The sequence below is a fragment of the Microbacterium gawkjiense genome, from assembly GCF_031932225.1.
Taxonomy (GTDB): Bacteria; Actinomycetota; Actinomycetes; order Actinomycetales; family Microbacteriaceae; genus Microbacterium; species Microbacterium gawkjiense.
The window spans coordinates 169,155-224,635 of record NZ_JAUZVV010000002.1; the positions used below are offsets into that span (position 1 = coordinate 169,155).

Genomic DNA, 55,481 nt, shown 5'->3' on the forward strand with positions numbered 1-55,481 from the left:
GCCGAGGACCCGGGTGCGACGTTCACCGCCATCACGCAGATCGGCACCGAGCTCGCCGTCCTCGTGTACTTCTGGACCCGCATCGTCCGCATCATCGTCGCGTGGGCGAAGTCCCTCACGGGGCGTGTCCCGCGCAACGACCCGGACGCGCGGATGGGGTGGATCGTCATCATCGGCACGATCCCGATCGGCGTGCTCGGCTTCCTCTTCCAGGACGTGATCCGCGAGACGTTCCGCAACCTCTGGCTCGTCGCGATCGTCCTCATCGTGTTCGGCCTGATCCTCGGTGTCGCGGACGCGCTCGGGAAGCGCGACCGCACCGAGAAGGACCTGACGATGGGTCACGGATTGACCCTCGGCTTCGCCCAGGCGCTCGCCCTCATCCCCGGCGTCTCGCGCTCGGGTGCCACGACGACCGCCGGCCTGGCGCTCGGGTACACCCGTCCGGCCGCGGCGGAGGTCGCGTTCCTGCTGGCGGTGCCGGCCGTGTTCGGCAGCGGCCTCTACGAGCTGCTGCAGGCGATCCGCGAGCCCGGGCAGTCGCCGTTCACCCTCGGCGAGACCGCGGTCGCGACGATCGTCTCGTTCGGCGTGGGTCTCGCGGTCATCGCCTACCTCATGCGATACCTCAAGCGCGGCAGCTTCCTGCCGTTCGTCCTCTACCGGGTCGTGCTGGGCGTCGTCCTGCTCATCCTGCTCGCCACCGGGGCGCTGCAGGCCTACTGAGCCCGCTCAGCGGCGCGGGTCGTCCTTCGGCCCGCGCGGCCCGTCGCCGCGGCGGCGCAGGTAGCGCTCGAACTCCTGCGCGATCGCGTCGCCCGACGCCTCGGGGGAGTCCCACGCGTCACGGGTCGTCTCGAGCTGGCGGATGTACTCCGTCATCTCCTCGTCGTCGGCCGCAGCGGCGTCGATCGACGCCTCCCACGCGAGTGCGTCCGCCGGCAACGTGCCGCGCGTGATGGTCGCGCCGGTGATCTCCTCGAGCTTGTCGAGGAGCGCGAGGGTGGCCTTGGGCGACGGCGTGTGTCCGCCGACGTAGTGGGGGATGCTCGCCCACAGACCGGCCGAGGGGATGCCGGCGGCCTCGCCCGCCGCGGCGAGCGCCGACAGGATGCCGACCGGACCTTCGTAGGTCGAGCGCTCGAGCCCGAGAGCCGAGCGCAACTCCTCGTTCTCGGAGCCCGCGAACACCGAGATCGGGCGGGTGTGCGGGACGTCGCTCATCATCGATCCGAGGGCCACGATGCCCGTGATGTCCTCGCGCAGGGCGGCGTCGACGAACTCCGCCGCGAACGCCTGCCAGGCGCGCGCCGGCTCCGTTCCGGTCAGCAGCCAGAGGTCGGGGCCATCCTCGCGCGGCGTCACGGGGCGCCAGAGGGTGGCGTCGGGCCAGACCAGGCGACGGGCACCGTCGGCATCCATCTGCATCTGCGGACGCGTGTACTGGTAGTCGAAGTACAGCTCCGGGTCGACGCCGAACGCCCTCTCGAACGTCCCGGACGAGCGCAGCTGTGCGACCGCGGCGGTGGCGGCCTCTCCGGCGTCGTTCCAGCCGTCGACGGCGATCACGAGCACCCGCTGTCCCAGTCCCTGCACGGACGTCCTCTCTGTCGGTACCCCCACGATACGCCGACCGCCACCGGGCGGGCGGAAGCCCTCGCATAGCATTGACCGGTGACTTCCCCCCTTCCCGCCGCGGTCCTCTGGGACATGGACGGCACCCTCGTCGACACCGAGCCGTATTGGATGGCCGCCGAGACCCCGCTCGTCGAGCGCTTCGGCGGCACCTGGACGCACGAGGACGGTCTCGCCATGGTGGGCATGGGCCTCGAGGACGCCGCGCGCGTCCTGCAGGGCGCCGGTGTGCGCCTCGAGGTCGACGAGATCGTCGCCCACCTGACCGACGAGGTCATGCGCCGCCTGCGCGAGGACGGCGTGCCCTTCCGTCCCGGTGCTCGGGAGCTGCTCCGCGAGCTCCGCGAGCAGGGCGTGCCGACGGCCCTCGTCACCATGTCCATGAGTCGGATGGCGAGGGTCATCACCGAGCTCATCGACTTCGACGCGTTCGATCTCGTCATCGGCGGCGATGACGTCACCCACGCCAAGCCGCATCCCGCTCCGTACCTGCAGGCCTGTGCCGCGCTCGGGGTGGATCCCGCCGACACGGTCGCCTTCGAGGATTCGCTCACCGGCACCGCCTCCGCCATCGCCGCGGGCACGGTGACGGTCGGCATCCCGCACATGGTCCCGCTCGACGGGGTGGGGGCGCACGAGTTGTGGCCCACGCTCGACGGCCGGACGGTCGCCGACGTCGCCGACGTGCTCGCCCGCGTGCGCCAGGAGGTGGACGCGTGAGCGCCGACCTGCGGCCGAGCGGCCCGTTCCGGTTGGGCGACCGCGTCCAGCTCACCGGACCCAAGGGGCGCATGCACACCGTCACCCTGCGGGAGGGCGGCGAGCTCCACACGCACCACGGCGTGCTGCGCCACGAGGCGATCATCGGTCAGCCCGACGGTTCGGTCGTCGTGAACAGCGGCGGTCACGAGTACCTGGCGCTCCGTCCGCTGCTGCGCGACTTCGTCATGTCGATGCCGCGCGGCGCGGCGATCGTCTACCCGAAGGATGCCGCGCAGATCCTCGCCTCCGCCGACATCTTCCCCGGGGCGACCGTCGTCGAGGCCGGCGTCGGCTCGGGCGCGCTGTCGCTGTGGCTGCTCCGCGCGATCGGGCCCTCCGGTCGCCTGCTGTCGTTCGAGCGCCGCGAGGAGTTCTCCGAGGTCGCCGAGGCCAACGTCGAGACCTTCCTCGGGCACTACCCCGACTCGTGGCGGGTCGTCGTCGGCGACCTCGCCGAGCAACTGCCGCAGGTGACCGAGCCGGGCAGCGTCGACCGCGTCGTGCTCGACATGCTGGCGCCGTGGGAGTGCATCGACGTCGTGGCCGAGGCGCTCACCCCGGGCGGCGTCGTGCTCTGCTACATCGCGACGGCCACCCAGCTCAGCCGGGTCGCCGAGTACATCCGGCATTCGGGCCTGTTCACCGAGCCCGAGGCGACCGAGACGATGGTGCGGGGGTGGCACGTCGAGGGTCTCGCCGTGCGTCCGGACCACCGCATGGTCGCGCACACCGGGTTCCTCCTCACCGCCCGTCGGCTGGCCCCCGGTGCGATGCCGCCGGATGTGCGCAAGCGCGCGCTGAAGAAGCCGTCGTACGCCGACGAGGACGTCGAGGCGTGGACCCCCGGTGCCGTGGGCGACCGCGAGATCACGGACAAGAACCTCCGCAAGCGGGTGCGCGACGCCCAGCGCGCCGTCGAGGGCGCCCGGCAGGCTGCCGAGGATCGCTCCGGCGAGACCGTAGACTGATCCAATGCGTCAGATCCCCGCTGCCGTGGCCGTGCTCGGCCTGACCGCCCTGGCCCTCGTCGGGTGCGCCCCCACCGGTCCCGCAGACGCCGGCTGCGAGCGCGTCACCGCGCCCGCCTCGTCCCTCGACCTCGTCGATGTGACGGATGCCGAGGCGGCACCGGCGGCCACCACCACCGACCCGGTCTACGTCACGAAGACCTCGTTCACCGACATCGTGACCGGCTCGGGCACCCCGATCACGACGAGCAAGCAGGACGTCCAGCTGGGGATCACGCTCCTCGACGGCGCGACAGGTCAGACGGTCCTGTCCGCGCCCACCCGCGTCGTCCAGGTGAGCGTCCTCGAGCAGACGTTCCCGACGATCGAGAAGATCCTCGACTGCGCCCGCCCGGGCTCGCGGATCGTCTCGGCCATCCCGGCGAAGGACCTGAACCCCGACCTCGTGAGCCAGATCGGCCTGAGCGAGGAGCAGGCGGCCGTGGTCGTCATCGACGTGAACACGGTATTCCTCCCGGCGGCGAACGGCGTGCCGCAGTACGTCGACGGCAGCAACATCCCCACCGTCGTCCTCGCCCCCGACGGCACCCCGGGCATCATCGTCCCCGACGCGGTCGCGCCGAAGGACCTGATCATCAAGACGCTCAAGAAGGGCGACGGCGAGAAGCTCACCGCCGACTCGACGCCGCGCGTCAACTACACCGGTGTGCTCTGGAACACCGGAGAGGTGTTCGATTCCACGTGGGAGAAGGGCTCCCCGGCGACGCTGTCGCTGGACAGCGTCGTCCCCGGCTTCCAGAAGGCGCTGGAGGGTCAGACCGTGGGGTCGCAGGTGCTCGCCGTCATCCCTCCCGACCAGGCCTACGGCGACACGGCCTCGGGTTCCGTCCCCGCGAACTCGACGCTCGTCTTCGTGATCGACATCCTCGGGATCGACACGAGCGACGACGCCACCACGGCGACACAGTGAGCCCGCGCGGGGCCGGCGACCGGTCCCGCGCCTAGGATTGCCGTGTGCCCACCGATCCGATCCGCAGCGCGCCCGAGGAACGGCTCGTCAACCTCGTCGTCGCGTTGCTCGCGACGGAACAGGGGCTGACGAAGGACACGATCCTCTCGTCCGTGTCGGGCTACCGCGAGCAGGGAGCGGCGGGTGCGTCGAAGGACGCGCTCGAGAAGATGTTCGAACGCGACAAGGACAGCCTGCGCTCGCTCGGCGTTCCGATCGAGACGATCGGCGACTACGCCGACCCTGACGACCTCCGCGAGGCGCGGTACCGGATCCCGACGGCCGAGTACTCCTTGCCGGTCGACATCGACTTCACCCCGGCCGAGATCGCGGTGCTCAACCTGGCCAGCGGCGTCTGGGGCGAGAGCTCCATGTCGGCGTCGGCGCGCAGCGGTCTGCGCAAGATCCAGGCGCTCGGCATCGAGGTCGACGCCCCCATCATCGGCTACGCGCCGCGCATCAGCCTGCGCGAGCCGTCCTTCTCACCGCTGCAGCGCGCGATCGAGCAGGGGCGGGTCGTCGAGTTCGACTACGTCAAGGGCGGATCGGATGCCGCGCACCGCCGCCGTGTGCAGCCGTGGGCGCTTGTCGAGTACGAGGGCCGATGGCACGTGTACGGCTTCGACCTGCTGCAGGACGCCGAGCGCACCTTCCTGCTGACCCGCATCTCCTCGGACGTCGTCGTCACCCGGACCTCATTCGATCTCTCGCTGCGCGAGGGCGCGGGCGACAAGGCGATCGCCGGGCTCGAGGCGGTCGCCCGTCGTCAGCGCGCGCTCGTCCAGGTCGAGCCGGGGACCGAGGCCGCGGTGCGCTTGAACCGTCGCGCGGTCGCCGCAGACGACACCGGATGCCGGGTGCCCTACGTCGACGCGCAGATCTTCGCCGACGAGCTCGCCTCCTACGGTCCCGAGGTCCGGGTGATCGAGCCGGTCGAGCTTGCCGACCTCGTCGTCGCGCGCCTCCGCCGCGCCCGCGACCTGCACGCGGAGGCCGCCGGGTGAGCGCGCAACCGCTGGTCGCGACCGACCGCGCCTCCCTGATCCTCCAGCTCGTGCCGTACCTGATCTCGAAGGGCGAGGTCACCGTCGAGGACGCCGCACGGGACTTCGATGTCGCGCCCGACGAGATGCGCTCGATGGTCGAGAAGCTAACCGTCATCGGCCTGCCGGGCGACGGCGGCTTCTGGCAGATGGCGAACGACCTCTTCGACATCGACTGGGATCTGCTCGACGAGCAGGACACCATCTCGATCACGAACGCCGTCGCGCTCGAGCGAACGCCGCGGCTGACCGCCCGCGAGGCGGCCGCCCTGCTGGCGGGCCTGCAGCTCGCGGCGAGCCTTCCGGGAGTGGGGGACAGCGGCGTCGTCCAGGGGCTCCTCGCCAAGCTCGCCGCCGGCGCGTCGAGTGCTCCGGCGGAGGTGATCGTCGCCACCCCCGTCGTCGACGACGTCCGCACCACGGTCGCGGCGGCCGTCCAGAGAGGCGTCGCCGTCTCGTTCGAGTACCGGGCTCCGGATGCGCCGGTGACCACCCGCACGGTCGACCCCGTCAAGGTCCACATCGCCGACGGCCAGTGGTACCTGCAGGGCTGGTGCCACCTGCGGCAGGCCGTGCGCACGTTCCACCTCGACCGGGTCTCCGAGGTCGTCCTCACCGACATCCCGAGCACGCACGGCGCGGACCCGCTGCCGGGCCTGTTCGAACCGACCGAGTCCGATGTGATCGTCGAGCTCCGCTGCCGCAAGGACGTCGTCCCGCTGCTCGGCGAGTTCGCGGCGCGCGCCGTCGTGCGGGGCAAGGGCGATGTCCGGTCGGTCCGTCTGCGGGTCGGTGACGAGCGCAGCCTGAAGCGACTGGCCGCGCGTCTCGGGGGCGACGTCGAGGTCGTCTCGCCCGACACGGCGCGGGAAGCGGCGCGGGCGTGGGCCGAGGCGGGGCTCGCGCAGTACACCTGAGGACCGGCCGCTCCCGGGCGGTTAGACTGGAAAGACTTCAACCCCGAGGAGCTTTCATGGGCGGTCTGCAGGGCTGGCATCTTCTCATCGTCTTGGCGGTGATCCTTCTTCTGTTCGGTGCGGCCAAACTGCCGGCGCTTGCGAAGAGCGTCGGTCAGTCGGCGCGTGTCTTCAAGGGCGAGATGAAGGCGATGAAGGAGGAGGACGGGCCGGCTGAGACGCCGAACCACCAGGCTCCTCCGGCGCCGTCCTCGGTCACCCCGCTGACGCCGCCGCCCGCGCAGGGCCCACCGCAGGGCCCCGCATCCTGATTCAGTGACGACCACCGAACGGGACGCCGCGCGAGACGACGCCCCTTACCGGGACAAGCGGATGTCGCTCGGCGACCATCTGCGAGAGTTCCGCAAACGGCTGTTGATCGCTGCCGCGGCGCTCGTCGTGGGAATGATCGTCTCCTTCATCCTGACGGACGGCATCATCTGGGCGATGACGGAGCCCATCCGCATCGTCGCCGAGCGTCGAGGTGACGAGGATGCCGTGACCCTGATGTTCGCGACGGTGACATCCGCCTTCGACCTCCGCATCCGCATCTCCTTCGCCGTCGGCCTGCTCATCTCTGCGCCTGTCTGGCTGTGGCAGATCTGGGCCTTCCTGATGCCCGGGCTGACGCGGAAGGAGATCCGTTACACGATCGGATTCGTCGCTGCCGCGGTGCCGCTGTTCTTCGCAGGCACCTTCACGGGCTGGCTGATCCTTCCACACCTCGTCGAGCTGATGGCCGGCTTCACGCCCGTCGGCGCCTCCAACTTCTACGACGCGAAGTACTACTACGACTTCGTGTTCAAACTCCTCCTCGTCGTGGGCGTCGCCTACGTGACCCCGGTGTTCCTCGTCGCCTTGAACCTCGCCGGCGTCATGACCGGCCGCGAGATCATCAAGGGCTGGCGCGTGGCGATCGTCATCGCGACGGTGTTCGCCGGAGCCGCCACCCCCGCAGCCGACGTCGTCAGCATGCTCATCCTCGCGGGCATCCTGACGGTGCTCTTCTTCGCCGCCGCCGGACTCTCGATGCTCTTCGATCGCCGCAAACGCAAGCGCGACGAGGCGCTCCTCGGTCCGGTCGCATGACGGACCCCTCGGCACGCTACGCCCGCGCGCAGTCGGAGCGCCGGCATCCGATCTCCGCATCCTTCGCGTCCCTGCAGCGGTTCGACCTCGACCCGTTCCAGATCGAGGGCTGTCACGCGCTCGAAGAGGGGAGGAGCGTGCTCGTCGCCGCCCCGACGGGCGCCGGCAAGACGATCGTCGGCGAGTTCGCGATCCACCTCGCGATGCGGGAACCGGGCGACAAGGCCTTCTACACGACGCCGATGAAGGCGCTGTCGAACCAGAAGTTCCGCGAGCTGCAGGAGGTCTACGGCGAGGGCGAGGTCGGCCTGCTCACCGGCGACACGAACATCAACGGGAACGCGCGCGTCGTGGTCATGACCACCGAAGTGCTCCGGAACATGCTCTACGCCGACTCGCCGGCCCTGCGCGGACTCCGCTACGTCGTGATGGACGAGGTGCACTACCTCGCCGATCGGTTCCGCGGACCGGTGTGGGAGGAGGTCATCCTCCATCTGCCGCCCGCTGTGCGCCTCGTCTCCCTGTCGGCGACGGTCTCGAACGCCGAGGAATTCGGCGACTGGCTCGACACGGTCCGCGGCGACACGGCCGTGATCGTCTCCGAGACCCGTCCCGTTCCGCTCGAGCAGCACGTCCTCGTGCGCGGCGACCTCCTGCCGCTGTTCGACGACCGCGCCGGCGTCGCGACCGCACAGGTGAACCAGGAGCTCACCCGCATCCGCTCACCCAAGGGTGCCCTTTACGAGAACAATCGCCGCGCCATGGAGTACCGCTCGCGCGGCGACCAGGAGAGGCGCCGCCCGCACCGGGGCGGTAAGCGTCCCGTACGACCGTCGACGGCGATGCGGATCGAGCGGATGGACCGTCCGCAGGTCGTCGAGCTGCTGGGTCGCGCCAACCTGCTGCCCGCGATCTTCTTCATCTTCAGTCGGGTCGGATGCGACGCCGCGGTGCAGCAGGTCCGGCGCGCGGGTGTGCGGCTGACCGACACCGCGGAGCGCGACGAGATCCGCTGGATCATCGATGAGCGGATGCGGGCGCTCCAGGACGAGGACCTCGGCGTCCTCGGCTACTGGGAGTGGCGCGACAACCTCGAGCGGGGGATCGCGTCCCACCACGCAGGTCTGCTGCCCGCCTTCAAGGAGGTCGTCGAGGAGCTGTTCCAGCGCAAACTCGTGAAGGTGGTCTTCGCGACCGAGACCCTGGCGCTCGGGATCAACATGCCCGCCCGGACCGTCGTGCTCGAGAAGCTCGAGAAGTTCAACGGCGAGGCGCGGGTCGCGATCACCTCGGGTGAGTACACCCAGCTCACCGGGCGGGCGGGCCGGCGCGGCATCGACGTCGAGGGGCATGCGGTCGTCCAGTGGACCGAGTCGCTCGACCCGCAGGCGGTGGCGGCGCTCGCGTCACGCCGCACGTACCCGCTCAACTCGAGCTTCCGGCCGACGTACAACATGGCGGTCAACCTGATCGACCAGTTCGGCCGGCCGCGGGCGAGAGAGATCCTCGAATCCTCGTTCGCGCAGTTCCAGGCAGACCGCGCCGTCGTGGGCCTCACCCGGCAGGTGAAGGAGGCCGAGGCATCCCTCGCGGGCTACGAGAAGTCGATGACGTGCGACCGCGGCGATTTTGCCGAGTACTCCGGCATCCGGCGCGACCTGAGTGACGCCGAGAAGCTCAACCGCGCCGACCGGACGGCGCCCGCCCGCATCCGTCAGCAACGCCAGAACGAGATCCAGTCGCTGCGCCGCCGGATGCAGCGGCACCCCTGCCACGGCTGCCCCGATCGCGAGAACCACGCCCGCTGGGCCGAGCGATACTGGAAGTTGCGCCGGCGCACCGATCGCACGCGCCGCGACATCGAGACCCGTACCGGCACCGTCGCGCGGATCTTCGACCGCATCATCGACGTGCTCGCCGAGCTGGACTACGTCGCCTTCGACGACGACGGGGCCGCCACGCTGACGGCGGCCGGGCGCACGATGCGCCGCATCTACGGCGAACGCGATCTGCTGGTCGCGGAGTCCCTGCGCCGTGGGCTGTGGCGAGAGCTCGACCCCGCCGGCCTCGCCGCCCTCGCCTGCTGCCTCGTGTACGAGCCGCGCCGCGACGAGGCGGGAGAGTACCGCCTGCCGCGCGGGCCGTTCCGCGAAGCCCTCACGAAGACGCAGGACCTCTGGAGCCGGCTCGATGACCTCGAACAGGCCCACCACCTACCGGGCACCGAGGCGATCGCGACCGGCCTCGCGCAGGCCATGAACTCCTGGGCACGCGGAGCGTCGCTCGACGTCGTCCTCACCGAGGCGGACATGGCGGCCGGCGACTTCGTCCGGTGGACGAAGCAGACGATCGACCTGCTCGACCAGCTGTCGATCGTGGCGGATGCCGATGTCGCGACGACCGCGCGGAAGGCCCTCGACGCGGTGCGACGGGGCATCGTCGCCTACAGCTCGGTGTGACAGAGGCCGGGTGCGGCCCGGCTGACAGCACGATTGCCCTCCCGCACGACCTGCGGCCGAACGTGAGGGCGATGGAGGGGATGACGGGAATCGAACCCGCGTAATCAGTTTGGAAGACTGAGGCTCTACCATTGAGCTACATCCCCGTCGGCGCCGCGATGAGCGCCTCGACGAGTGTACCCGACATGGTCGGCTAGACTGACCAACGGCCGTTTTTCGGCGCTCGCCAGCGTGCGCGCCCGGGGCGTAGCTCAGCTTGGTAGAGCGCCCGCTTTGGGAGCGGGAGGCCGCAGGTTCAAATCCTGTCGCCCCGACCAACGGCCCCACGAACCCAGATCACCGAACGGACGCGCGCGTGCGCGGCCGGACAAGGAGAACGACAGGCATGGTCACCAGCACCGTCGAGCAGCTCACCCCCACCCGGGTGAAGCTCCACATCACGGTCACCCCGGAGGAGCTCAAGCCGAGCATCTCCCACGCGTACGAGCACATCGCGCAGGACGTCCAGATCCCGGGCTTCCGCAAGGGCAAGGTCCCCGCGCCGATCATCGACCAGCGCATCGGGCGCGAGGCCGTCCTCGAGCACGCCGTCAGCGAGGGGCTCGACGCGTTCTACCGCGAGGCCGTCACGGCCAACGAGGTGCGCATCGTCGGCCGCCCGGCCGCCGAGATCGTCGAGTGGCCGAGCACGAAGGACTTCTCCGGCGACCTCAAGGTCGAGGTCGAGGTGGACGTCCGCCCCGAGTTCGAGCTGCCTTCCTACGACGACATCACGATCGAGGTCGACGCCGTTGAGACCGATGAGGTCGCCGTCGACGCCGAGCTCGAAAAGCTCCGCAGCCGCTTCGGCACGCTCGTGACCGTCGACCGTCCCGCCAAGGCCGGCGACTTCGTCGAGCTCGACCTCGTCGCCACGATCGACGGCGCCGAGATCGACCGCGCCGAGGGCGTGTCCTACGAGGTCGGCTCGGGCGAGCTGCTCGAGGGCATCGACGAGGCCGTCGAGTCGCTCACCGCCGGTGAGGACACCACGTTCCGCTCGAAGCTCGTCGGCGGCGACCACGCCGGTGAAGAGGCGGAGGTCGCCGTGACGGTCAAGGCCGTCAAGGAGCGCGAGCTCCCCGAGGCCGACGACGACTTCGCGCAGGTGGCCTCCGAGTTCGACACGATCGCCGAGCTCCGCGAGAGCCTCGTCGAGCGCGTCTCGGAGCAGGCCGTCTTCACGCAGGGCTCGGCCGCGCGCGACAAGCTCGTCGAGGCCCTCATCGAGAAGGCCGACATCCCCGTCCCCGCCAAGCTGGTCGAGGACGAGGTCCACGCCCACCTCGAGGGCGAGGGTCGCCTGGAGGACGACGTGCACCGCGCCGAGGTCACCGAGGCGAGCGAGAAGCAGTTCCGCACGCAGATGATCCTCGACAAGATCGCCGAGAAGCACGAGGTGCAGGTCTCCCAGGAGGAGCTCACCCAGTACCTCATCCAGTCGTCGGCGCAGTACGGCATGTCGCCGCAGGACTTCGTCAACGCGCTGCAGGAGGGCAACCAGATCCCGCTCATGGTCGGTGAGGTCGCCCGCAATAAGGCCCTGGCGATCGCGCTCGGCAAGGTGAACGTCGTCGACACCAACGGCAAGAAGGTCGACCTGGCCGGCTTCGCCGCCGAGGAAGAGGACGCCGCGGACGAGGCAGCCGACGAGAAGCCCGCCGCCGAGAAGGCGCCTGCCAAGAAGGCTCCGGCGAAGAAGGCTCCGGCCAAGAAGGCCGCCGCCGACAAGGCGGATGCCGCCGACGAGGCAGCCGAGGAGAAGCCGGCCGCCAAGAAGGCTCCGGCCCGCAAGCCGGCCGCCAAGAAGGCCGACGCGGACGCCGCCGAGGCGCCCGCCAAGAAGGCTCCCGCCAAGCGCGCCACCAAGAAGGCCGCCGACGCGGAGTGATCGTTTCGAAGGGCGGCGGGTGCCTCACGGCCCCGCCGCCCTTCAGCGTCTCCGGGCCGCGTCCGCGGGGCTCGCGCGGCTGGATGCCCGCCCCGGTATGCCCACGGCGAACACGGGCGAGGCGCTCGGGGCGCGCCACTAGATTCGAAGCACGAACACGAATCCAGGAGAGCATCCATGGCTGAACCCCTTATGGCGACCAGTGTCTTCGACCGGCTGCTGAAGGACCGAATCATCTGGCTCGGTTCCGAGGTGCGCGACGAGAACGCGAACGAGATCTGCGCCAAGATCCTGCTGCTCGCGGCCGAGGATTCCGAGAAGGACATCTACCTCTACATCAACTCGCCCGGTGGCTCGATCACCGCCGGCATGGCGATCTACGACACGATGCAGTTCGTGCCGAACGACATCGTCACCGTCGGCATCGGCATGGCCGCCTCGATGGGTCAGCTCCTGCTGACCAGCGGCACGAAGGGCAAGCGCTACATCACGCCCAACGCCCGTGTGCTGCTGCACCAGCCCCACGGTGGCTTCGGCGGCACGGCCAGCGACATCCAGACCCAGGCCCAGCTGATCATCTCGATGAAGAACCGTCTCGCGGAGATCACGTCCGCGCAGACCGGCAAGTCCGTCGAGCAGATCAACGCCGACGGCGACCGCGACCGCTGGTTCACGGCCGAGGAAGCCCTCGAGTACGGCTTCGTCGACCACATCCGCGAACACGCCGCCGACGTCGCCGGCGGTGGCGGGACCGAGAACTGATCGCCCGGAGGACGAAGAGAATGCACACCCCCACTTTCGGTCGCCCGGAGGGCGTCGCCATGCCCTCGAGCCGCTACATCCTGCCGCAGTTCGAAGAGCGCACCGCGTACGGCTACAAGCGCCAGGACCCATACAACAAGCTGTTCGAGGACCGCGTCATCTTCCTGGGCGTCCAGGTCGACGACGCGTCCGCGGACGACGTGATGGCGCAGCTGCTGGTCCTCGAATCGATGGACCCCGACCGCGACATCATCATGTACATCAACTCGCCCGGTGGCTCGTTCACGGCCATGACGGCGATCTACGACACGATGCAGTACATCTCGCCCCAGGTGTCGACGGTCGTCCTCGGACAGGCGGCCTCGGCGGCATCCGTCCTGCTGGCCGCGGGTGCCACCGGCAAGCGTCTCGCGCTGCCGAACGCCCGCATCCTCATGCACCAGCCGGCCGTCGGCGAGGCCGGTCACGGGCAGGCGTCGGACATCGAGATCCAGGCGGCGGAGATCCTCCGCATGCGCACCTGGCTCGAGGAGACGATGGCCCGTCACACCAACCGCACCGTCGAGCAGGTCAACAAAGACATCGACCGCGACAAGATCCTCTCGGCCCAGGAGGCGCTCGAGTACGGCATCGTCGACCAGGTCCTGACCTCGCGCAAGCGCACCCCCGCCGCCATCACCGCGTGATGCCGGCACCCGACGCCCCGCCGATCCGTCGGCGGGGCGTCGTCGTCCACACTCGCGTCGCAATCCACCCCGTGCCCGGATCTGCGATTAGGCTCATCTCCACCGGCACGAGATCCTGAGGGGGACACCATGGCACGCATCGGTGAGAGCGCCGACCTGTTCAAGTGTTCCTTCTGCGGCAAGAGCCAGAAGCAGGTCCAGCAGCTGATCGCCGGCCCCGGCGTCTACATCTGCGACGAGTGCGTCGAGCTCTGCAACGAGATCATCGAAGAGCGCATGGCCGAGTCGGGCGACGGTGAGGTCAAGGACTTCGACCTTCCCAAGCCGCGCGAGATCTTCAGCTTCCTCGAGGAGTACGTCGTCGGTCAGGACTCCGCCAAGCGCGCCCTCGCCGTCGCCGTCTACAACCACTACAAGCGCGTCCGCGCCCGCAGCACGATCCAGTCCGCCGAGCAGCGCGCCGACGAGGTCGAGATCGCCAAGAGCAACATCCTGCTGCTGGGACCGACGGGATGCGGCAAGACGTACCTCGCGCAGACGCTCGCCAAGCGGCTGAACGTCCCCTTCGCGGTGGCGGACGCGACGGCCCTCACCGAGGCCGGCTACGTCGGCGAGGACGTCGAGAACATCCTCCTCAAGCTGCTGCAGGCCGCCGACTTCGACGTCAAGCGCGCCGAGACGGGCATCATCTACATCGACGAGGTCGACAAGATCGCCCGCAAGGCCGAGAATCCGTCGATCACCCGTGACGTCTCGGGTGAGGGTGTCCAGCAGGCACTGCTGAAGATCCTCGAGGGCACCGTCGCCTCGGTGCCGCCGCAGGGCGGTCGCAAGCACCCGCACCAGGAGTTCATCCAGATCGACACGACGAACGTCCTGTTCATCGTGGCGGGCGCGTTCGCGGGGCTCGAGGACATCATCTCGTCGCGTGTCGGCAAGCACGGCGTCGGCTTCGGCGCTCCGCTGCAGGACAAGGAGCAGGAGCTCGACGTCTTCCGCGACGTCCTCCCCGAGGACCTGCACAAGTTCGGTCTCATCCCCGAGTTCATCGGCCGCCTGCCCGTCGTCACGACGGTGTCGCCGCTCGACCAGACCGCGCTGATCGAGATCCTCACCGGTCCCAAGAACGCGTTCGTCAAGCAGTACCAGCGGATGTTCGAGCTGGACGGTGTCGAGCTCGAGTTCGAGGATGACGCCCTCCGCGCCGTCGCCGATCTCGCCGTCGCCCGCAAGACCGGTGCCCGCGGACTCCGGGCCATCCTCGAGGACGTCCTCGGTCCGATCATGTTCGAGATCCCCTCCGCGGAGGACGTCGACAAGGTCGTGGTCACCCGCGCCGCCGTCCAGGACGGCGCGCCCCCCACCCTCGTGCTGCGCCAGAAGCGCAAGAGCGCCTGACGCCCGCGGATGTCGTAGGTCGGGGGTAGCGTCCCCGTCATGGGACGCATCCTCTACGACACCGCCACGACGGCCAACGGATTCATCGCCGACGAGGAGAACTCCCTCGCCTGGCTGTTCGCCGTCGAGGACGGCGACACTCCGGACGACGCCCTCCTGCCGTCCGGGGCGACCGTGCTCGTCGAAGGATCGACGACCTACGAGTGGGTGCTGGCGGAGTCCGACATCCTCGCCCACCCCGAGCGGTGGACGCAGTTCCACGGCGACCGTCCGACGTTCGTGTTCACGACGCGGGACCTGCCGAGACCCGCGGGCGCCGACATCCGCTTCGTCCGGGGACCGGTGGCATCCGTCCTTCCCGACATCCGTGAGGCCGCCGGCGACGGCGACGTCTGGATCGTCGGCGGGGGAGACCTCGCCGGTCAGTTCCTCGACGTCGGCGCGCTCGACGAGATCGCCGTGTCGGTCGCGCCCGTCTTCCTTACCGGCGGCGCACCACTGTTGCCGCGTCGACTCGAGTCCGACCGCCTGCGGCTCGTGTCGGCCGAGGCGGTCGGACAGTTCGCGCGACTCGTCTACCGCGTCGGCTCGGCGGCGGACTGAGCCCGGTCAGCCCGTGAGACCGCGGCGCTCGAGCAGCGGCTCGATCCGCGCGTCGCGACCGCGGAAGTCACGGTAGGCCTCGAGCGGGTCCTTCGCCCCGCCCACACCGAGCAGGCGATCGCGGAACCGGTCGCCGTTCGCACGGGTGAGGCCGCCGTTCTCGCGGAACCATTCGACGGTGTCAGCGTCGAGGACCTCGCTCCAGATGTAGGAGTAGTAGCCCGCGCTGTACCCGCCAGAGAAGACGTGGGCGAAGTAGGTCGACGAGTAGCGGGTCGGTACGGCGGGATTGTCGAGGCCGATGTCGGCGAGTGCTGTCGCCTCGAAGGAGTCGACGTCGATCTCGGATGCCGTGTCCTCGACATCGAGGCTGTGCCACGCCTGATCGATCCAGGATGCGGCCAGGTACTCGCTGGTGGCGAAGCCCTGATTGAAGGCCTCCGATTCGCGCAGCTTCGCGACGACCTCCGCCGGGAGCGGCTCGTCAGTGTCGATGTGGCGGGCGTACGAGGCCAGGATCTCGGGCCAGAAGATCCACATCTCGTTAACCTGGCTCGGGAACTCCACGAAGTCGCGGAAGACCGCCGTGCCGGCGAAGTGCGGGTAGGTCACCGTCGCGAACAGTCCGTGCAGCGCGTGACCGAATTCGTGGAAGAGCGTCGTGACCTCGTCGAGGGTCAGCAGTGTGGGGCTGCCGGGCGCGGGCTGCGGCACGTTGAGGTTGTTCACGACGATCGGCGCCGTGCCGCGCAGGGCGGACTGCGAGAGGATCGAGTTCATCCACGCCCCGCCGCGCTTCGAGTCGCGGGTGTAGAGGTCGAGGATGTAGAGCCCGAGATGCGAGCCGTCCTCGTTCCGGACCTCGAACACGCGCGCCTCGGGGTGGTAGGCGGGCAGATCGGGGCGCTCGGTGAAGGTGATGCCGTACAGGTCGGTCGCCGCGCGGAACACGCCGTCGACGAGCACGCGCTCGGCCTCGAACCAGGGCCGCAGCGCGGTGCGGTCGAGGTCGTACCGTGCGGCGCGGACCCGCTCGGTGTAGAACGCCCAGTCGTGCGCCGCCAGGTCGAACCCACCGCCGTCGCGGTCGATGATCTCCTGCAGTGCCGCCTGCTCCTGCCGGGCGTTCTCCGCCGCCGGCACCGCGAGGCGGCGCAGCAGCGCGTGCACCGCCTCGGGCGAACCGGCCGTCTCGTCCGCGGTGACGTACGCCGCGTGCGAGTCGTACCCCAGCACCCGGGCGCGCTCCGCGCGCAGCCGGACGATCTCGGTGAGGACCGCGCGGTTGTCGTTCTCGTTGCCGCGTCGCCCTCGCGAGCGGGAGGCGGTCATCAGCTTCTCGCGGCTCGCGCGGGACGTGAGCGAGGAGAGGTAGGGATGCCCCGTGAACAGCGTCAGCGTGACGACGAACTTTCCGTCGAGGCCGCGATCGGCGGCGTTGCGTGCCGCGGCTGACAGTTCGCCGTCGGTGAGGCCGTCGAGTTCCGCGGCGTCGTCGAACACGACGGCGAGCTCGTTGGTGTCTGCGAGGAGGTTCTTCTCGAAAGTCGTCGTCAGCACGGAGAGCTGCTGGTTGAGCTCCGTGAGGACGGTCTTGTCGACCTCGTCGAGTCCGGCACCCGCGTTCGTCATCTCGCGGTGGGTGCGCTCCACGAGGTAGCGGTCCTCCCCGGTGAGGCCGAGGTCGTTCAGCTGCGCGTGGACGGCGGCGACCCGCGCGTACAAGCGGGCGTCGAGGGTGACGGCGTCGTGGTGCGCGGCCATGAGCGGCGCGAGCTGCTCGTCGATCTCCTGGATCTCGGCCGTCGCGTCGGCGGAGCTGACGGTGTAGAAGGTGCGTGCGACGCGTCCCAGCAGCTCGCCGGAGCGCTCGAGGGCGACGAGCGTGTTCTCGAACGTGGGCTCCTCCGTCGAGGCGGCTATGGCCTCGATTTCCGCGCGGTGAGCCGCGAACGCCTGCTCGAAAGCGGGCAGGTAGTGCTCAGGGCGGGTGCGGGGGTAATCCGGCAGATCGAACGGGAGAGGGGAGGGCGAGAGGAGCGGGTTGGCAGCGGCATCCGTCATCGTTCCAGCGTACGTCGCGGTCGGGAGCCGCGGCGTGCGAAGGAACCGTTGCAAAGGAAAGCTTGCAAAGATTGCCATGCAAAGGTATCTTTGCATCATGACCCAACAGCGACAGGTGCGCGAAGACCGCAAATTGGATGCCGGGGCCCTCCGTGCCCTCGCGCATCCACTGCGTGTGCAGCTCTTCGACATCCTGTCGCAGTACGGCCCCCAGACGGCGAGTTCGCTCGCCGAGCGCACGGGGGAGTCGTCGGGGGCGACGAGCTACCACCTGCGGGCGCTGGCCAAACAGGACCTCATCCGCGAGATCCCCGACCGGGGTTCGGCGCGAGAGCGGTGGTGGGAGCGTGCGGACAAGTCCGTCTCCTTCGACAGCCCCGAGGCCCTCGCGTCGCCGGCCATCCGGTCGGCCACGCAGCTCATCATGAACGAGTTCCTCGGTCGCCGGCACCAGCAGTTGATGCGTCACGTCAGCGAGGGCATCGCGTCGCCCGACAAGGAGGACGACGCCGCGATGATCTCCACCGCGAACATCCACCTCACGCGCGATGACGCCATGGCGCTCATCGAGCGTCTGTCCGCCGTCGTCGACGAGGCCGTCGCCGGTGCCCGCGGGCGCGAAGAAGAGCCCGACCGACTGCCGTTCACCATCCGGGTGGACGTGTTCCAGCTTCCCGAGGACGGAGACGGACGATGACCACGATCACCATTCCTGTGCTGGACGTCGCCGCGCGTCCGACCCGGCTCGAGGCGGCACTGCTCGCGGCGTCGGCCTCGGTGCAGCGCGCCGTGGCCGCACGGATGATGCGGCGCGCCGAGCAGGCACTGACGCAGTCAGCCGCCGACGAGCACGTCGAGCGCACCCGCGCCGACGTCGCCGCGCACCTCGCGCGTCATCCGCGCGGCTGAGCCCCCGTCAGGCCATGCCGTCGTCGTCGAGATGACCGACGACGATCTCGCCCTCACGGCCCACACGCACGACGACCCCTGTCTCGAGCTCCGCGACCGGGCGTCCCTCGAGCCAGGTCAGCGTCCATCGTGGGCGGGGCTGGCCGAGCGGATCCTGGTCGATCGTGGCGTCGACGGCCGCGATCTGCTCTCGCAGGATCTCCGGCACGGCGGACGGCGGCTGGTCGCCGCTGGTCCAACGGGTTCCGAGCTGCATGTCAGGCCTCCTGCGGGGTGAGGACGATGTCGCCGACCGACACCGTGTCGCCGGTCGCGTACGAGACCTGCGCGATGCGTCCGACGGCCGCCAGGTCGCCCTCGGCCGAGCGGATGGCGTCGAGTGCGGCATCCGGTCCCGTGATGGTCAGCGACGCGACCGGCGTCTTCTGCGAGGCCTTCGCCTCGGTCTTCGCGCGGCGCACGCTGATGAGCGCTTCGCCCACCGTCCGCAGCACGGCCGGGTCGCCCTCGATGCCGAGCGGTTCGGGCCACGAGGCGGTGTGCACCGACCCCTCCTCGAACCACGACCAGGCCTCCTCTGCGGCGAACGAGAGCACCGGCGCGAGCAGACGCAGGAGCGTCGACAGGGCCATGCGGAGCGCGAGCGCTGCCGACGCCTGACCGGCGTCGGCCTGGTTGTACGCACGCTCCTTGACGAGCTCGAGGTAGTCGTCGCAGAAGGTCCAGAAGAACGCCTCGGTGACTTCCAGCGCGCGGGCGTGGTCGAAGGCGTCGAACGCCTTCGTGGCATCCCGGACGACCTGGTCGAGGGTCGCGAGCATCGACGCGTCCAGAGCGTGCGTGATGCGAGCGTCCTCGGGGACGGGGAACGAGAGCACGAACTTCGCCGCGTTCAGCACCTTGATCGCCAGGCGGCGACCGATCTTCACCTGCGTCGGGTTCTGCGGGTCGAACGCCGCGTCGGCGCCGAGGCGGCTGGAGGCCGCCCAGTAGCGGACCGCGTCCGTGCCGTGGGCGTCGAGGATGTCGGCGGGCGTGACGACGTTGCCCTTGGACTTCGACATCTTCTTGCGGTCGGGGTCGACGATGAAGCCCGAGATGGCGGCATCCGTCCACGGCGCGCGACCGTCCTCGAGCACCGAGCGGACCATGGTCGAGAACAGCCACGTGCGGATGATGTCCTGCCCCTGCGGGCGCACGTCGAACGGGGCGACGAGGTTCCACAGCTCCTCGTCGCGCTGCCATCCGCCGGCGAGCTGCGGGGTCAGCGACGAGGTCGCCCAGGTGTCGAAGATGTCGCGCTCGGCGTCGAAGCCGCCGGGCACGCCGCGCTGGTCCTCGGTGTAGCCGTCGGGCACGTCGGTGGTGGGGTCGACGGGCAGGCGCGACACGTCGGGCGTGAGGACGCGGTCGTAGTCCCGCTCGCCGTTCTGGTCGAGGCCGTACCAGACCGGGATCGGCACACCGAAGAAGCGCTGCCGCGAGACGAGCCAGTCGCCGGTGAGGCCGTTGGTCCAGTTCTCGTATCGCACACGCATGAAGTCCGGGTGCCAGCCCATCCCGCGGCCCATCTCGATGAGCTTGTCGCGCAGTTCCGCGTCGCGGGCGCCGTTGCGGAGGTACCACTGGCGCGTCGAGACGATCTCGAGGGGACGATCGCCCTTCTCGTAGAACTTCACCGGGTGGGTGAACGGCTTCGACACCTCGAGCAGCTCACCGGACTCCTGCAGCAGCTCGACGATGCGCTTCTTGGCGCTGAACACCGTCTTGCCGGCGAGCTCCGCGTACGCCGCCTTCGCGGCATCCGTCACGAGCACGTCGGGGGCCTCGTCGATGATGCGGCCGTCGCGGCCGAGGATCGTGCGGTTGGGCAGGTCGAGCTCGCGCCACCAGATGATGTCGGTCACGTCGCCGAACGTGCAGATCATGGCGATGCCCGTGCCCTTGTCCTTCACCGCGAGGGGGTGGGGGAGGACGGGGACCTCGACGTCGAACAGCGGGGTGCGGACGGTAGAGCCGAAGTACGGCTGGTAGCGCTCGTCGTCGGGGTTCGCGACGAGGGCCACGCACGCGGGGAGCAGCTCGGGACGCGTCGTCTCGATGTGGATGTCGCCGGAGCCGTCGGACTTGTGGAAGGCGACGCGGTGGTACGAGGCCTGCTGGTCGCGGTCCTCGAGCTCGGCCTGCGCGATGGCCGAGCGGAAGTCGATGTCCCAGAGGGTGGGCGCCATCGCCTGGTAGGCCTCGCCGCGCTCAAGGTTGCGGAGGAAGGCGAGCTGGCTCGTGCGGATCGTGTCGTCCGAGATGGTGCGGTAGGTCTGCGTCCAGTCCACCGACAGGCCGAGCTTGCGGAACAGGTCCTCGAACTGCTTCTCGTCCTCGATCGTCAGCTCCTCGCAGAGCTCGATGAAGTTGCGACGGCTGATCGGCACCTGGTCGGCCGGCTTCAGGCTCTTCGCGTCACCGCGGAAGGGCGGGGTGAAGTCCGGGTCGTAGGGGAGCGAGGTGTCGCAACGCACGCCGTAGTAGTTCTGCACGCGACGCTCGGTCGGCAGGCCGTTGTCGTCCCAGCCCATCGGGTAGAACACGGTCTTGCCGCGCATGCGCTCGTAGCGCACCTTGACGTCGGTGTGGGTGTAGCTGAACACGTGACCGATGTGGAGCGAGCCGGATGCCGTCGGGGGAGGCGTGTCGATCGAGAAGACGCCCGCGCGTCCCTTCGCCTTGGCCGCGTCGCGGTCGAACAGGTACGTGCCGGCGTCGGACCACGCGGCATCCCACTTCTGCTCGAGGCCTTCCAGGGCGGGCTTGTCGGGAATGTGCGCATTCGTCATGGTGGGGCTCCTCGAGCGATATGTGCGGCACTGTGTGAGCGTGCCTGAGTGTGGGTGCCGAGCCAGTCTACCGCCGAGGCGTCAGCCGGACGGGTGACGCTTCGCGAGGAGATGGAGGTTATCGAGGAGCGGATTCCGGGATCCGCCCCTCGGGACGCGTCATCTCCTCGCGAACCTCCGCACAGCGGCGCACCGCACGCGCCGCGGCCGGCGTCAGCGCGTCAGAACGCGGCCTCGATCGTCTCGTTGCCGTCGATGATCTCGCGCACCGGGTCGCTCGTGAACGCGTCGATGAGCGCCGCGGTGGAGGCGGCATCCGCGTCCTCCTCGGGGACGACCAGCTGCAGGGCGAAGCGGTCGTCGAGCTCGGTCAGCAGCCCGTCGTCCTGCGGGGTGAGGCCGAGGGCCGCGATGTGGGACGGCCACTGGAAGATGAGGTCGGCTTCGTCGTACGCCGTGTTGAGCTGGTTGATCTGGAGTTCGAGGAACTGCAGGTCCTTCGGGTTCTCGGCGATGTCGTCCACGGTCGCCTCGTACGGGTCGACGCCCTCGGCGAGGGTGATGATCTTCGCGTCGGCGAGCATCTTCAGCGCGCGGCCGGTGTTGGAGGCGTCGTTCGGGATCGCGACGGTAGCCCCCTGGGGCAGGTCCGCGATGTCGTCGATCGTCTTCGAGTAGAACGCGATCGTGAAGTTGTAGACCGGCTGCACCGCTGTCAGCGACGCGTCGTTCGCGGCGTTGAACTCCTGCATGTAGGGCTCGTGCTGCGAGAAGTTCGCGTCGATGTCACCGGCGGCGAGCATCTTGTTGATCGTGACGTAGTCGGCGACCTCGACGAGCTCGATGGCGTAGCCGTCCTCGATCTCGTCAGCCGCGGCCTCGACGATGTCGGTCATGGGCGAGGTGACGGCGCCGACCCGCAGCGTCTGCACCTGCTCACCGCCCGGTGCGGCGGGTGAGGCACAGCCGGCCAGGAAGGCGACGGCGGCGGCCGTGAGGGTGGCGGCGAGGGTGAGGCGGCGCGGGGACATGGTGCTCCTTGTGGGATGGGGGTGGTGGCGGACGCTCAGCGATGGTCGAGGCGGACCGAGATCCGCTGCCCGACCGCTTGAATCACGAGGACGATGGCGAGGATGACGAGGATCGTGAAGTACATGAGCGCGTCGTCGTACTCCTGGTAGCCGTACCGCAGAGCGAAGTCTCCGATCCCGCCGCCGCCGACCACGCCGAGGACGGTCGAGTAGGACAGCAGGCTGATGCTCGCCGAGGTCAGCGCGTACACGAGACCCGGCAGCGCCTCGGGCAGGAGGAACCGCCACACGGTCTGCGGCACCGTGGCCCCGAGGGTCTGCGCGACGCGGGGGATGCCGGGGCTCACCTCGCGGAGGATCTGCTCGACCAGCCGGCCGTACACGGCGACGGCGACGACGCACAGCGAGAATGTCGCAGCGGGCGTGCCGAAGGTGGTGCCGTAGATCGCCCGGGTCGCCGGCACGAGAAACACGACCAGCAGCAGGAACGGGAAGGACCGGATGACGTTGATGAGGACGTTCGCGACGGTCCACACGACCCGCTGCGGGCGGATGCCCCCGGGGCGGGTGAGGTAGACGGCGGCGCCGAGGGGCAGGCCGAGCACCACGGCGGCCGCCAGCGAAACGCCGAGCATGTAGCCGGTCTCGCCCAGGGCCTCGATGAGGTCGTCGCCGCGCTCGGCCAGCGACGCTCCGAGCGAGGCGAGGACGTCCTCGGGGTCGTTCATGCGCCGAGCTCCCGTCGCGCGCGATCGAGGTACGTCTCGCGCTCGCCGCGTGCGGTCGGGGAGACCGCGAGGATCTCGACGAGCCGGCCGTCGTCGAACAGGGCGACGCGGTCGCAGATCGAGCGGACGACGTCGAGGTCGTGGGTGACGATCACGACGGTCGTCCCGAAGCGATCGCGGGCGTCGCGCAGAAGATCGAGCACCTCACCGGCGGTAGCCGCGTCGAGCGCCGACGTGGGCTCGTCGCAGAGCAGCAGCCGGGGGCGCGTCACGAGGGCGCGGGCGATGCCGACGCGCTGGCGCTGACCACCGCTCAGCTGGGCGGGATACGCGTCGGCCCGGTGGTCGAGCCCGACGAAGCGCAGCGCATCATCGACGGCCTGGGCTGACCGCTCGCTCCGGGGACGGAGGGCGAGCGGGAGGTCGACGTTCTGCCGCACGGTGCGATTCGCGAGGAGATGCACGCCCTGGAAGACGACGCCGACCTCGCGCCGCAGGCTGCGGAGCCCCGTTCGACCGAGCCGTCCGACATCCTGGCCGAGCACGCTGACCGCGCCGGAGGTGGCGGCGACCTCACCCGTCAGCACCGAGAGGAGGGTGCTCTTCCCGGCGCCGCTCTCGCCGATGACGCCGAGGATCTCGCGGTCCGCGACGGTCAGGTCCACGTCCGCGAGACCGCGGACGCCTCCGGGGTACTCCACACCTGCGCGAGCGAGCTCGACAGGGGGCGCAGGCAGCACGGACGGACCTCAGAACGTTGTTGGATGAAGTCCAATTATAGTTCTGCCATGAGCACCAGGTACCGGACCGAGGCGATCAACGACGACGGCGGGACCGGTGTCAGCCGGGTCGTCGGCGGCCTGGAGGTCGCGGTCTCGAACCCGCTGAGCCCCGATGCGGACCTGTCGCGCAGCAATCCCGAGCAGTTGCTCGCCCTCGCCTGGGCCACCTGCCTCGACGCCACCCTGCAGGCGATCGTGAAGGCCGCGCACCGGACTCGGGTCCGAGTCAAGGTCGAGCTCCACGACTCCCCGGAGCGCGGCGGCTACGAGTTCCACGTCACCGCTTTCGTCTCCGCCGAGGGACGCACCCTCGCCGAGACAGAGGAACTCGTCGCTGCCGCCCACCATCGATGCCCGATCTCCCGCCTGCTGCAGGGCGCGGCGACGGTCGGCATCCGTGCGGAGGAGTGGGCCTCCTAGCGGTCCACGGCGAAACCGAGGTGCGGCATGTCGACGCCTCGGTAGCGGGTGACGAAGCGGCGACGGGCCGTCATCCCGAGGCGGATGGCGACATTCATGGACGCGATGTTCGTGTCGCGGACTTTTGCCCACACGGTCGAGGCGTCGAGGTTGCGGAAGGCCCAGTCGCGTGACGCCGCGGCGGCCTCGGTCGCGTATCCCCGATGCCAGTGCGCCCGTTGGAAGAGGTACCCGACTTCCAGGACCTCGACGTCCTCGATCCGCTGGCGGGTGATCCCGCACTGGCCGATCATCCCGCCCGGCGCGGCGGCGAGCTCGACCGCCCAGAGCCCGAACCCGTCCTCCTCGTAACGTTGCAGGTTGCGATCGAGCCATGCCCGGCACTCCGCCTCGGCGAAGGCCCCTTCGTAGGCGGTCATCGCAACCGGGTCGGTGAGAATCGTCCGGAGCGCCGGCAGATCGTCTTCGCCCATGTCTCGGAGAACCAACCGGGCAGTACGCAGCCTCATTCGCCGGTCCGGACGTCGATCCCGAGGGATGCCGCGAGCGCGAGTGCGTGCGAGGTCGCCTGATCGGATGTGAGAGTGACGCCGCGCAGCATCCGTACGTCGGTGAAGGACAGGACCTCCGCGCCGCGCAGGTCGACGTCTGCGGCCTGCCACTCGCGGATGTCCATCTCGTCCACCGACGTCCCCCCGAACCGCATCCGCTCGACGCGGGCGCCCGGCAGGTCGAGGGTGCCGATGCGGCATCCGCTCACCTCGACGTCGCGCAGGGTCGCGCCCCCACCCGTCAGGTAGTCGACCCGCACGCCGTCGAGGACGAGCCCGTCGCACCGCGCTCGCGAGAGGTCGAGCGTGCCGATCCGGCCGCCGCGCACCACGACCGTCCGCCACGTCGCGTCGCGGGCGGTCAGTTCGGCGGCCGACACCCCGTCTACGACGACGTCCGCCAGGATCGCGCCGGTCAGATCGAGGGAGTGGACGGATGCCGGGGCCACGACGCTCTCGCTGATGCGGCTGTGCGCGGCATCCGTCGTTCCGGGGTCGAGGTCGATGCGCGCCTCGGAGAACCCGCCCGACCGGCGCAGCGTCGCGGGTTCGAACGCGCGGGGCAGATCGGGATCGGGGATGCGGGGCGGCTCGGGACGGGTGCGGGGGCGGGCCATGACGCCAGGCTATGCCGACGGTATGATTGTGGACATCAGCACCGATCCGGCCATCACCGGGGAGCTCTCGGAAGAACAGCGGTCCGCCGCCCAGTAGAACCGAGCGGGGCAGGCCCGTCATCGCCGCAGGTGAGTGGGTGCCCCCGGATCCGGGTGGCATCAAGCGGGGTGGTACCGCGGTCTCCGGATCGTCCTCGCAGGAGCAGACCTGCAGGAGTGACATGACCTACCCCCGACCTTCCGCCTTCGGCCCGGCCGCCGACGCGCCCGCGGCCGTCGTCCCGAGCCCGCGCTTCCCCGACCTCGAGCGCGAGGTCCTCGCGTTCTGGGAGCAGGACGACACGTTCCGCGCCTCGATCGCGCAGCGCGACGGCGCCGACGAGTGGGTGTTCTACGACGGTCCGCCGTTCGCCAACGGCCTGCCGCACTACGGGCACCTCCTCACCGGCTACGCGAAGGACCTCTTCCCGCGCTTCCAGACCATGCGCGGCAAGAAGGTCGACCGGGTCTTCGGGTGGGACACGCACGGCCTCCCCGCCGAGCTCGAGGCGATGAAGCAGCTCGGGATCACGGAGAAGAGCGAGATCGAGGACATGGGGATCGCCGCCTTCAACGCGAAGGCGCGCTCCTCCGTGCTCGAGTACACGCAAGAGTGGGAGAACTACGTCACCCGGCAGGCCCGCTGGGTCGACTTCGAGCGCGGCTACAAGACGCTCGACACCGGGTACATGGAGTCGGTGCTGTGGGCCTTCAAGGAGCTCTACGACAAGGACCTCGCCTACGAGGGGCACCGCGTGCTGCCGTACTGCTGGCGCGACGAGACGCCGCTGTCGAACCACGAGCTGCGCATGGACGACGACGTCTACAAGATGCGCCAGGACCCGTCGGTGACGGTGACCTTCCCGCTCGTCGGCGCGAAGGCCGAGGCCCTCGGCCTCACCGCCGTCCGCGCACTCGCCTGGACGACGACGCCGTGGACCCTGCCGACCAACCTCGCGCTCGCCGTCGGACCCGACATCGAGTACGTGGTCCTGCCGGGCGGTCCCGCCGGCGCCGCCGACATCCACGAGGACGCCCTCGAGGGGCAGTCCCACCGCTACCTGCTCGCCGCCGACCTCCTCGCGAACTACGCGAAGGACCTCGGCTACGCCTCCGCCGAGGAGGCGCGCGCCGCCGTCGACCAGACCGTCCGCGGAGCGGAGCTCGCCGACATCGCGTACGACCGCCTGTTCGACTACTACGCCGACGAAGAGACGTGGGGCACGCAGAACGCCTGGCGCATCCTCGTCGACGACTACGTCACCACCACCGACGGCACGGGCATCGTCCACCAGGCCCCGGCCTACGGTGAGGACGACCAGCGTGTGACGGGGGCCGCCGGCATCCCGCTCATCATGAGCCTCGACGACGGCGGACGCTTCCTGCCGCAGGTGACCGACGTCGCCGGCGAGCTGTGGATGGACGCCAACCGTCCCCTCATCCGCCTGCTGAAGGCCGAGGGGCGCCTCTTGCGCGAGGCGTCGTACGAGCACTCGTACCCGCACTGCTGGCGCTGCCGGAACCCCCTCATCTACAAGGCCGTCTCGAGCTGGTTCGTGCGGGTCACCTCGATCAAGGACCGCCTCGTCGAACTCAACGAGCAGATCACGTGGGCGCCCGAGAACGTCAAGCACGGGCAGTTCGGCAAGTGGCTCGAAGGCGCGCGCGACTGGTCGATCAGCCGCAACCGGTTCTGGGGCTCGCCGATCCCGGTGTGGAAGAGCGACGACCCCGAGTACCCGCGCGTCGACGTCTACGGCTCGCTCGCCGACCTCGAGCGCGACTTCGGCCGACTCCCGGTCAACGAGGCGGGCGAGGTCGACCTGCACCGCCCCTTCATCGATGACCTGACCCGTCCGAACCCCGACGACCCGACCGGCACCTCGACGATGCGCCGCATCGAGGACGTCTTCGACGTCTGGTTCGACTCGGGTTCGATGCCGTACGCGCAGGTGCACTACCCGTTCGAGAGCCGCGAATGGTTCGACGAGCACGCCCCCGCCGACTTCATCGTCGAGTACATCGGGCAGACGCGCGGCTGGTTCTACGTCATGCACGTGCTGTCGGGCGCGCTGTTCGATCGTCCCGCGTTCTCGGGCGTCGCCTGCCACGGCATCGTCCTCGGCAGCGACGGGCAGAAGATGTCGAAGTCCCTGCGCAATTACCCGGACGTCAGCGAGGTCTTCGACCGCGACGGCTCCGACGCGATGCGCTGGTTCCTGATGAGCTCGTCCGTCTTGCGCGGCGGCAACCTCGTCGTCACCGAGGAGGGCATCCGCTCGGGCGTGCGCGAGTTCCTCCTGCCGCTGTGGAACGCCTGGTACTTCTTCTCGACGTACGCGAACGCGGCCGGCGGACCCGACGGCGAGGGGTACGAGGCCGTCTGGCGCACGGACTCCACGAACGTCCTCGACCGTCACATCCTGGCGCTCACCGGCGACCTCGTCCGCGACGTCGCCGCCGACCTCGAGGCGCTCGACTCGACGATGGCCGCCGCCAAGCTCCGCGAGTTCGCCGAGGCGCTCACCAACTGGTACATCCGCCGCTCCCGCGACCGGTTCTGGGTGGGGGTGGATGCCGCCGACCCGAGCACGACCGAGGCGTTCGACACGCTCTACACGGTGCTCGAGACGCTCACCCGCGTCGCAGCGCCCCTCATCCCGCTCGTCGCCGAGCGCGTCTGGCAGGGACTCACCGGGGGTCGCAGCGTGCACCTCGAGGACTGGCCCGACGCCGAGCGGTTCGCCGCGGCATCCGACATCCGCGAAGCCATGGACACCGTCCGCGAGGTCTCGTCGGTCGCCAACGCGCTGCGCAAGAAGGAGGGCAAGCGCGTGCGTCTGCCCCTCGCGTCGCTGACGGTCGCCGTGACGGGCGCCGACGGACTCGCGCAGTTCGAGGACATCGTCCGCGACGAGCTCAACGTCAAGGAGGTTGAGGTCGTCGAGCTCACCGACGGCCTGGCCGAGCAGTACGGCATCAGCCAGCGTCTCGCGGTCAACGCGCGCGCCGCGGGGCCGCGCCTGGGCAAGCAGGTGCAGCACGTCATCAAGGGCGCCAAGGCGGGCCTGTGGAGCGAGGAGGGCGGCGTTGTCGTCGTCGACGGCATCGCGCTCGAGCCGGGCGAGTACGAACTCACGCTCGAGGCGGGCGGCGTCGCCGAGGGCACCGCGATCGCGCTCCTGCCGCGCGGCGGCTTCGTCCTGCTCGACACCACGACGACGCCCGAGCTCGAGGCCGAAGGCCTCGCGCGCGACGTCATCCGCGCCGTGCAGGACGCCCGCAAGGCGGCCGGATTCGAGGTGAGCGACCGCATCGCGCTGCAGCTCACCTTCGCCGACCGTGCCGACGCCGAAGCCGTCGCCGCGGCGTTCGACGTCGCCGACGTCGCGGGCGAGACCCTGTCGGTCGCCGACCTCGTCGCGACCGCCGACGGCGACACGCTGCGCGGCGAGGCCCTGCGCTCGAGCCCCGAGTACACGGCATCCGTCCCCGCCGGCACGTACGCGAACGCCGGCGACCTCACCATCGGCGTCCGCCGGATCGGAGCGACCTCATGAGCGACCGGACCCGAGCGGATGCCGTGTACGCGGCGCTCCTGCAGCGGCAGGGCGAGCGGTGGGTCGAGCCCCGCGTCGAGCGCACCCGCCGCGCCCTCGAGCTCCTCGGCGATCCGCAGCGGACCTACCGCGTCATCCACGTGACGGGCACGAACGGCAAGACGTCGACGAGCCGCATCGCGGAATCGATCGTGCGTGCCCACGGACTGCGCACGGGGCTGTTCACCAGCCCTCACCTCGAGCGGTTCACGGAGCGGATCATGATCGACGGCGAGCCGATCGCCGACGCCGCGGTCGCCGACGCGTGGGACGAGATCGCCCCGATCGTCGCGCTGGTGGACGAGGAGCTCGACGGCAAGGGCGAGCCGCCGCTCACCTTCTTCGAGCTGCTCACCGTGCTCGCCTTCGTCTCGTTCGCCGACGCCCCCGTGGACGTCGCCGTGATCGAGGTGGGCATGGGCGGCGCGTGGGACTCGACGAACACGGCCGACGGCGACGTCGCAGTCTTCGCCCCCATCGACATCGACCACGCCGACAAGCTCGGCGACACGATCGCCGAGATCGCGACGGTGAAGGCCGGGATCATCAAGCCGAACGCGGCTGCCGTCTCGGCGGCGCAGCAACCCGCGGCCCTCAGCGTGCTGACGACCGCCGCGCGGGCTCAGGGCGCGTCCCTGGCCGTCGAGGGTGAGCAGTTCGGCCTGCTCGACCAGAAGCTCGCGGTCGGCGGTCAGCTGCTCACGGTCCGCGGACTCGCCGCGACCTACGAGGAGCTGTATCTGCCCCTCTACGGCGCGCACCAGGGGCGCAACGCCGCCCTCGCGATCGCCGCGGTCGAGTCGCTCATCGGCGGTGGCACGCAGCCGATCGCCCCCGACGTGCTGGCCGACGGACTCGGCGCCGCCACCTCGCCGGGGCGCCTGCAGCTCGTGGGAGTCGCGCCCACCGTGCTCGTGGACAGCGCCCACAATCCGCATGGCGCGCGATCGCTCGTCGCAGCGCTCGGCGAGTCGTTCGACTTCGACGAGTGGGGCCTCGTTCTCGGCGCCTTCGCCGACAAGGACGTCGCCGGCATCGTCGGCACGCTCGCGCCCGCCGTCGCGCACGTGTTCGCCACGGCGCCCGAGTCCGACCGGGCGGAGGAACCGGATGCCGTCGCCGACCTCGTCGAGCAGACCGAGACACCCGTGACGGTCCACCGCGACCTCGCCGAGGCCGCCGAGGCCGCGCGTGCGTGGGCCGCGGCATCCGACCGCCGGGCCGTCGTCATCGCCGGCAGCGTCGTGCTCGCCGGCGAAGCCGTCGTGCTCGCCGAGGCGGAGGACTGGAAGTCGGGGTACGAGGCGTGAGCGGGCCACGCGTGCGCCGCCGGCGCGGCGCCCGGGAATCGCTCCTCTCGGTCATCCTCGGGTTCGAGTCGATCGTCGCGTTCCTGGCCGGTCTCGCGGTCTACGGCCTGCGCGCGCTGCCCGAGGGCATCGAGCCGTGGTGGGGGATCGTCGGCGGCGTCGTCCTCGGCGTCCTGATGATCGCCCTCGCAGGGGTCACCCGGTACCGCTGGGCGGTCATCGCCGGCGGCGCCCTGCAGGTCGTCATCGCGCTCGGGGCGATCCTCGTGCCCGCGCTCCTCATCGCGGCGGCCGTTTTCGGCGCGTTGTACGTCTATGGCACCATCAAGGGCGGCGCGCTCGATGCGCGCAACGCCTCACTCGCCGCCGAGGCGGAGAAGAACGGAGACTGACATGGCCACCGAACAGACCCTCGTCCTGGTGAAGCCCGACGGGGTCGCCCGCGGACTCACCGGCGCGATCCTCGCCCGCATCGAGGCGAAGGGGTACTCGCTCGTCGACATCCGCCTCGTCGAGCCCGACCGTGAGCGTCTCGAGCAGCACTACGCCGAGCACGCCGGCAAGCCCTTCTACGAGCCGCTGCTCGAGTTCATGATGTCGGGGCCCTCGGTCGCCATCCGCCTCGCCGGCAACCGCGTCATCGAGGGGTTCCGCTCCCTGGCCGGCACCACCGACCCGACCACGGCGGCACCGGGCACCATCCGCGGCGACTTCGGCCGCGACTGGGGTCTCGCCGTCCAGCAGAACCTCGTCCACGGCAGCGACAGCGTCGAGTCCGCGAACCGCGAGCTCGCCATCTGGTTCGACTGACCCGGATCCACGAGAGCGCCCGTCCCGTCATCGGGGCGGGCGCTTCGTCGTGTCAGCGGGTGAACTCCGAGATCCAGTCGAGCTGCACCTGCGCGATCACCCCGATGATGGCGAAGGCGACGATCGCCATGAGCGGCGTCCACGCCATCAGGGCGTCCGCGCGATGGCGTGCGGCAGCGGAGACCGGCAGCGCGCCGACCCGCACCAGATGCACGGCGACGGCGAAGAACGTCGGGATCGTCACCGACCACGTGACCATGCACCAGGGGCAGAGGGTCGCGAGCACGAAGATGCTCTGAGAGATGAGCCAGAGGACGAAGGCGAAGGCGGCGGTGACTCCGAGCCCGAACAGCACCCAGAACCATCGCGCGAAGCGCGCGCCGGCGAGCAGCGCCGCACCGACCACGATCGGCGCGACCCAGCCCGTCAGGCCGAGGATCGGGTTCGGGAATCCGAACACCGACCCCTGCGCCGATTCGAGGTTCTTGCCGCACTGGACGAGCAGGCTGATGTCGCAGGATGCCGCCGACCCGGGATTCTCGAGGAGATGGAAGCGCTCGGTGGTCAGCTGGAAGGCGGCGAACCAGCCCACGACGCCGGCGAAGATGAGCCACAGGGCGAAGACGGTCGGGCGGGAGGTGCGGCTCGGGGAGGGCATGCGGGCGATTATCGCACCGCGCGTGATCCGCTCCCTGAGGCGCCGGCCGTGCATATCCGAGGGCGTCGGTCACGGCTCCGGCTCGGGAAGTGGGATAATGGGGGTCGACGTCCCCGCGGCCGCGCCGCCAGGATGTCACCAGAAGACTTCGGGCGAGCAACGCCCGCGCAGCATCACCCCGCCGCGAGTGCGGGGATCGGCTGCAGACCAGATGAGTTCGCGGCACACCTCCGAGACCGGAGCGGAGCCGCCCGATTTTCGCCGGACGGCACGCGGAGCCGTCGGCTGGGAGTAAGCCAGAGATGGCAGATGAGACGAACGACACGACAGCATCCGATGCGACCGAGGGCGTTCTGACGCCTCACGACGCCGACGGTGGGACCGAGACCGGCCAGCCCGTCGAGGCGGAGTCGCAGCCCGCCGAGCCGACCGAGGACGGGCCCGTGGACGCGGCCGTCGAGGTCGAGGCCCCCGCCGAGGTGGCTCCGGCCGCGGAGGCGCCCGCCGAGGTGGCTCCGGCCGCGGAGGCGCCCGCCGAAGAGGCGCCCGGGACCGAGGCGCCCGCGGAGGAGGCGCCCGTGACCGAGACGCCCGCGGCGGGAGCGCCGGTGGCACCGGAAGAGCCCGCCGCCCCCGCGATCCCCACCGCCGTGAGCCTCGGTCTGCTCCCGGAGCAGTTCGTCTCCGCGGTGTCGACCGCGCTGCACTTCTACGCCCCCGAGGTCGCCCCGCTCCCGGCCCTGTCGCGCGACGATCGTGACGACCGCGACGACGCCGGAGCCGAGGCATCCGGGGGATCGCGTCGCCGCAACCGCCGGCGCGGCGGCGGCAACACGTCCGAACAGAACGACGAGCCCGCGGCGCCGCGTCGTCGCGTCGTCGAGGTCATCACCGAGCCGCAGCGCATCAAGGGCTCGACTCGCCTCGAGGCCAAGAAGCAGCGTCGCCGCGACGGACGCGAGGCGGGCCGTCGGCGCGCCGTCGTCACCGAGGCGGAGTTCCTCGCGCGCCGCGAGTCGGTCGACCGCGACATGATCGTTCGTTCGCGCGGCGGCCGCATCCAGATCGCCGTGCTCGAGGACAACGTCCTCGTCGAGCACTACGTCGCGCGCAACCAGGACGCTTCCCTCATCGGCAACGTCTATCTCGGCCGCGTGCAGAACGTGCTCCCCAGCATGGAGGCGGCCTTCGTCGACATCGGTCGCGGTCGCAACGCCGTGCTGTACTCGGGCGAGGTGGACTGGGATGCCGTCGAGACCGGCAACCAGCCGCGCCGGATCGAACTCGCCCTCAAGTCCGGCGACCGCGTCCTCGTGCAGGTCACCAAGGACCCCGTCGGCCACAAGGGTGCGCGACTGACCAGCCAGATCTCGCTCCCCGGCCGCTACCTCGTGTACGTGCCCGGCGGCGCGATGAACGGCATCTCGCGCAAGCTCCCCGACACCGAGCGCGCCCGCCTCAAGAAGATCCTCAAGGAGGTCCTCCCGGAGTCCTCGGGCGTCATCGTGCGCACCGCGGCGGAGGGAGCCACCGAGGAGCAGCTCACCCGCGACGTGCAGCGCCTCACCTCGCAGTGGGAGCACATCAGCACGCAGGCTCAGACGGGCCAGGCGCCCGCGCTCCTGCACTCCGAGCCCGACCTGCTCGTCAAGATCGTCCGCGACGTCTTCAACGAGGACTTCCGCAAGATGCTCATCCAGGGGGATGAGGCGTACCAGACGATCACGTCCTACCTCACCGGCGTCGCCCCCGACCTGCTCGAGCGCATCGAGAAGTACGAGGGGGAGCAGGACCCGTTCGACGTGTTCCGCGTGACGGAGCAGATCGAGAAGGCGCTCGACCGCAAGGTGTGGCTGCCCTCCGGCGGATCGCTCGTGATCGACCGCACCGAGGCCATGACGGTCGTCGACGTCAACACCGGCAAGTTCGTCGGCACGGGCGGCAACCTCGAGGAGACCGTCACCAAGAACAACCTCGAGGCCGCGGAGGAGATCGTCCGTCAGCTGCGGCTGCGCGACATCGGCGGCATCATCGTCGTCGACTTCATCGACATGGTGCTCGAGTCCAACCGCGACCTCGTCCTGCGCCGCCTCGTCGAGTGCCTGAGCCGCGACCGGACGAAGCACCAGGTCGCCGAGGTCACCTCGCTCGGCCTCGTGCAGATGACCCGCAAGAAGATCGGCCTCGGGCTGCTCGAGACCTTCAGTGAGGCGTGCGAGGTGTGCGCCGGTCGCGGCGTGATCGTGCACCACGACCCGGTCGTCAAGCACCGCACTTCGTCGGGCGGGGGCAACGGCAACGGCAACAACCGGCGCCCGCGTCAGAACGGCGGCTCCGCGCCGGCGCAGAACGGCGCCGCCGCCGCACCGGCACCCGGCGGCACGCACGTGATCACCGAAGGTGTGAAGTCCGCGCTCGCGCAGATCGCGGCATCCACCATCCAGCCGCACGAGGAGCCCGCCGCCGTCGTCGCGGAGGAGCCCGTCGCCGAGCGTCCCGAGCGGCCCAAGCGCCCGCGCCGCAAGAAGGCGGAGCCCGCCAAGACCGACGCCGACCGCCTGCTCGACTCGGTGCTCGAGGCGCTGCCCGAGCCGAAGGCGCCCGGTCAGGGGCGCGCGCGTCGTCGCGTGACGACCGCCGCGCTGACCGGCACGCCCGTCCAGACCCCGACCGAGGACTGAACGCGCACGTCACCGTCCGCGGCGCTCGCGGGCGGTGACGCGCAGTCCCGAGGCGATCAGCCGACGGACGAGGTCGTGCGCACTCACGCGCTCCGCACCGCCCGCCACGAGGCGATCGATCGCGTCCTCGGGGACGTCGTAGTGGTCGCGGTCGAAGGCGCGGGGCGGGATGCCGTGGGTCGCCGCGAAGGCGTGGAGCTCGTCGAGGTCGCTGTCCGAGACCATGTGGGCCCAGAGCCTGCCGTGCGCCGGCCACATCGCGGAGTCGACGAGGATGGCCATCCGCCGATCATATGACCGCGCCGCGCGAGGGGGACCGGCCGCGGCGCGCCGGGCCGCGCTTTTGCCCTCACTGCGGCGATCGGGTATTCTGGCTCCTTGGTGCGTCACGTGTCGCAGGCAGTTGCGACGCAGAGCCTGGCTTCCGCACCACGACTTCCAGTCTCATCAGACAATCGGAGCCGAGCGCTCCACAGAAGAAACAAGGTGTGAAGTGGTTTACGCAGTTGTGCGCGCCGGTGGCCGTCAGGAGAAGGTCCAGGTCGGCACCATCGTCGTCCTCGACCGTCAGGCGGCGAAGGTCGGCGACAAGATCGAGCTCCCCGCCGTCCTGTTCGTCGACGGCGACGCCGTGACGACCGACGCCGACAAGCTCGCGAAGGTCAAGGTCACCGCCGAGGTCCTCGGCGAGGAGCGCGGCCCGAAGATCGTCATCCAGAAGTTCAAGAACAAGACCGGCTACAAGAAGCGCCAGGGCCACCGCCAGGACCTCACGCGCGTCAAGATCACCGGCATCAAGTAAGAAGCCGAGAGGACACGAGAGATGGCACACAAAAAGGGCGCAAGCTCCACCCGTAACGGTCGTGACTCCAACGCACAGCGCCTCGGCGTGAAGCGTTTCGGCGGCCAGCAGGTCCTCGCCGGCGAGATCATCGTCCGTCAGCGCGGCACCCACTTCCACCCGGGCGCCGGTGTCGGCCGCGGTGGCGACGACACGCTGTTCGCGCTGGCCGCGGGCGCGGTCGAGTTCGGCACGAAGGGCGGCCGCAAGGTCGTCAACATCGTGTCGGTCGCCGAGTAATCGGACGCAATCCTTCACGAGGGGCGGGCTACGGCCCGCCCCTCGTCTTTTCCCCTGATAGGAGACATCGCATGGTGACGTTCGTCGACCGCGTGACGCTGCATCTGCGCGCGGGCAAGGGCGGCAACGGCTGCGTCTCTGTCAAGCGCGAGAAGTTCAAGCCGCTCGCCGGCCCCGATGGCGGCAACGGTGGGCACGGCGGCGACATCGTCCTCGTCTCCGACCCGCAGGTGACGACGCTCCTGTCGTACCACCACTCGCCGCACCGCTCGGCCGGCAACGGCGGGTTCGGCATGGGCGACCACCGCTCCGGCGCGAACGGCGAGCCACTCGAGCTCACCGTCCCCGTCGGCACGGTCGTCAAAGACGACAACGGTGAAACCCTCATCGACATGGCGACCCCCGGCATCCGCTTCGTGGTCGCGCCGGGTGGGCAGGGCGGTCTCGGCAACGCGGCGCTCGCGAACCCCAAGCGCAAGGCCCCCGGCTTCGCGCTGCTCGGCACGCCCGGCTGGGAGGGGGATGTCCACCTCGAGCTGAAGACGGTCGCCGACGTCGCCCTCGTGGGCTTCCCGTCCGCCGGCAAGTCGAGCCTGATCGCGGCGATCTCCGCCGCGCGGCCCAAGATCGCCGACTACCCGTTCACGACGCTCCACCCGAACCTCGGGGTCGTCCAGGCAGGCGATGCGCGGTACACCGTCGCCGACGTGCCCGGCCTCATCGAGGGTGCCAGCGAGGGCAAGGGTCTCGGACTCGAGTTCCTGCGCCACGTCGAACGCTGCACGGCGCTCGTGCACGTCCTCGACTGCGCGACGCTCGAGCCCGGTCGCGATCCCCTCAGCGACCTCGACGTGATCCTCGCCGAGCTCGGGGCCTACCCCGTGCCCGAGGGCCAGGTGCCCCTGCTGGAGCGTCCGCAGCTCGTCGCACTCAACAAGCTCGACGTCCCCGAGGCGAAGGACCTCGCCGACCTCGTCCGGCCCGAGCTCGAAGCGCGCGGCTTCCGAGTGTTCGACATCTCGACCGTCAGCCGCGACGGTCTGCGTCAGCTGACCTTCGCGCTCGGCGAGATCGTCGAGGAGCACCGCGCGGCCCTCGCTGCCGCGCCCGCGCCTGAGCGCGTCGTGATCCGCCCGAAGGGATCGACGAAGGACTTCGAGATCCGCGTCGAAGGCGGCACGTACGGCAACATCTACCGCATCCTCGGCGACAAGCCGGTGCGCTGGGTGCAGCAGACCGACTTCCAGAACGAGGAGGCCGTCGGATTCCTGGCGGACCGCCTCGAGAAGCTGGGCGTGGAGGACGGCCTCTTCAAGGCCGGCGCGCAGGCCGGGTCGACGGTGGTGATCGGCCCCGGCGACGGCATCGTGTTCGACTGGCACCCGTCCCTCGGGTCCGCGGCCGAGCTCATGACCGCACCCCGCGGCACCGACCCCCGACTCGATCTGAACCCGCGTCGGACGACGTCCCAGCGCCGTGACCGCTATCACGAGCGGATGGATGCGAAGGCCGAGGCCCGCGCCGAGCTCGAGTCCGAGCGCCTCGCGGCCCGCGGGGAGGACGAGGACGCGTCGTGACGCTGCAGGACCGCGCGGGCCTCGCCGGCGCACGCCGTGTCGTGGTGAAGGTCGGGTCGTCCTCGATCAGCGGTGAGAACGCCGGCAAGATCGGACCGATCGTCGATGCCCTCGCCGAGGCGCACGCGCGCGGCACCGAGGTCGTGCTGGTCTCCTCCGGCGCCATTGCCACCGGCATGCCGTTCCTGCTCCTCGACGCGCGTCCGAGCGACCTCGCCACGCAGCAGGCGGCGGCCGCGGTGGGGCAGAACGTCCTCATCTACCGCTACCAGGAGGCGCTGCGTCCGTTCGAGATCGTCGCGGGTCAGGTCCTGCTGACGGCGGGCGACCTCGAGAACCCGACGCACCGCTCGAACGCGCGACGCGCGATGGAGCGGTTGCTGGGTCTGCGGATCCTGCCGATCGTCAACGAGAACGACACCGTCGCGACCCACGAGATCCGCTTCGGCGACAACGACCGGCTCGCCGCCCTCGTCGCCCAGCTGATCGGGGCCGACGCACTCGTGCTGCTGAGCGACATCGAGACGCTCTACACCCGCCCGCCCGACGAGCCCGGCGCCGTCCCCATCACGCGCGTCGACTTCGGTGACGACCTCGCCGGGTATCAGTTCGGCTCCGTCGTCGTGAACAGCGTCGGCACCGGGGGAGCGGCCACGAAGGTGTCGGCGGCCCGGCTCGCGTCCGCTGCGGGGATCGCGGTGCTCGTCACGAGCGCCGATCTCGTGCACGCGGCGCTCCGCGGCGACGAGGTGGGCACGTGGTTCGCGCCGAACCCGCATCCCGCCGCGCCGTCGATCACCGGATCCGTGCGGGTTCCCGAGGCCTGACACGGGGGGAGCGGCGGCATCCGTCCGCTCTAGACTTGGCGGATGACGATCACCGCGACCACCCCCCAGGAACGCATGCACGCGGCGCGCACCGCGTCCCGGTCCCTGGGTCTGTTGACGGATGCCGCCAAGGCCGACCTCCTGCGCTCGATCGCCGCCGCGATCGAGGCGAACATCGCGCCCATCGTCGCCGCCAACGCCGAGGACCTGGCGCGCGGCCGCGCCGACGGCCTCTCGACCGGCCTGCTCGACCGGTTGACGCTCGACGATCAGCGGGTGCGCGCCCTCGCTGCCGCCGTGCGCGACGTCGCCGAGCTCCCTGACCCCGTGGGTCGCGTGCTCGATGAGCGCGTCCTGCCCAACGGATTGCACCTGCAGAAGGTGTCCGTCCCGTTCGGGGTGATCGGCTCGATCTACGAGGCCCGCCCCAACGTGACCGTCGACATCGCCGCCCTCGCGCTGCGGTCGGGCAACGCCGTGGTCCTTCGCGGCGGGAGCGCTGCGCAGTCCTCGAACGCGGCCCTCATCTCCGTCATGCGCGGCGCCCTCGCCGAGGCCGGCGTCGACCCCGAGGCCATCCAGACCGTCGACGACTTCGGTCGGGACGGCGCGCGGGCGCTCATGCGCGCCCGCGGACTCGTCGACGTCCTCGTCCCGCGCGGCAGCGCGCAGCTGATCGAGACGGTCGTCACGGAGTCGTCGGTGCCAGTCATCGAGACCGGTGCGGGCGTCGTGCACATCGTCCTCGACGAATCGGCTCCGCTCGAGTGGGCGACCGACATCGCCGTCAACGCGAAGGTGCAGCGCCCCAGCGTGTGCAACGCCGTCGAGACCTTGCTGGTGCACCGGGGCGCCGCCGAGCGCCTCGTGCCGCCGGTGGTGGCCGCCCTGCAGGCCCAGGGGGTCACCGTCCACGGCGACGACGCCACCGCGGCCCTGGCGGCCGACGTGGTCCCCGCGACGGAGGCCGACTGGGCGACCGAGCACATGAGCCTCGACATCTCGGTGCGTGTCGTCGACGACCTCGACGAGGCCCTCGCGCACATCCGGCGCTACTCGACGCAGCACACCGAGTCGATCATCACCGCCGACGACGCGGCCGCGGAGCGGTTCCTGGCCGAGGTGGATGCCGCGGTCGTCATGGTCAACGCCTCGACCCGTTTCACCGACGGCGGCGAGTTCGGCTTCGGCGCCGAGGTGGGCATCTCGACGCAGAAGCTCCACGCGCGAGGCCCCATGGGTCTCCCGGAGCTGACGACCACCAAGTGGCTGGCGCGGGGCGCCGGGCAGATCCGCTCGTGACCACCTAAACTGTTCCTGCACCCGACCCCTCGAACGGAGCCCGAATGAATCTCGCGACGACCATCGTTTCCGCTGCGGCGGAGGCCGAGCACCACGGCGGCAACGTCATGGCCACGACCTTCGTCTACGGTGTGGTGGCCTTCGTGCTCTTCCTGCTGCTCGCGCTCGTGTCGGTGTCGTACCGCAACGTGGCGAACCGCCACGCGCACAAGGCCGAGGCGTACGCCGCGAAGAACCCCGTGCAGCAGGCGGGCCACGGCCACCACTGAGGCCGTGTCCATGGCAACCACGCGCGCACCGCGTATCGGTGTGATGGGCGGCACGTTCGACCCGATCCATCACGGCCACCTCGTGGCGGCGAGCGAGGTCGCTCAGTCGTTCGATCTCGAGGAGGTCATCTTCGTCCCGACCGGTCAGCCATGGCAGAAGTCGGGCGTCTCCTCGGCGGAGCACCGGTATCTGATGACCGTCATCGCGACGGCATCCAACCCGATGTTCACCGTGAGCCGCGTCGACGTCGACCGGACCGGGGCGACCTACACGATCGACACCCTGCGCGACCTCAAGGCGCAGCGGCCCGACGCCGACCTCTTCTTCATCACCGGGGCCGACGCCATCGCGCAGATTCTCGGGTGGCGCGATGTCGCCGAGCTATGGGAGCTCGCGCACTTCGTGGCGGTGTCGCGTCCGGGGCACACGCTCAGCGTCGACGGGCTGCCGGCTGAGGACGTCAGCAAGCTCGAGATCCCCGCCCTGTCGATCTCCTCCACCGACTGCCGCGCTCGCGTGAGCCGTGGACACCCCGTCTGGTACCTCGTCCCGGATGGCGTCGTCCAATACATTGCGAAGCATCACCTGTATCGGAGCAAGGCATGAGCACACCTGACCAGCCGAGCACTCCGCCGCTCACCCGGCGCCAACTGCGCGAGCTGCGCAACACGGCATCCACGCCCATCATCACGCCCGAGCAGGCGCAGGCGGATGCCGAGATGTCGGATGCCGCCGCGGAGGAAGCGGCTGAGGCGGCCGCCGCCCACGAAGCCGAGGTCGCGCCCGAGCGGACGCCGATCGCGCTCGACGATCTCTCCGACCTCGACCCGGACGCCCGTCCCGTCACGCGGCGACAGGCGCGTCTGCTGGAGAAGCTGCGCACCGGCACCGTCGAGGTGATCCCGACCGACACCGGCGACGTCCCCACCTCGGAGACCGAGGCCGAGCCCGATGTCGCCGACGGGGTCCCCCAGGCCGACGCCGCACACGAAGCGCCCGAGGATGCTCCCGACGTCGTCGACGCCGAGGACATCGAACACCTCGAGGAGCCCGCGACCGCCGACGAGCCCGCCGCTGTCGATGAGCCCGCGGACGAGGCCGAGCCGCTGCACGCTGCGGACGACGAGGACGCGCACGTTGTCGACGACGAGGACGCGCACGGTGTCGACGACGAGGACGCGCACGATGTCGACGACGAGGAGCCCGCGGCCCACGGCGACAAGTCCGCGGAGCACGAGAAACTCGCCGAGGAGGAGCGCGCACAGGACGACGCGCCCGCAGAGGCGGATGCCGACGAACCGACCGACGACGCCGCCGCCGAATCCGCGGAGCGCAAGGAGACGGAGGCGCACGACGAGGAGCAAGAGCCGGCGCGCGTCGTCGCGCCCGACCTCGGCGCGCAGCTGCTCGAGGACGGGGCGGCGCACGTCGAACTGCCGCCGTCATTCGACCACCTGCTGACCCGGGGAGGGAGCGGGTCCGCCTCGGCGCCGAACGCCCTCATCCTGTCGCAGACGCCCGACACCGGCTCGCTGTCGGTCCCGATCCTCGGTACCGGTGAGTTGATCATCACGGGCAGCTACCAGCTGCCCGACACGTTCGGCTCGACCGGTGGAGCCCCCGGGGTCTCCGACGGGAAGGATGCCGACGCCGCCCTTATGGACGGGGAACTCCCGCCGGCGTCCTCGCCCACCCCGATCGCCGCGTCGGCCGCGATCAGTACGATCAAGAGTGCGGATGACATCATCCGCCCCCCGGCGCCCGAAAAGGGCAGCCGACTCATGATGACACTCGCGATCTGCGCCGGAGCCCTCGGGCTCGCCATCGCGACAGTGCTCGTCCTCATCCTTGTGAACGGAAGTTTCTGATGGTCGCTGCAGAGCACACGCACGAACTCGTCCAGGTGGCCGCCGCCGCCGCCGACAGCAAGGGGGGCACGGATCTCGTCGCCTTCGACGTCTCCGGTCCGCTCCCGCTGATCGACGCGTTCCTCCTCGTGACGGGAAACAGCGAGCGCAATGTTGCCGCCATCGCCGACGAGGTCGAGGACAAGATGCTCGAGGCCGGGCAGAAGCGTCTGCGCCGCGAAGGGCGCGACGAGTCGCGTTGGGTGCTGCTGGACTTCGGCGACCTCGTCGTGCACGTCTTCCACGAGGAGGAGCGGGTCTTCTACGGGCTCGAGCGCCTGTGGAAGGACTGCCCGGTCATCCCTGTGACGATCGCGGAGCCCACTCCGAGCGAGTGACGATGTCGCCTCGTGTTCAGAGCACTCCTCGGCGTGTAGTAAGCTGAATGAGTTGCCGCGAGCGGCGACCAAGGGCCTGTGGCGCAGCTGGTAGCGCACCTGCATGGCATGCAGGGGGTCAGGGGTTCGAGTCCCCTCAGGTCCACCAAAAACCCCCGGTTCGCCGGGGTTTTTGTGTATCCGGCTCCGCCCTCGGCGCGACCTGTCGGCCACGCCTTCCCGTGGGCGCGGGGTCGGTCCGGCGGGCGACGCGTGCGAGAACGGCGGCGCCGCCGAGGCGTCAGAGGTCTCCGAGCTCGCGGGTCCGGTCGGCCGCGTTCTCGACGACGTCACGGGCGAGATCCGCGAGCCGACGCCGGCTGCTGCGGGCCCGGTCGCGGAGTCGCTGGAAGGCCTCGTCCATGTCGATCTGATGAGCGTGCGCGAGGACGCCCTTGGCCTGTTCGATGACGACGCGACTGTCGAGGGCCCGTTGCAGTTGACGGCGTGCCACGTCCGCTTCGCGGAACGCCTGCTCGTGCAGGATCCCGATGGTCGCGATGTCGGCGAGCCCACGCACGGCACGAGCGTCCTCAGGGCTGAGGCTCTCGGTCCCGTCGCCGAAGAGGTTGAGCGATCCGATCACCTCGTCACGCAGGCGCAGCGGCACGGCGTACATCCAGCGGTAGCCGAGGGCGCCGGCCCTCGCCGCGAAGTCCGGCCAGCGCGCGCGAATGCCGTCGATGTCGCTGACGGTGACGGGCTCACCGGTCCGATACGCGTCGACGCACGGTCCCTCGTCCGCCGTGAGCTGGAGGAGGCTGATGAGCTGACTCCGCTCGGTCGTGGAGGCGACGACCTCGAGCGGGTGACCTTCGGTGCGCAGGAGGATGCCGGCGTCGGCGGCATCGAAGATGTCCGAGCACCGCGACACCAACCGGTAGAGCAGATCGACCACGTCGTATCCGCCGACCATCGTGTCGGCGATCTCCACGAACGTCTCGATGAGTTGCATCTCGCGCGTGTCGCTACCCATGTCTGCAATCTCCTCCGAACCAGCCCATGATCACACGGTGAAGTCGATCTCGCGACTGATGATCGACTCGGCGATCGACAGCACGGATCGCCCCGACGCGAACGCGTGGGCACGGATGACGATGAGTGCGTCATCCGGACTGACCCGCAGTTGCGCGCACACCATCCCGGTCGCCTGGTGCACGATGCGTCGGGACGAGCCACCGGTTCCGCGCGCGATGTCCTCGCCGGCCAGGACGCGATCGAAGATCCGCAGGGCAGCCGCTTCGGCCATGGCGGATGCCAGAGCCACATCGCGGTGTTTCAGTGCATCGGGATCGTCGACGTAGAGGTCCACCGCTCCCACCTCGATCATGCCCACCGCCATCGGGAACGCGTAGATGGAGCGGACGCCACGATCAGCCGCCGCAGCGTGAAAGCCCGTGCGGTCGAGCGTGGTCGACTCCCGCAGATCGTGGATGAGCACGGGAGCGCCGGTGGCATGCGCCGTCCACCCGGGACCGACGCCGGAGTCCAACTGGATCTCCTCGAGGGCCGACGCGATGAGGTCACTGGCGCACACGGTCTCGACGTCGAAGGGGGGAGCGAGCGTCGAGACGCCGACGTGGTGTACGGGCAGCATGGTCATGAAGACCGCGCAGATCGGATCGTCCTCAGCGGCACCGGAATTACTCACGACATCCTCCATGGCCTGGCTCGTTCTGGAGCGGCCTAGGCCAGGGACGCTGGCCCCAGTCTAGGGGCCGCCCTTGATGCGGTGCGATCTTGCGACGCCGTCGCGGCCGCGGATACACTCGGCCCACGTCGCCCCGGACCCTGGCGCTCCTTGCACATGTCGCGAGATCGGGGAACGGTATGGCACAGCAGGCTCGGCGTCCGCCGGACGGGATCGTCTGGACCACAGCGGAACCCGACATGTACACATGCGCCATCGAGGGGCGCACGGTCGGATTCGTCCTCCGCGTCGCGGGCGGTTTCAACGCGTTCGACGATGCGTCGAACCCGTTGGGCCGCTACCAGCGTGCGCGTGCGGCGAGGAGGTCGGTCGAGACGATCCGGGCGCGGCGTTCGTTGGAGTGACCGCGTCGCTCGGCGCTGCGTGCGTGGCAGCATGGTCCACGTGAGGATGAGGGCGGGATGAGAGGTCCGGTGGCGTCGACGATGCGGCTCGTCCCCATGCGGCCGCGGGACCCGCGCGAGCCGGGGCGCGCAGCATCCTCTCTCGAGCTGTTCTTCGACCTCGTGTTCGTCGTCGCCGTGAGCATCTCGGCCGTCCAGCTCCACCACGCGCTCACCGCGGACCATGTGCTCGACGGAATCCTCAGCTACGCGGCCGTCTTCTTCAGCATCTGGTGGGCGTGGATGAACTTCACGTGGTTCGCCACGTCCTTCGATACGGACGACTGGCTCTACCGTGTGCTGACGATCCTGCAGATGGGCGGTGTCCTCGTCCTTGCGGCGGGTGTCGAGCCGGCCTTCGTCGACGGCGACTTCCGGATCGTCACCGCAGGGTACGTCGTCATGCGCCTGGCGGTGGTGGTGCAGTGGTTGCGCGCATCCCGGCGCGCCGGCCCCGCGCGACGGGCGACGCTCGTCTACGCCGGCGGGATCACCGTCGTGCAGGTCCTCTGGGTCGCCGCCCTCGCGCTACCCGATGGTGTCTTCCGAGTCGCGATCCTCGGCCTGATCCTGGCGGAGCTCGCCATCCCGGTGATCGCGGAGACCCGGGGGAACACACCGTGGCATCCGCACCACATCACCGAGCGGTACGGACTGTTCACCCTCATCCTGCTCGGTGAGAGCCTGCTCGCCTCGGCCAACGCCATCCTCGAAGCCCTGCACGACGACGAAGCGCCCGCACCGTTGATCGGTGTCGCCGTCCTGGCACTCGTGGTCACCGCAGCGCTCTGGTGGATCTACTTCTGGCCGCCGCACCACCACGCCATCGGGCGGCTGCGAAACAACCTCGTCTACGGGTACGGACACTTCTTCGTCTTCGCCGCGGCCGGAGCGTTCTCCGCCGGCATCGAGGTGGAGATCGACGTGCTCACCGGGCACAGTGCACTGACCGCACCGTGGGCATCCTTCACCTACACGGTGCCGATCGCCGTGTTCGTGGGGGTGATCTGGCTGCTCGCGATCCGGCCGTACGCGGATCGCGTCGTGAACGCCGTCGTTCCGGTCGGAGCGGCGCTCGTCCTGATCGACCCGATCATTCCCGTGCCGATCGCATTGACCGCCGTGATCCTCGCGGTCGTCGTCGCCGTCCTGGTGTGGCGCGCACCCACCACACCCGAGCCTGGGCGGTCAGATCTCGTCGGTTGAGTCCGGATCCTCTTCGGTCGCGCCCGTGTCGACGACGAGATCACCGTCGTCCGGTGCCTGGAAGCGCTCGTCGGGGGCGACGACGTCCGCCGGGTCGGGCGCGCCCTCCGGCGCCGGAGGAAGGCCCTCCTGTTCACCGCCGATGAAGCGGTCGAGCTCGGGGGAGTGCGAGGTGCTGTCAGCGCTCACGATGATCCTTTCGACCCCGCCAGTCTCGCGGCGCAGGCGAAGAGGGTCGAGGGCTTGACGTCGGCGTCGATGCCGACCGCGTGCCCTCTGACGTTCGACGCTCGCGGTGAGTAACCTCGTGCCTGGCTCCGCCCTCGCGGAGCTGAGAACGGAGAGACGATGAAGTTCTTCCAGAGGCTCGGCCGGTCGCTCATGCTGCCGGTGGCCGTCCTTCCCGTCGCCGCGATCCTGTCCGGCATCGGCTATTGGATCAAGAACGCCAACGGCGGCGCCGACAACATCGGCTCCGCGTTCCTGAGCGCGGCCGGCGGCGCGCTCCTGGACAACCTGGCGCTGCTGTTCGCCGTCGGTGTCTCGATCGGGATGGCGAAGAAGTCCGACGGCACCTCCGCCCTCGCCGGCCTCGTCTCGTGGCTCACCGTGACGACCATGCTGAGTCCGGCCACGATGGCGGCCCTCACCGGAGCCGCGGTCGGGGACGTCGACCCCGCGTTCACGAAGATCCAGAACGTGTTCGTCGGCATCATCTGCGGCCTGATCGGGGCGTGGTGCTACAACCGCTTCAAGGACACGAAGCTGCCGGACGCGCTGTCGTTCTTCTCGGGCAAGCGCTCGGTCGCCATCGTCACCGCGGGACTCTCGCTGGTCCTCGCGATCGTGCTCATGTTCGTGTGGCCGTTCGTCTACGGGGGCCTGGTCGGCTTCGGCGAGTGGATCGTCACCCTCGGACCGGTGGGCGCGGGCATCTACGGATTCTTCAACCGGCTGCTCATCCCGCTCGGGTTGCACCACGCGCTCAACTCCGTGTTCTGGTTCGACGTCGCGGGCATCAACGACCTCAACAACTTCCTGCAGGGCTCCGGCGGGGACGGTGTCTATGGCGTCACCGGGCAGTACATGACCGGCTTCTTCCCCATCATGATGTTCGGCCTGCCCGGCGCGGCGCTCGCGATGTACGTGACCGCCAAGACGACCCGGCGCAAGGTGGCCGCCGGCATCCTGCTCTCGGGAGCCATCTCGTCGTTCTTCGTCGGCGTCACCGAGCCGCTCGAGTTCTCGTTCATGTTCCTCGCGCCGTGGCTGTACCTCATCCACGCGGTGTTCATGGGCATCTCGCTGTTCGTCTCGGCGATCCTCCCGGTGCGCATGGGCTTCGGCTTCTCGGGCGGATTCATCGACCTCGTCCTGGGGTGGGCGAACCCGCTCGCCGAGAACCCCTGGACCATCCTGATCATGGGACCGATCTGGTTCGCGATCTACTTCGTGGTCTTCCGCTGGATCATCCGACGGTTCGATCTCAAGACGCCCGGTCGCGAGGACGACGACGCGCTGGAGGACGAGGGAACGGATGCCGCGCCGCGCGGCGACTTCCATGCGACGGCGGAGCGGTTCGTCGAGGCCCTGGGCGGTCGCGAGAACATCGTCGAGCTCGACAATTGCGCGACGCGTCTGCGCATGGAGATCGCCGACGTCGCGCGGGTCGACGACGCCGCCCTCAAGCGTGCCGGTGCGGCGGGGACGATCAAGCCGGGTGGGCACTCCGTCCAGGTCGTTTACGGATTGAACGTGCAGTTCGTGAAGGACGCGATGGAGGACGTTCTGGCGGGTCGCGCCGTGTCGGCGGCGCCCGCACCCACGACCGGCACCGCTGTCGCACAGGCGACGCAGGCTCCGGATCTCGTCCGGCTGCGCCCGCCGGTGGCCGGGCGCGTGCTGGCGCTGTCGGAGGTCCCCGATGAGATGTTCGCCGACGGGACGATGGGGCCGGGCGTCGCGATCGACCCGACGGGCGACGTGATCTCGGCGCCCGCTGATGGCCGCGTCGAGAGCGTGTTCCCGACCGGGCACGCGATCGGTCTGCGCCTCGACGACGGGACGGAGCTGCTGATCCACGTCGGGATCGACACCGTCGCGATGAAGGGCGACGGATTCGAGACACTCGTGACCGCCGGTCAGCGCGTGACGGCGGGTGAGCCGCTGGTGCGCTTCGACCGGGCGAAGATCGTGGCCGCGGGGCACTCGCCGATCACGCCGATCGTCGTCCTCAACAACCCGGCGACGCGCGTCGAGCTCGGGTGAGACCGGGGTCAGCCGATCCGTGCGAGGAGCGCCGCACGGATCGGCTGCGCCCTCGCCGTGAACTCGCGCTGGGCGGCGACGTAGGCCGCCTTCCCTTCGGGTGTCTCGACGGGGACCGCGCTGTACCCCCACCCGGTCAGATCGTAGGGCGACGCGCGCATGTCGAGTTCCCGGATGTCGCGCGCGAGCTCGAACGCATCGAGCGTCAACTCGCCGGGCACGAGCGGCCCCAGTTTCACGGCCCACTTGTAGAGGTCCATGCCGGCGTGCAGACATCCCGGCTGTTCCATCTGCGGCTGCGTCTCCCGCGTCGGGGCGAAGCGGTTGCGGGGCACGGCGTCGGGCGTGAAGAACCGGAACGCGTCGATGTGCGTGCACCGCACATCGTGCGCCTCGACGACGGCATCCGTCCCTTCCGCGCCGAGTCGGAGGGGGACCGGATGCCGCGTGTCCCGGTCGCGGTACACCATCGCCCACTCGTGCATGCCGAAGCAGCCATACGATGCCGTGCGTCCCAGGGCGCCCGCGAGGATGCCGCGGATCGCCCGGACGAGCGGGCGCTTCTCGGCGAGGAACGCATCGGTGTCCGCGCCGACGACGCCGCCCTCGGCGCGGTACCACCGCCAGGCCGCGTGGGGTGCGTCGGCCGCGTCGTCGAGCGCGACGTCCCGCCCGGGATGCCACCGCCGCAGCAGGGAGGGTTTGTACGAGTAGTACGTGTACAGGAAGTCGTCGACGGGATGCGTCTCGCCGCGCGCCGCCCGCTGACGGCGCCCGGCGGTGAGCGCATCCGTGCGGGCGGCGTGCGCCCGCATCCGCTCGGTCCAATCGGACCGGTCGAGCACGGTCGCGGTGGCGGTCGTCACGAGCGGGTCATACGGGCTCGATGAGGTCGGGGGAGTCGTTGCGGACGTTCCCGACGGCGTTCGAGACGACATGGTCGGTCAGGCCGGCGACCACCTGGTCCGCGGCGTCGACGGCCGCGTCGAGCAGGTCGCCCACGTTGTCGACCTCGGTGTCGAGCCAGGCGTCGGCGAAGTCGGCGTCGAGGAACAGCGGCATCCGATCGTGGATGGAGCCGAGCGGATCGATGGCGGCGCGCGTGAGGATGGTGAACGAGAGCAGCCAGCGGCTCGGATCGTCCTCGGCCTTCGCGGGATCCTTCCACCATTCGTAGAGCCCGGCGAACAGCAGGGGCGAGCCGTCGGCGGGGTGGATGAAGTAGGGCGTCTTGCCCTCGTCTGTGGTCTGCCACTCGTAGTAGCCGGTCGCCGGCACGATCGCGCGGCGCTTGATGAGGGCCTGCCGGAACATCGGCTTGTCCTCGAGTTCCTCGGAACGCGCGTTGAACGCCCGCGCACCCACCTTGACGTCCTTCGCCCACGACGGCACGAGACCCCACCGCGCCGGCTCGAGGCGCCGCGTGGGCGGATCGGTCTTGGCCGAGTCGAGGACGATCGCGACCTGCGACGTGGGAGCGATGTTGTAGGACGGCGCCGGGAGGTCGTCGCTCTCGACGTCGACGCGCAGCACGCCGACGAGCTCGGAAGCGACATTCGCGACGACGAAGCGACCACACATGTCGGACAGCCTAGGAGGAGGGGGGGACATCGCGGACGATGTCGACGTCCGTCAACCGTTCCAGAAGTTCCGCCCCGTCATCGCCGGTCACCCACGGCACCCCGGCGGCGCTGTGGTCGTCGACCGCCGTGCGGCCACCCGCGAGGACCGCTTCCGCCGGTGTCAGCCGCCGGATCGCGACCGCCGCGACCTGTTCGGGATGCTGGATCGTGAACTGCGTATAGATCTCATCGTCGTGCTGCCCGTCGTCACCGATGAGGAGCCAGTCGATGTCGGGGAACTCGTCGGCCAACCGGCGAAGGCTCTCCTGCTTGTGCAGCTTGCCGCTGCGGAACCAGCGGTCGTGCGTCGGCCCCCAGTCGGTGAGCAGCATCGCGCCCATCGGGAACAAGTGCCGCCGCTGGAACCGGACGAGCGTCGGCGCGACGTTCCAGGCTCCCGTCGACAGGTACAGGACCGGCGATCCGGGGTTCTCGCGGGCGAGCCGTTCGAGCAGCACGGCCATGCCGGGCACCGGCTGCCGGGCGTGCTCGTTGAGGACGAAGGAGTTCCACGCCGCCACGAAGGGGCGGGGGAGAGCCGTCACCATGACGGTGTCGTCCACGTCCGAGATGATGCCGAATCGGATGTCGTCCCCGACCACGAACACGCGCGCCTCGACGGGCTCGGCCTCCTCGACCCGCATCGTGACCGTCTGCCATCCGGGCGGCAGCGTGGCGGGCAGGACGGCGTCGATCACGCCGCCGCGGTCGGCGGTGACCTCGTGCGGCACACCGTTCACGGTGACGGTGACCGTCGCGTGTGCGACTGGGACCGATGCGAAGCTGCGCCATCCGCGCACGCCCGCGTAATCGCCGCGTTCGCGCCTCTTGTCCTTCGGGGGGATGAGGACCCTGCCGAGCACCCGCACCCACTGGGTGCTCCCGTACCCCGGGAACGCGGCGACGGTCGCTCTCCGCCCGCGTGCGCGGGCGCGTTTCTCGCGCCACGCGTGGAACCTGTACTCCAAGCGCGCGAGCCAGAGCACCTTCATCGGGGGCGAAGCGGGGGAAGCCATCGCTTCAGTCTTTCACGTCGTCGGCGTCGACCCCGGCGGGCTCCTCCTCGGCGAGGTGACGGGCCTCGCGCGCGCTGATGACGCGCTTCGCGACGTAGACCAGCAGGAGGAACGCCGCGATCACGCCGACGAACAGGTACCCCGCGTAGTGCAGGTTGTCGGAGAGCTCGCGGTAGCCTTCGGCGGCCGCCGCCGCCACCGATACGTAGGCGACGGACCACACGGCGCACGCGGGCACGGTCCAGGCGAGGAAGCGCCGGTAGGCGAAGCCGCTCATCCCGACCGTCAGCGGCACCAGGGAGTGCAGGACGGGCAGGAACCGCGACAGGAAGATCGCCGGCCCGCCCCGCCGCCGCAGGTACAGCTCGGCGCGCGCCCAGTTGCGCTCACCGATGAGCCGGCCGACGCGGGAGAAGCGGATGCGGGGACCCAGCCAGCGGCCCAGGGCGAAGCCGATGCTCTCGCCCGCCAACGCTCCGATGAGGACCGCTGCGACGAGCCACGCGCCCTCGGGGAAACTGTCGACCGCGGTGCCCGACACGATCACGATCGAATCGCCGGGGACGATCAGGCCGATCAGCACGCTCGTCTCGAGCATCATGGCGACGCCGGCGACGATCGTCCGCACGACCGGGTCGACAGCCTGAACGGTGCCGAGCAACCAGTCGAGGATCTCGTTCACGACCTCAGATTATCCGCCGTCTACCCTGAAGGGATGTCGAGTGACCTGCCGCACCGCGTCCTCGCGGGGTGGGTCGATCCTGCGGTCGCGTTCACGGGGCTGTTCGCGGCGGGCGACGCCTTCTGGCTCGACGCCGGTCCGGACGCGCCCGACGGATGGAGCTGGGTGGGCAGCGGCATCCCGTCGTCCTCTCCACGCGACGTGATCGCCGCGGGCAGCGGTGACCGTGCCGCGGGGCCGTTCCGCGGCGGCTGGGTCGGATGGGCCGGGTACGACGCCGCGGCGGCCCGGGCGGGCGCGCCGGCCGCGATCGACCCGGGCCCGGAAGAACTCTGGCTGCGCGTCGAGCGGATGCTGGGGTTCGACCACTCTTCGCGTCGTGTCCTCGCCTTCGCCCCGGCCGATCGGTTGGCCGCGTTCGTCTCCGAAGTCGAGTCGGTGGCCGAGGCGCCGCTGCCGTCCGCCGGTCCTGCTCCGCACGTCGAGGTCACCGCGCGCCACGAGCCGGAGGAGTACGCGGGGCTCATCGAGCAGTGCCGGGACGAGATCCGCGAGGGGCGCGCGTACCAGTTGTGCCTGACGACGCGGTTCGAGACGGCGGCATCCGTCGATCCTGTGGGGACCTACCTGCGGCTGCGCGCCGCGACGCCCGCCCACCACGGCGGGTTCATCCGCAGCGGCGGGTGGGCGCTCGTGAGCGCGTCGCCGGAGCAGTTCCTCGCCGTGGACGACGGGATCGTCCGCACCCGCCCCATCAAGGGCACGCGCCCGCGATCCGCGGAGCCGGAGCGCGACGGGGCTCTCGCGGCGGACCTGCGCGCCAGCGTCAAGGAGCAGGCCGAGAACGTGATGATCGTCGATCTGATGCGCAACGACCTGCAGCGGGTCTGCGTCCCCGGGTCGGTGGCGGCGGAACGGCTGCTCGAGGTGGAGTCGTACCCGGCGGTGCATCAACTGGTGAGCACGGTGGCGGGTCGGCTGCGCCCCGGGACGACCGTCGGCCGGCTGTGGGATGCCGCATTCCCGGCGGGGAGCATGACGGGGGCGCCGAAGCTGTCGGCCATGCAGATCCTGCACCGGCTCGAGGCCGCGCCGCGCGGGGTGTTCTCGGGATGCTTCGGGTGGATCGGCGACGACGGCGGGATGGACCTCGCCATGGTCATCCGCTCGATCGTGGTCCATCCGGACGGCGCGTACGTCGGCGCCGGAGGGGGGATCACCTGGGGGTCCGTCGCCGCGGACGAGGTCGCGGAGGTGGGGATCAAGGCCCGGGCGCCGCTCCGCGCCTTGGGGGCGGACCTGCCTCCGGGCTGGTGAAAGTCCCGGTCCGCTAGGCTGAAACGGCGCTTTCGCGCGCCCTCCCGACTTTGCACGATTGGTTCACCGTGTCCTCCAGCACCTCCCACGACGCATCGACTCCCGAGCAGACGAGCTTCGACTCCCGCGCCATCCAGACCAAGTGGCAGACCCGGTGGGCGGAGGCCGACCCCTTCAAAGCGGGCGGCGACGAGGACACCCGACCGCGCAAGTACGTGCTCGGCATGTTCCCCTACCCCTCGGGCGACCTGCACATGGGGCACGCCGAGAACTACGCCTACGTCGACGCGGTCGCGCGGTTCTGGCGCCACCGCGGGTACAACGTCCTGAACCCGATCGGGTGGGACTCGTTCGGCCTTCCGGCGGAGAACGCGGCGATCAAGGGCGGCGCCGGGTCCGATCCGCGCGAGTGGACCTACAACAACATCGCCCAGCACAAGACGAGTTTCCGCGCGTTCGGATCGTCCTACGACTGGAGTCGTGTGCTCCACACGAGCGACCCCGAGTACTACCGCTGGAATCAGTGGCTGTTCCAGCGCCTCTTCGAGCGCGGTCTCGCGTACCGCAAGCAGAGTGCCGTCAACTGGTGCCCCAACGACCAGACGGTGCTCGCCAACGAGCAGGTCGTCGACGGTCACTGCGAGCGGTGCGGGTACGAGGTCGTCAAGAAGAAGCTGACGCAGTGGTACTTCAAGATCACCGAGTACGCCGACCGTCTGCTCGACGACCTGAACCAGCTCGAGGGCTTCTGGCCGCACAAGGTGCTGCAGATGCAGCGCAACTGGATCGGCCGTTCGGTCGGTGCGGACATCGACTTCGAGATCGAGGGGCGCGACGAGAAGATCACGGTCTTCTCCACCCGTCCCGACACGCTGCACGGCGCGACCTTCATGGTCGTCGCCCCCGACTCCGACCTGGCTGCCGAGCTCGCCGAGGGCGCCTCGCCCGAGGTGCAGCAGCGCTTCCGCGACTACCTCGACACGGTGCAGAAGACGAGCGAGATCGAGCGGCAGACCGCCGACCGTCCCAAGACGGGTGTCTTCCTCGATCGCTTCGCGATCAACCCGATCAACGGCGAGCGTCTGCCGATCTGGGCGGCGGACTACGTCCTCGCCGACTACGGCCACGGCGCCGTCATGGCCGTGCCCGCGCACGACCAGCGCGACCTGGACTTCGCCCGCGCGTTCGACCTTCCGGTGAAGGTCGTCGTCGACACGACGGCGCCGGTCACGGGCGCCATCCCGGTCATCGAGGTCGACGAGGACGGTGTGCCGATCGGTGATGACCTCGAATCGATCGACCCCGCCCGTACCGGCACCGCGCTGACGGGCGACGGGCGCCTCATCAACTCGGGTTCGCTCAACGGTCTCTCCAAGCGCAACGCGATCGCGCGCGCGATCGAGGAGCTCACCGCGGCGGGCACCGGTCGGGCCGCGAAGACCTACCGCCTGCGCGACTGGCTGATCTCGCGCCAGCGCTTCTGGGGCACGCCCATTCCGATGATCCACACCGAGGACGGCCGCATCGTGCCCGTCCCCGACGAGCAGCTGCCGGTCGTGCTGCCCGACGCGAAGGGTCTCGACCTGAAGCCGAAGGGTACGTCGCCGCTGGGCGGCGCGACCGAGTGGATGACGACGGTCGACCCCGAGACGGGGGAGCCGGCGCTCCGCGACGCGGACACGATGGACACGTTCGTCGACAGCTCGTGGTACTTCCTGCGCTTCCTGGCCCCGAACGGGGCGACGGAGCCGTTCCCGACGGCCGAGGCATCCAAGTGGGCCCCGGTCGACTCGTACATCGGCGGCGTCGAGCATGCGATCCTGCATCTGCTCTACGCCCGGTTCATCACGAAGGTCCTCTTCGACATGGGCCTCGTCGACTTCACCGAGCCCTTCACGAGCCTCATCAACCAGGGCATGGTGCTGCTCGACGGCTCGAAGATGTCGAAGTCGAAGGGCAACCTCGTCGAGTTCGCGTCGAGCATGGACGACCCGGGTGCGGATGCCGTGCGTGTCGCGATCGCGTTCGCCGGGCCCGTGGAGGACGACATCAACTGGGAGGACGTCTCGACGACGGGTGCCCAGAAGTTCCTCGCGCGCGCCCTGCGGATCGCCGCGGACGTCGCGAGCCCCACGGATGTCGTCTGGGCCGAGGGCGATGCCGCTCTGCGCCGCGTCACGCATCGCCTGTGGGCCGATGTCGTCGGCCTCGTCGAGCAGTCGAAGTTCAACGTCGTCGTCGCGCGCCTCATGGAGCTCGTCAACGCGACCCGCAAGACGATCGACTCGGGCGCCGGTTCGGCCGACCCGGCGGTGCGCGAGGCCGCCGAGGCCGTGGCCATGGTCCTGGACCTGTTCGCCCCGCACACCGCGGAGGAGATGTGGGAGATCCTCGGCTACGAGCCGTTCGTCGGTGTGGTGCCGTGGCGTCAGGCCGACCCGACGCTCCTCGTCGAGGAGTCCGTCACGGCGGTCGTCCAGGTCAACGGCAAGGTGCGCGGCACGCTCACCGTCCCCGCCAAGATCTCGGGCGAAGAGCTCGAGCAGCTCGCGCGCGCCGACGAGAAGGTCCGTCGTGCGATCGGCGACAAGGAGATCACGCGCGCCGTCGTCCGGGCGCCGAAGGTCGTCAGCTTCACCGTCGCGTGAGTCCGGCCGCGGGCGGCTGGAGCGGTGGCGTGGCGATGCGCAGATTCGGATATCGTTCGCGGACCTCATCCGACTGCGACGGTTCCTCCACGACACGCGATCCGTGATAGCCGTCCACGGCTGACGGGCGGCGGATGATCGCGCGCGTGGCCGCGGGCGATCCTCGACGCATGGGTGCGCAGACGGTGCCGGTGTCGCGTCGCCGGCTGGGGATCGGTGCCGCCGTCGCCCTCGTGGTCGTTGTCGCGGCGGTCACGATCGCGATCGGCATCGTCCGGACCGGGGCGGAGGCTGCGGTCGAGACGGTGCCGGATGCGGTGTCCGAGACCGTGGCCCCCGCGACCGTTTACGTGCACGTGTCGGGCGAGGTCGCCGAGCCCGGGTTGTACCGGCTCGACGAGGGCGCGCGTGTCGTGGATGCGGTCGCCGCGGCCGGGGGATTCACCGATGCGGCATCCCGCGAAGGCGTCAACTTGGCGCGACCCGTCAGCGACGGCGAACAGCTCGTGGTTCCCGCCGAGGGGGAGGAGGGATCGGATGCCGTGGGTGCGACGGCGCCCGAGGGCGACGGTCGCGTGAACCTCAACACCGCGGACCTCGCGGCCCTCGACACCCTGCCGCGCGTGGGTCCCGCGATCGCGCAGCGGATCCTTGACTGGCGCGAGGACAACGGCCGCTTCACGAGCGTGGACGATCTGCTCGCGGTCCCCGGCATCGGCGAGAAGATGCTCGCCTCGCTCCGCGACCTGGTCACGGTGTGAGTGCCCGGACGGCGCGACGCCGCGACCTGCGTCTGCTCCCGGTCGCCGGCGCGGCGTGGGCGGGTGCGGGGGCCGCGATCACGTTCCCGGAGCACGCGGTCGTGTGGGCGGTCGTCCTGTGGGGCGTGGCCGTCGCGTTCCTCGGTGTGGCGCTGCGCCGCGCGAGACCCACGGCGCTCGCGCTCGTCGCGGT

At 70.1% G+C, this 55,481-nt stretch carries 56 protein-coding genes and 3 tRNA genes (2 of these 59 cut by a window edge); 40 read left to right on the forward strand and 19 right to left on the reverse strand.

Annotation, left to right across the window (positions count from 1 at the left end):
- On the forward strand, nt 1-726 hold the 3' portion of the coding sequence (locus tag Q9S71_RS08905) for an undecaprenyl-diphosphate phosphatase (protein ID WP_311861898.1). It extends 108 nt beyond the left edge of the window; the window shows 726 of its 834 coding nt (coding positions 109-834); its start codon lies beyond the left edge, outside the window; its stop codon occupies nt 724-726.
- A gap of 6 nt (nt 727-732) precedes the next feature.
- Here Q9S71_RS08905 and Q9S71_RS08910 read toward each other — a convergent pair whose 3' ends face one another.
- Nucleotides 733-1,596 (reverse strand): PAC2 family protein, encoded by an 864-nt coding sequence (locus tag Q9S71_RS08910; protein WP_253034911.1) that lies wholly within the window; start codon nt 1,594-1,596, stop codon nt 733-735.
- 78 nt (nt 1,597-1,674) lie between these two features.
- Between Q9S71_RS08910 and Q9S71_RS08915 the strand changes: the two genes are divergently transcribed.
- The 8 genes from Q9S71_RS08915 (at nt 1,675) to Q9S71_RS08950 (ending at nt 9,921) form a co-directional block, all read left to right on the forward strand.
- The gene (locus tag Q9S71_RS08915; protein WP_064002246.1) at nt 1,675-2,355 is read left to right on the forward strand and encodes an HAD family hydrolase; all 681 of its coding nucleotides are present in this window, start codon (nt 1,675-1,677) and stop codon (nt 2,353-2,355) included.
- A complete protein-coding gene (locus Q9S71_RS08920) occupies nt 2,352-3,365 on the forward strand; it encodes a tRNA (adenine-N1)-methyltransferase (protein ID WP_311861899.1) in 1,014 nt (337 codons plus the stop codon). The genes Q9S71_RS08915 and Q9S71_RS08920 overlap by 4 nt, the downstream gene beginning before the upstream one ends.
- A 4-nt stretch (nt 3,366-3,369) precedes the next feature.
- Nucleotides 3,370-4,335, forward strand: coding sequence for an FKBP-type peptidyl-prolyl cis-trans isomerase (locus Q9S71_RS08925; RefSeq protein ID WP_311861901.1), 966 nt, complete (start codon nt 3,370-3,372; stop codon nt 4,333-4,335).
- Between the two features lie 44 nt (nt 4,336-4,379).
- A complete protein-coding gene (locus Q9S71_RS08930; protein WP_217531512.1) occupies nt 4,380-5,378 on the forward strand; it encodes a helix-turn-helix transcriptional regulator in 999 nt (332 codons plus the stop codon).
- On the forward strand, nt 5,375-6,334 hold the full coding sequence (locus Q9S71_RS08935) for a helix-turn-helix transcriptional regulator (RefSeq protein WP_311861902.1): 960 nt from the start codon (nt 5,375-5,377) through the stop codon (nt 6,332-6,334). The genes Q9S71_RS08930 and Q9S71_RS08935 overlap by 4 nt, the downstream gene beginning before the upstream one ends.
- Before the next feature lie 56 nt (nt 6,335-6,390).
- Nucleotides 6,391-6,645 (forward strand): Sec-independent protein translocase subunit TatA, encoded by a 255-nt coding sequence (tatA, locus tag Q9S71_RS08940; RefSeq protein ID WP_217531510.1) that lies wholly within the window; start codon nt 6,391-6,393, stop codon nt 6,643-6,645.
- 61 nt (nt 6,646-6,706) lie between these two features.
- Nucleotides 6,707-7,462 carry a twin-arginine translocase subunit TatC gene (gene tatC / locus Q9S71_RS08945; protein WP_217531542.1) on the forward strand — a complete coding sequence of 252 codons (756 nt, stop codon included), beginning with the start codon at nt 6,707-6,709 and terminating at the stop codon, nt 7,460-7,462.
- Nucleotides 7,459-9,921 (forward strand): DEAD/DEAH box helicase, encoded by a 2,463-nt coding sequence (locus Q9S71_RS08950; protein WP_311861903.1) that lies wholly within the window; start codon nt 7,459-7,461, stop codon nt 9,919-9,921. The genes tatC and Q9S71_RS08950 overlap by 4 nt, the downstream gene beginning before the upstream one ends.
- A 72-nt stretch (nt 9,922-9,993) precedes the next feature.
- On the opposite strand, the gene Q9S71_RS08955 is transcribed toward Q9S71_RS08950, so the two are convergent.
- Nucleotides 9,994-10,067, reverse strand: a tRNA-Gly gene (locus tag Q9S71_RS08955).
- A gap of 94 nt (nt 10,068-10,161) precedes the next feature.
- Between Q9S71_RS08955 and Q9S71_RS08960 the strand changes: the two genes are divergently transcribed.
- From Q9S71_RS08960 to Q9S71_RS08985, 6 genes are all read left to right on the forward strand, one after another.
- Nucleotides 10,162-10,238 (forward strand) — tRNA-Pro (locus tag Q9S71_RS08960).
- Between the two features lie 68 nt (nt 10,239-10,306).
- Entirely contained in the window at nt 10,307-11,851 is a 1,545-nt protein-coding gene (gene tig / locus Q9S71_RS08965; RefSeq protein ID WP_311861905.1) for a trigger factor, read from the forward strand.
- A 177-nt stretch (nt 11,852-12,028) separates the two neighbouring features.
- A complete protein-coding gene (locus Q9S71_RS08970) occupies nt 12,029-12,613 on the forward strand; it encodes an ATP-dependent Clp protease proteolytic subunit (protein ID WP_064002238.1) in 585 nt (194 codons plus the stop codon).
- Nucleotides 12,614-12,633: 20 nt separating this feature from the next.
- A complete protein-coding gene (locus Q9S71_RS08975) occupies nt 12,634-13,299 on the forward strand; it encodes an ATP-dependent Clp protease proteolytic subunit (RefSeq protein ID WP_311861907.1) in 666 nt (221 codons plus the stop codon).
- Between the two features lie 129 nt (nt 13,300-13,428).
- Entirely contained in the window at nt 13,429-14,697 is a 1,269-nt protein-coding gene (clpX, locus tag Q9S71_RS08980) for an ATP-dependent Clp protease ATP-binding subunit ClpX (RefSeq protein ID WP_064002236.1), read from the forward strand.
- Nucleotides 14,698-14,736: 39 nt separating this feature from the next.
- On the forward strand, nt 14,737-15,300 hold the full coding sequence (locus Q9S71_RS08985) for a dihydrofolate reductase family protein (RefSeq protein WP_217531505.1): 564 nt from the start codon (nt 14,737-14,739) through the stop codon (nt 15,298-15,300).
- A gap of 6 nt (nt 15,301-15,306) precedes the next feature.
- Here Q9S71_RS08985 and Q9S71_RS08990 read toward each other — a convergent pair whose 3' ends face one another.
- Complete coding sequence (locus tag Q9S71_RS08990) at nt 15,307-17,364, reverse strand: M3 family metallopeptidase (protein ID WP_311861909.1); 2,058 nt, start codon at nt 17,362-17,364, stop codon at nt 15,307-15,309.
- Between the two features lie 97 nt (nt 17,365-17,461).
- On the opposite strand from Q9S71_RS08990, the gene Q9S71_RS08995 reads away from it, so the two are divergent.
- On the forward strand, nt 17,462-18,061 hold the full coding sequence (locus Q9S71_RS08995; RefSeq protein WP_311861910.1) for an ArsR/SmtB family transcription factor: 600 nt from the start codon (nt 17,462-17,464) through the stop codon (nt 18,059-18,061).
- On the forward strand, nt 18,058-18,273 hold the full coding sequence (locus Q9S71_RS09000) for a hypothetical protein (RefSeq protein ID WP_217531502.1): 216 nt from the start codon (nt 18,058-18,060) through the stop codon (nt 18,271-18,273). The genes Q9S71_RS08995 and Q9S71_RS09000 overlap by 4 nt, the downstream gene beginning before the upstream one ends.
- Nucleotides 18,274-18,280: 7 nt before the next feature.
- Here the strand turns inward: Q9S71_RS09000 and Q9S71_RS09005 are convergent, their stop codons facing one another.
- The 5 genes from Q9S71_RS09005 to Q9S71_RS09025 form a co-directional block, all read right to left on the reverse strand.
- Complete coding sequence (locus tag Q9S71_RS09005; protein ID WP_217531501.1) at nt 18,281-18,529, reverse strand: hypothetical protein; 249 nt, start codon at nt 18,527-18,529, stop codon at nt 18,281-18,283.
- Between the two features lies 1 nt (nt 18,530).
- On the reverse strand, nt 18,531-21,107 hold the full coding sequence (gene valS / locus Q9S71_RS09010) for a valine--tRNA ligase (RefSeq protein ID WP_311861911.1): 2,577 nt from the start codon (nt 21,105-21,107) through the stop codon (nt 18,531-18,533).
- A gap of 221 nt (nt 21,108-21,328) precedes the next feature.
- On the reverse strand, nt 21,329-22,138 hold the full coding sequence (locus tag Q9S71_RS09015; protein ID WP_311861912.1) for a MetQ/NlpA family ABC transporter substrate-binding protein: 810 nt from the start codon (nt 22,136-22,138) through the stop codon (nt 21,329-21,331).
- A gap of 35 nt (nt 22,139-22,173) precedes the next feature.
- Nucleotides 22,174-22,866, reverse strand: coding sequence for a methionine ABC transporter permease (locus tag Q9S71_RS09020; protein ID WP_311861913.1), 693 nt, complete (start codon nt 22,864-22,866; stop codon nt 22,174-22,176).
- Nucleotides 22,863-23,567 (reverse strand): ATP-binding cassette domain-containing protein, encoded by a 705-nt coding sequence (locus Q9S71_RS09025; RefSeq protein WP_311861914.1) that lies wholly within the window; start codon nt 23,565-23,567, stop codon nt 22,863-22,865. Before Q9S71_RS09025 ends, Q9S71_RS09020 begins: the two co-directional genes overlap by 4 nt.
- 87 nt (nt 23,568-23,654) lie before the next feature.
- Between Q9S71_RS09025 and Q9S71_RS09030 the strand changes: the two genes are divergently transcribed.
- Nucleotides 23,655-24,068, forward strand: a complete 414-nt coding sequence (locus Q9S71_RS09030; RefSeq protein ID WP_311861916.1) for an OsmC family protein — start codon at nt 23,655-23,657, stop codon at nt 24,066-24,068.
- Here the strand turns inward: Q9S71_RS09030 and Q9S71_RS09035 are convergent.
- A complete protein-coding gene (locus Q9S71_RS09035; protein ID WP_311861917.1) occupies nt 24,065-24,577 on the reverse strand; it encodes a GNAT family N-acetyltransferase in 513 nt (170 codons plus the stop codon). The two genes, Q9S71_RS09030 and Q9S71_RS09035, sit on opposite strands and share 4 nt — an antisense overlap.
- Entirely contained in the window at nt 24,574-25,236 is a 663-nt protein-coding gene (locus tag Q9S71_RS09040) for a hypothetical protein (protein WP_311861919.1), read from the reverse strand. Before Q9S71_RS09040 ends, Q9S71_RS09035 begins: the two co-directional genes overlap by 4 nt.
- A gap of 221 nt (nt 25,237-25,457) precedes the next feature.
- On the opposite strand from Q9S71_RS09040, the gene ileS reads away from it, so the two are divergent.
- Genes ileS through ndk form a run of 4 tightly spaced genes read left to right on the forward strand, consistent with a single transcriptional unit; the run spans nt 25,458 to nt 30,994 of the window.
- Entirely contained in the window at nt 25,458-28,835 is a 3,378-nt protein-coding gene (gene ileS / locus Q9S71_RS09045; RefSeq protein ID WP_311861920.1) for an isoleucine--tRNA ligase, read from the forward strand.
- Nucleotides 28,832-30,184: a bifunctional folylpolyglutamate synthase/dihydrofolate synthase gene (locus Q9S71_RS09050; RefSeq protein WP_311861921.1), complete on the forward strand. Its 1,353-nt coding sequence runs from the start codon at nt 28,832-28,834 to the stop codon at nt 30,182-30,184. Before ileS ends, Q9S71_RS09050 begins: the two co-directional genes overlap by 4 nt.
- Nucleotides 30,181-30,576, forward strand: coding sequence for a DUF4233 domain-containing protein (locus Q9S71_RS09055; protein ID WP_253034893.1), 396 nt, complete (start codon nt 30,181-30,183; stop codon nt 30,574-30,576). Before Q9S71_RS09050 ends, Q9S71_RS09055 begins: the two co-directional genes overlap by 4 nt.
- A 1-nt stretch (nt 30,577) precedes the next feature.
- Complete coding sequence (gene ndk, locus Q9S71_RS09060) at nt 30,578-30,994, forward strand: nucleoside-diphosphate kinase (protein WP_064002219.1); 417 nt, start codon at nt 30,578-30,580, stop codon at nt 30,992-30,994.
- A 52-nt stretch (nt 30,995-31,046) separates the two neighbouring features.
- On the opposite strand, the gene Q9S71_RS09065 is transcribed toward ndk, so the two are convergent.
- On the reverse strand, nt 31,047-31,652 hold the full coding sequence (locus Q9S71_RS09065; protein WP_311861923.1) for a vitamin K epoxide reductase family protein: 606 nt from the start codon (nt 31,650-31,652) through the stop codon (nt 31,047-31,049).
- Between the two features lie 302 nt (nt 31,653-31,954).
- Between Q9S71_RS09065 and Q9S71_RS09070 the strand changes: the two genes are divergently transcribed.
- Complete coding sequence (locus tag Q9S71_RS09070; protein WP_311861926.1) at nt 31,955-34,333, forward strand: Rne/Rng family ribonuclease; 2,379 nt, start codon at nt 31,955-31,957, stop codon at nt 34,331-34,333.
- Between the two features lie 9 nt (nt 34,334-34,342).
- Here the strand turns inward: Q9S71_RS09070 and Q9S71_RS09075 are convergent, their stop codons facing one another.
- Nucleotides 34,343-34,615 carry a DUF4031 domain-containing protein gene (locus Q9S71_RS09075; RefSeq protein WP_064002216.1) on the reverse strand — a complete coding sequence of 91 codons (273 nt, stop codon included), beginning with the start codon at nt 34,613-34,615 and terminating at the stop codon, nt 34,343-34,345.
- A gap of 211 nt (nt 34,616-34,826) precedes the next feature.
- Here Q9S71_RS09075 and rplU point away from each other — a divergent pair, with 211 nt between their 5' ends.
- The 10 genes from rplU (at nt 34,827) to Q9S71_RS09125 (ending at nt 41,783) form a co-directional block, all read left to right on the forward strand.
- Nucleotides 34,827-35,135 carry a 50S ribosomal protein L21 gene (gene rplU / locus Q9S71_RS09080; protein ID WP_064002215.1) on the forward strand — a complete coding sequence of 103 codons (309 nt, stop codon included), beginning with the start codon at nt 34,827-34,829 and terminating at the stop codon, nt 35,133-35,135.
- A gap of 21 nt (nt 35,136-35,156) precedes the next feature.
- Nucleotides 35,157-35,414 (forward strand): 50S ribosomal protein L27, encoded by a 258-nt coding sequence (gene rpmA, locus Q9S71_RS09085; protein ID WP_064002214.1) that lies wholly within the window; start codon nt 35,157-35,159, stop codon nt 35,412-35,414.
- Between the two features lie 71 nt (nt 35,415-35,485).
- Nucleotides 35,486-36,991, forward strand: coding sequence for a GTPase ObgE (obgE, locus tag Q9S71_RS09090; protein WP_064002213.1), 1,506 nt, complete (start codon nt 35,486-35,488; stop codon nt 36,989-36,991).
- Nucleotides 36,988-37,818, forward strand: coding sequence for a glutamate 5-kinase (proB, locus tag Q9S71_RS09095; RefSeq protein WP_064002212.1), 831 nt, complete (start codon nt 36,988-36,990; stop codon nt 37,816-37,818). The genes obgE and proB overlap by 4 nt, the downstream gene beginning before the upstream one ends.
- Nucleotides 37,819-37,860: 42 nt before the next feature.
- On the forward strand, nt 37,861-39,120 hold the full coding sequence (locus Q9S71_RS09100) for a glutamate-5-semialdehyde dehydrogenase (RefSeq protein ID WP_311861929.1): 1,260 nt from the start codon (nt 37,861-37,863) through the stop codon (nt 39,118-39,120).
- Nucleotides 39,121-39,164: 44 nt separating this feature from the next.
- Nucleotides 39,165-39,389: a hypothetical protein gene (locus Q9S71_RS09105; protein WP_064002210.1), complete on the forward strand. Its 225-nt coding sequence runs from the start codon at nt 39,165-39,167 to the stop codon at nt 39,387-39,389.
- A gap of 10 nt (nt 39,390-39,399) precedes the next feature.
- Nucleotides 39,400-39,996, forward strand: a complete 597-nt coding sequence (nadD, locus tag Q9S71_RS09110) for a nicotinate-nucleotide adenylyltransferase (RefSeq protein ID WP_311861932.1) — start codon at nt 39,400-39,402, stop codon at nt 39,994-39,996.
- Nucleotides 39,993-41,258: a hypothetical protein gene (locus Q9S71_RS09115; protein ID WP_311861934.1), complete on the forward strand. Its 1,266-nt coding sequence runs from the start codon at nt 39,993-39,995 to the stop codon at nt 41,256-41,258. Before nadD ends, Q9S71_RS09115 begins: the two co-directional genes overlap by 4 nt.
- Complete coding sequence (gene rsfS, locus Q9S71_RS09120; RefSeq protein ID WP_311283630.1) at nt 41,258-41,635, forward strand: ribosome silencing factor; 378 nt, start codon at nt 41,258-41,260, stop codon at nt 41,633-41,635. Before Q9S71_RS09115 ends, rsfS begins: the two co-directional genes overlap by 1 nt.
- Before the next feature lie 72 nt (nt 41,636-41,707).
- Nucleotides 41,708-41,783: transfer RNA gene (locus Q9S71_RS09125), tRNA-Ala, on the forward strand.
- A gap of 132 nt (nt 41,784-41,915) precedes the next feature.
- Here the strand turns inward: Q9S71_RS09125 and Q9S71_RS09130 are convergent.
- Together Q9S71_RS09130 and Q9S71_RS09135 are read right to left on the reverse strand one after the other, a co-directional pair.
- A complete protein-coding gene (locus Q9S71_RS09130; protein WP_311861937.1) occupies nt 41,916-42,650 on the reverse strand; it encodes an ANTAR domain-containing protein in 735 nt (244 codons plus the stop codon).
- Nucleotides 42,651-42,680: 30 nt separating this feature from the next.
- On the reverse strand, nt 42,681-43,337 hold the full coding sequence (locus Q9S71_RS09135; RefSeq protein ID WP_311861938.1) for an ANTAR domain-containing protein: 657 nt from the start codon (nt 43,335-43,337) through the stop codon (nt 42,681-42,683).
- 167 nt (nt 43,338-43,504) lie between these two features.
- Between Q9S71_RS09135 and Q9S71_RS09140 the strand changes: the two genes are divergently transcribed.
- Together Q9S71_RS09140 and Q9S71_RS09145 are read left to right on the forward strand one after the other, a co-directional pair.
- Nucleotides 43,505-43,729 (forward strand): hypothetical protein, encoded by a 225-nt coding sequence (locus Q9S71_RS09140; protein ID WP_311861940.1) that lies wholly within the window; start codon nt 43,505-43,507, stop codon nt 43,727-43,729.
- A gap of 57 nt (nt 43,730-43,786) precedes the next feature.
- A complete protein-coding gene (locus tag Q9S71_RS09145; RefSeq protein ID WP_311861942.1) occupies nt 43,787-44,974 on the forward strand; it encodes a low temperature requirement protein A in 1,188 nt (395 codons plus the stop codon).
- On the opposite strand, the gene Q9S71_RS09150 is transcribed toward Q9S71_RS09145, so the two are convergent.
- Complete coding sequence (locus tag Q9S71_RS09150) at nt 44,957-45,163, reverse strand: hypothetical protein (RefSeq protein WP_311861944.1); 207 nt, start codon at nt 45,161-45,163, stop codon at nt 44,957-44,959. The two genes, Q9S71_RS09145 and Q9S71_RS09150, sit on opposite strands and share 18 nt — an antisense overlap.
- A gap of 159 nt (nt 45,164-45,322) precedes the next feature.
- Here Q9S71_RS09150 and nagE point away from each other — a divergent pair, with 159 nt between their 5' ends.
- Nucleotides 45,323-47,242 carry an N-acetylglucosamine-specific PTS transporter subunit IIBC gene (nagE, locus tag Q9S71_RS09155; RefSeq protein ID WP_311861946.1) on the forward strand — a complete coding sequence of 640 codons (1,920 nt, stop codon included), beginning with the start codon at nt 45,323-45,325 and terminating at the stop codon, nt 47,240-47,242.
- A gap of 8 nt (nt 47,243-47,250) precedes the next feature.
- On the opposite strand, the gene Q9S71_RS09160 is transcribed toward nagE, so the two are convergent.
- The 4 genes from Q9S71_RS09160 to Q9S71_RS09175 are packed head-to-tail and all read right to left on the reverse strand — an operon-like array spanning nt 47,251 to nt 50,562.
- Nucleotides 47,251-48,057 carry a 3-methyladenine DNA glycosylase gene (locus tag Q9S71_RS09160; RefSeq protein ID WP_422880360.1) on the reverse strand — a complete coding sequence of 269 codons (807 nt, stop codon included), beginning with the start codon at nt 48,055-48,057 and terminating at the stop codon, nt 47,251-47,253.
- Nucleotides 48,058-48,115: 58 nt separating this feature from the next.
- Nucleotides 48,116-48,823 (reverse strand): SOS response-associated peptidase, encoded by a 708-nt coding sequence (locus Q9S71_RS09165; protein ID WP_217531479.1) that lies wholly within the window; start codon nt 48,821-48,823, stop codon nt 48,116-48,118.
- A gap of 10 nt (nt 48,824-48,833) precedes the next feature.
- The gene (locus Q9S71_RS09170) at nt 48,834-49,880 is read right to left on the reverse strand and encodes an App1 family protein (protein ID WP_311861951.1); all 1,047 of its coding nucleotides are present in this window, start codon (nt 49,878-49,880) and stop codon (nt 48,834-48,836) included.
- Nucleotides 49,881-49,884: 4 nt separating this feature from the next.
- Entirely contained in the window at nt 49,885-50,562 is a 678-nt protein-coding gene (locus tag Q9S71_RS09175; protein WP_311861953.1) for a DedA family protein, read from the reverse strand.
- Between the two features lie 33 nt (nt 50,563-50,595).
- Here Q9S71_RS09175 and Q9S71_RS09180 point away from each other — a divergent pair, with 33 nt between their 5' ends.
- The 4 genes from Q9S71_RS09180 to Q9S71_RS09195 all read left to right on the forward strand — a co-directional run.
- Nucleotides 50,596-51,879 carry an anthranilate synthase component I family protein gene (locus Q9S71_RS09180; RefSeq protein WP_311861954.1) on the forward strand — a complete coding sequence of 428 codons (1,284 nt, stop codon included), beginning with the start codon at nt 50,596-50,598 and terminating at the stop codon, nt 51,877-51,879.
- 68 nt (nt 51,880-51,947) lie between these two features.
- Nucleotides 51,948-54,527, forward strand: coding sequence for a leucine--tRNA ligase (gene leuS, locus Q9S71_RS09185; RefSeq protein WP_311861956.1), 2,580 nt, complete (start codon nt 51,948-51,950; stop codon nt 54,525-54,527).
- 170 nt (nt 54,528-54,697) lie between these two features.
- Nucleotides 54,698-55,288: a ComEA family DNA-binding protein gene (locus Q9S71_RS09190; RefSeq protein WP_311861957.1), complete on the forward strand. Its 591-nt coding sequence runs from the start codon at nt 54,698-54,700 to the stop codon at nt 55,286-55,288.
- Nucleotides 55,285-55,481 carry the 5' portion of a ComEC/Rec2 family competence protein gene (locus Q9S71_RS09195; RefSeq protein ID WP_311861958.1) on the forward strand. Its footprint extends 2,101 nt past the window's final position, so only the first 197 of its 2,298 coding nucleotides appear in the window; it begins with the start codon at nt 55,285-55,287; the stop codon falls past the right edge of the window. The genes Q9S71_RS09190 and Q9S71_RS09195 overlap by 4 nt, the downstream gene beginning before the upstream one ends.

Bases quoted from the DNA above. Each gene is read 5' to 3' on its own strand.
- Q9S71_RS09180 (WP_311861954.1), top strand. From the start codon at position 50,596: ATGTCGAGTGACCTGCCGCACCGCGTCCTCGCGGGGTGGGTCGATCCT.
- Q9S71_RS09160 (WP_422880360.1), bottom strand. From the start codon at position 48,057: ATGCGGGCGCACGCCGCCCGCACGGATGCGCTCACCGCCGGGCGCCGT.
- Q9S71_RS09065 (WP_311861923.1), bottom strand. From the start codon at position 31,652: ATGCCCTCCCCGAGCCGCACCTCCCGCCCGACCGTCTTCGCCCTGTGG.
- tig (WP_311861905.1), top strand. From the start codon at position 10,307: ATGGTCACCAGCACCGTCGAGCAGCTCACCCCCACCCGGGTGAAGCTC.
- ileS (WP_311861920.1), top strand. From the start codon at position 25,458: ATGACCTACCCCCGACCTTCCGCCTTCGGCCCGGCCGCCGACGCGCCC.
- Q9S71_RS09075 (WP_064002216.1), bottom strand. From the start codon at position 34,615: ATGGCCATCCTCGTCGACTCCGCGATGTGGCCGGCGCACGGCAGGCTC.
- Q9S71_RS09015 (WP_311861912.1), bottom strand. From the start codon at position 22,138: ATGTCCCCGCGCCGCCTCACCCTCGCCGCCACCCTCACGGCCGCCGCC.
- Q9S71_RS09105 (WP_064002210.1), top strand. From the start codon at position 39,165: ATGAATCTCGCGACGACCATCGTTTCCGCTGCGGCGGAGGCCGAGCAC.
- Q9S71_RS09135 (WP_311861938.1), bottom strand. From the start codon at position 43,337: ATGGAGGATGTCGTGAGTAATTCCGGTGCCGCTGAGGACGATCCGATC.
- Q9S71_RS09005 (WP_217531501.1), bottom strand. From the start codon at position 18,529: ATGCAGCTCGGAACCCGTTGGACCAGCGGCGACCAGCCGCCGTCCGCC.
- valS (WP_311861911.1), bottom strand. From the start codon at position 21,107: ATGACGAATGCGCACATTCCCGACAAGCCCGCCCTGGAAGGCCTCGAG.
- ndk (WP_064002219.1), top strand. From the start codon at position 30,578: ATGGCCACCGAACAGACCCTCGTCCTGGTGAAGCCCGACGGGGTCGCC.
- Q9S71_RS09040 (WP_311861919.1), bottom strand. From the start codon at position 25,236: ATGGCCCGCCCCCGCACCCGTCCCGAGCCGCCCCGCATCCCCGATCCC.
- Q9S71_RS09190 (WP_311861957.1), top strand. From the start codon at position 54,698: ATGGGTGCGCAGACGGTGCCGGTGTCGCGTCGCCGGCTGGGGATCGGT.
- rpmA (WP_064002214.1), top strand. From the start codon at position 35,157: ATGGCACACAAAAAGGGCGCAAGCTCCACCCGTAACGGTCGTGACTCC.
- Q9S71_RS09165 (WP_217531479.1), bottom strand. From the start codon at position 48,823: ATGTGTGGTCGCTTCGTCGTCGCGAATGTCGCTTCCGAGCTCGTCGGC.
- Q9S71_RS08970 (WP_064002238.1), top strand. From the start codon at position 12,029: ATGGCTGAACCCCTTATGGCGACCAGTGTCTTCGACCGGCTGCTGAAG.
- Q9S71_RS09050 (WP_311861921.1), top strand. From the start codon at position 28,832: ATGAGCGACCGGACCCGAGCGGATGCCGTGTACGCGGCGCTCCTGCAG.
- Q9S71_RS09100 (WP_311861929.1), top strand. From the start codon at position 37,861: ATGACGATCACCGCGACCACCCCCCAGGAACGCATGCACGCGGCGCGC.
- tatA (WP_217531510.1), top strand. From the start codon at position 6,391: ATGGGCGGTCTGCAGGGCTGGCATCTTCTCATCGTCTTGGCGGTGATC.
- Q9S71_RS08985 (WP_217531505.1), top strand. From the start codon at position 14,737: ATGGGACGCATCCTCTACGACACCGCCACGACGGCCAACGGATTCATC.
- Q9S71_RS09020 (WP_311861913.1), bottom strand. From the start codon at position 22,866: ATGAACGACCCCGAGGACGTCCTCGCCTCGCTCGGAGCGTCGCTGGCC.
- Q9S71_RS09145 (WP_311861942.1), top strand. From the start codon at position 43,787: ATGAGAGGTCCGGTGGCGTCGACGATGCGGCTCGTCCCCATGCGGCCG.
- Q9S71_RS08950 (WP_311861903.1), top strand. From the start codon at position 7,459: ATGACGGACCCCTCGGCACGCTACGCCCGCGCGCAGTCGGAGCGCCGG.
- rsfS (WP_311283630.1), top strand. From the start codon at position 41,258: ATGGTCGCTGCAGAGCACACGCACGAACTCGTCCAGGTGGCCGCCGCC.
- Q9S71_RS08990 (WP_311861909.1), bottom strand. From the start codon at position 17,364: ATGACGGATGCCGCTGCCAACCCGCTCCTCTCGCCCTCCCCTCTCCCG.
- obgE (WP_064002213.1), top strand. From the start codon at position 35,486: ATGGTGACGTTCGTCGACCGCGTGACGCTGCATCTGCGCGCGGGCAAG.
- nadD (WP_311861932.1), top strand. From the start codon at position 39,400: ATGGCAACCACGCGCGCACCGCGTATCGGTGTGATGGGCGGCACGTTC.
- Q9S71_RS09035 (WP_311861917.1), bottom strand. From the start codon at position 24,577: ATGAGGCTGCGTACTGCCCGGTTGGTTCTCCGAGACATGGGCGAAGAC.
- Q9S71_RS09030 (WP_311861916.1), top strand. From the start codon at position 23,655: ATGAGCACCAGGTACCGGACCGAGGCGATCAACGACGACGGCGGGACC.
- Q9S71_RS08995 (WP_311861910.1), top strand. From the start codon at position 17,462: ATGACCCAACAGCGACAGGTGCGCGAAGACCGCAAATTGGATGCCGGG.
- nagE (WP_311861946.1), top strand. From the start codon at position 45,323: ATGAAGTTCTTCCAGAGGCTCGGCCGGTCGCTCATGCTGCCGGTGGCC.
- Q9S71_RS09000 (WP_217531502.1), top strand. From the start codon at position 18,058: ATGACCACGATCACCATTCCTGTGCTGGACGTCGCCGCGCGTCCGACC.
- Q9S71_RS09170 (WP_311861951.1), bottom strand. From the start codon at position 49,880: ATGGCTTCCCCCGCTTCGCCCCCGATGAAGGTGCTCTGGCTCGCGCGC.
- Q9S71_RS08975 (WP_311861907.1), top strand. From the start codon at position 12,634: ATGCACACCCCCACTTTCGGTCGCCCGGAGGGCGTCGCCATGCCCTCG.
- tatC (WP_217531542.1), top strand. From the start codon at position 6,707: ATGTCGCTCGGCGACCATCTGCGAGAGTTCCGCAAACGGCTGTTGATC.
- Q9S71_RS09070 (WP_311861926.1), top strand. From the start codon at position 31,955: ATGGCAGATGAGACGAACGACACGACAGCATCCGATGCGACCGAGGGC.
- Q9S71_RS09140 (WP_311861940.1), top strand. From the start codon at position 43,505: ATGGCACAGCAGGCTCGGCGTCCGCCGGACGGGATCGTCTGGACCACA.
- clpX (WP_064002236.1), top strand. From the start codon at position 13,429: ATGGCACGCATCGGTGAGAGCGCCGACCTGTTCAAGTGTTCCTTCTGC.
- Q9S71_RS08925 (WP_311861901.1), top strand. From the start codon at position 3,370: ATGCGTCAGATCCCCGCTGCCGTGGCCGTGCTCGGCCTGACCGCCCTG.
- Q9S71_RS09115 (WP_311861934.1), top strand. From the start codon at position 39,993: ATGAGCACACCTGACCAGCCGAGCACTCCGCCGCTCACCCGGCGCCAA.
- Q9S71_RS09130 (WP_311861937.1), bottom strand. From the start codon at position 42,650: ATGGGTAGCGACACGCGCGAGATGCAACTCATCGAGACGTTCGTGGAG.